This is a genomic window from Devosia sp. (assembly GCF_035944845.1).
Taxonomy (GTDB): Bacteria; Pseudomonadota; Alphaproteobacteria; order Rhizobiales; family Devosiaceae; genus Devosia_A.
Map to the genome: position 1 here is coordinate 53,593 of NZ_DASZAW010000035.1, position 55,785 is coordinate 109,377.

56 protein-coding genes (1 of these 56 only partly in view) are annotated in these 55,785 nt (G+C 65.3%); 24 read left to right on the forward strand and 32 right to left on the reverse strand.

Translation table 11 applies throughout. From position 1 onward, the window contains the following. Window positions 1-133 precede the first annotated feature (133 nt). From VGV07_RS05765 to VGV07_RS05785, 5 genes are all read right to left on the reverse strand, one after another. Entirely contained in the window at window positions 134-916 is a 783-nt protein-coding gene (locus VGV07_RS05765) for an SDR family NAD(P)-dependent oxidoreductase (RefSeq protein ID WP_326867734.1), read from the reverse strand. A gap of 168 nt (window positions 917-1,084) precedes the next feature. Continuing rightward, the gene (locus VGV07_RS05770) at window positions 1,085-2,131 is read right to left on the reverse strand and encodes an NAD(P)-dependent alcohol dehydrogenase (RefSeq protein ID WP_326867735.1); all 1,047 of its coding nucleotides are present in this window, start codon (window positions 2,129-2,131) and stop codon (window positions 1,085-1,087) included. Beyond that, window positions 2,128-2,958, reverse strand: coding sequence for an ATP-binding cassette domain-containing protein (locus VGV07_RS05775; protein ID WP_326867736.1), 831 nt, complete (start codon window positions 2,956-2,958; stop codon window positions 2,128-2,130). The genes VGV07_RS05770 and VGV07_RS05775 overlap by 4 nt, the downstream gene beginning before the upstream one ends. Next, the gene (locus tag VGV07_RS05780; protein WP_326867737.1) at window positions 2,955-4,070 is read right to left on the reverse strand and encodes an ABC transporter permease; all 1,116 of its coding nucleotides are present in this window, start codon (window positions 4,068-4,070) and stop codon (window positions 2,955-2,957) included. Before VGV07_RS05780 ends, VGV07_RS05775 begins: the two co-directional genes overlap by 4 nt. A 96-nt stretch (window positions 4,071-4,166) precedes the next feature. Then, window positions 4,167-5,171, reverse strand: coding sequence for a substrate-binding domain-containing protein (locus VGV07_RS05785; RefSeq protein WP_414649915.1), 1,005 nt, complete (start codon window positions 5,169-5,171; stop codon window positions 4,167-4,169). 336 nt (window positions 5,172-5,507) lie between these two features. Between VGV07_RS05785 and VGV07_RS05790 the strand changes: the two genes are divergently transcribed. Next, the gene (locus tag VGV07_RS05790; RefSeq protein ID WP_326867793.1) at window positions 5,508-6,758 is read left to right on the forward strand and encodes an ROK family transcriptional regulator; all 1,251 of its coding nucleotides are present in this window, start codon (window positions 5,508-5,510) and stop codon (window positions 6,756-6,758) included. A 341-nt stretch (window positions 6,759-7,099) separates the two neighbouring features. Continuing rightward, window positions 7,100-9,283, forward strand: coding sequence for a putative bifunctional diguanylate cyclase/phosphodiesterase (locus VGV07_RS05795; RefSeq protein WP_326867738.1), 2,184 nt, complete (start codon window positions 7,100-7,102; stop codon window positions 9,281-9,283). A 235-nt stretch (window positions 9,284-9,518) separates the two neighbouring features. Here the strand turns inward: VGV07_RS05795 and VGV07_RS05800 are convergent, their stop codons facing one another. Both VGV07_RS05800 and VGV07_RS05805 read right to left on the reverse strand, forming a co-directional pair. Beyond that, the gene (locus tag VGV07_RS05800) at window positions 9,519-10,511 is read right to left on the reverse strand and encodes a DNA topoisomerase IB (protein ID WP_326867739.1); all 993 of its coding nucleotides are present in this window, start codon (window positions 10,509-10,511) and stop codon (window positions 9,519-9,521) included. Between the two features lie 6 nt (window positions 10,512-10,517). After that, complete coding sequence (locus VGV07_RS05805; RefSeq protein ID WP_326867740.1) at window positions 10,518-10,691, reverse strand: hypothetical protein; 174 nt, start codon at window positions 10,689-10,691, stop codon at window positions 10,518-10,520. Between the two features lie 120 nt (window positions 10,692-10,811). Here VGV07_RS05805 and ade point away from each other — a divergent pair, with 120 nt between their 5' ends. After that, on the forward strand, window positions 10,812-12,524 hold the full coding sequence (gene ade / locus VGV07_RS05810) for an adenine deaminase (protein ID WP_326867741.1): 1,713 nt from the start codon (window positions 10,812-10,814) through the stop codon (window positions 12,522-12,524). Continuing rightward, window positions 12,521-14,164: a CocE/NonD family hydrolase gene (locus VGV07_RS05815; protein ID WP_326867742.1), complete on the forward strand. Its 1,644-nt coding sequence runs from the start codon at window positions 12,521-12,523 to the stop codon at window positions 14,162-14,164. The genes ade and VGV07_RS05815 overlap by 4 nt, the downstream gene beginning before the upstream one ends. A 212-nt stretch (window positions 14,165-14,376) precedes the next feature. Here VGV07_RS05815 and VGV07_RS05820 read toward each other — a convergent pair whose 3' ends face one another. The 12 genes from VGV07_RS05820 to uraH form a co-directional block, all read right to left on the reverse strand. Beyond that, window positions 14,377-16,536, reverse strand: a complete 2,160-nt coding sequence (locus tag VGV07_RS05820; protein WP_326867743.1) for a malate synthase G — start codon at window positions 16,534-16,536, stop codon at window positions 14,377-14,379. Window positions 16,537-16,772: 236 nt separating this feature from the next. Beyond that, window positions 16,773-18,080, reverse strand: coding sequence for a guanine deaminase (gene guaD / locus VGV07_RS05825; RefSeq protein ID WP_326867744.1), 1,308 nt, complete (start codon window positions 18,078-18,080; stop codon window positions 16,773-16,775). After that, window positions 18,077-19,297, reverse strand: a complete 1,221-nt coding sequence (locus tag VGV07_RS05830) for a urate hydroxylase PuuD (protein ID WP_326867745.1) — start codon at window positions 19,295-19,297, stop codon at window positions 18,077-18,079. Before VGV07_RS05830 ends, guaD begins: the two co-directional genes overlap by 4 nt. A 238-nt stretch (window positions 19,298-19,535) precedes the next feature. Then, window positions 19,536-20,621, reverse strand: coding sequence for a BMP family ABC transporter substrate-binding protein (locus VGV07_RS05835; RefSeq protein ID WP_326867746.1), 1,086 nt, complete (start codon window positions 20,619-20,621; stop codon window positions 19,536-19,538). A 48-nt stretch (window positions 20,622-20,669) separates the two neighbouring features. Continuing rightward, window positions 20,670-21,593, reverse strand: a complete 924-nt coding sequence (locus VGV07_RS05840; protein ID WP_326867794.1) for an ABC transporter permease — start codon at window positions 21,591-21,593, stop codon at window positions 20,670-20,672. Window positions 21,594-21,595: 2 nt separating this feature from the next. After that, window positions 21,596-22,672: an ABC transporter permease gene (locus VGV07_RS05845; RefSeq protein ID WP_326867747.1), complete on the reverse strand. Its 1,077-nt coding sequence runs from the start codon at window positions 22,670-22,672 to the stop codon at window positions 21,596-21,598. Next, a complete protein-coding gene (locus tag VGV07_RS05850; protein WP_326867748.1) occupies window positions 22,662-24,224 on the reverse strand; it encodes an ABC transporter ATP-binding protein in 1,563 nt (520 codons plus the stop codon). The genes VGV07_RS05845 and VGV07_RS05850 overlap by 11 nt, the downstream gene beginning before the upstream one ends. Next, entirely contained in the window at window positions 24,214-25,095 is an 882-nt protein-coding gene (xdhC, locus tag VGV07_RS05855) for a xanthine dehydrogenase accessory protein XdhC (RefSeq protein ID WP_326867749.1), read from the reverse strand. Before xdhC ends, VGV07_RS05850 begins: the two co-directional genes overlap by 11 nt. Then, window positions 25,092-25,676 carry an endonuclease domain-containing protein gene (locus tag VGV07_RS05860; protein ID WP_326867750.1) on the reverse strand — a complete coding sequence of 195 codons (585 nt, stop codon included), beginning with the start codon at window positions 25,674-25,676 and terminating at the stop codon, window positions 25,092-25,094. The genes xdhC and VGV07_RS05860 overlap by 4 nt, the downstream gene beginning before the upstream one ends. After that, the gene (gene xdhB, locus VGV07_RS05865) at window positions 25,676-28,003 is read right to left on the reverse strand and encodes a xanthine dehydrogenase molybdopterin binding subunit (protein ID WP_326867751.1); all 2,328 of its coding nucleotides are present in this window, start codon (window positions 28,001-28,003) and stop codon (window positions 25,676-25,678) included. Before xdhB ends, VGV07_RS05860 begins: the two co-directional genes overlap by 1 nt. Before the next feature lie 163 nt (window positions 28,004-28,166). Continuing rightward, entirely contained in the window at window positions 28,167-29,630 is a 1,464-nt protein-coding gene (gene xdhA, locus VGV07_RS05870; RefSeq protein WP_326867752.1) for a xanthine dehydrogenase small subunit, read from the reverse strand. Continuing rightward, window positions 29,630-29,986 carry a hydroxyisourate hydrolase gene (gene uraH, locus VGV07_RS05875; protein ID WP_326867753.1) on the reverse strand — a complete coding sequence of 119 codons (357 nt, stop codon included), beginning with the start codon at window positions 29,984-29,986 and terminating at the stop codon, window positions 29,630-29,632. Before uraH ends, xdhA begins: the two co-directional genes overlap by 1 nt. A gap of 211 nt (window positions 29,987-30,197) precedes the next feature. Here uraH and puuE point away from each other — a divergent pair, with 211 nt between their 5' ends. The 8 genes from puuE to VGV07_RS05915 all read left to right on the forward strand — a co-directional run bounded on the left by puuE (window position 30,198) and on the right by VGV07_RS05915 (window position 37,395). Next, complete coding sequence (gene puuE / locus VGV07_RS05880; RefSeq protein WP_326867795.1) at window positions 30,198-31,616, forward strand: allantoinase PuuE; 1,419 nt, start codon at window positions 30,198-30,200, stop codon at window positions 31,614-31,616. A 223-nt stretch (window positions 31,617-31,839) separates the two neighbouring features. After that, the gene (locus VGV07_RS05885; protein ID WP_055045447.1) at window positions 31,840-32,196 is read left to right on the forward strand and encodes an ArsR/SmtB family transcription factor; all 357 of its coding nucleotides are present in this window, start codon (window positions 31,840-31,842) and stop codon (window positions 32,194-32,196) included. Between the two features lie 22 nt (window positions 32,197-32,218). After that, entirely contained in the window at window positions 32,219-32,701 is a 483-nt protein-coding gene (locus VGV07_RS05890; protein WP_326867754.1) for an SRPBCC family protein, read from the forward strand. 92 nt (window positions 32,702-32,793) lie between these two features. Next, on the forward strand, window positions 32,794-33,252 hold the full coding sequence (locus VGV07_RS05895) for a VOC family protein (RefSeq protein WP_326867755.1): 459 nt from the start codon (window positions 32,794-32,796) through the stop codon (window positions 33,250-33,252). Window positions 33,253-33,534: 282 nt separating this feature from the next. Next, a complete protein-coding gene (locus VGV07_RS05900) occupies window positions 33,535-35,310 on the forward strand; it encodes a serine hydrolase (RefSeq protein ID WP_326867756.1) in 1,776 nt (591 codons plus the stop codon). 97 nt (window positions 35,311-35,407) lie between these two features. Next, the gene (locus VGV07_RS05905; protein WP_326867757.1) at window positions 35,408-36,193 is read left to right on the forward strand and encodes an alpha/beta hydrolase; all 786 of its coding nucleotides are present in this window, start codon (window positions 35,408-35,410) and stop codon (window positions 36,191-36,193) included. A 30-nt stretch (window positions 36,194-36,223) separates the two neighbouring features. Then, a complete protein-coding gene (locus VGV07_RS05910) occupies window positions 36,224-36,934 on the forward strand; it encodes a DNA alkylation repair protein (RefSeq protein ID WP_326867758.1) in 711 nt (236 codons plus the stop codon). Next, window positions 36,931-37,395, forward strand: a complete 465-nt coding sequence (locus VGV07_RS05915) for an SRPBCC domain-containing protein (protein ID WP_326867759.1) — start codon at window positions 36,931-36,933, stop codon at window positions 37,393-37,395. Before VGV07_RS05910 ends, VGV07_RS05915 begins: the two co-directional genes overlap by 4 nt. 203 nt (window positions 37,396-37,598) lie before the next feature. Here the strand turns inward: VGV07_RS05915 and VGV07_RS05920 are convergent, their stop codons facing one another. The 4 genes from VGV07_RS05920 to VGV07_RS05935 form a co-directional block, all read right to left on the reverse strand. Then, window positions 37,599-37,826, reverse strand: coding sequence for a hypothetical protein (locus VGV07_RS05920; protein WP_326867760.1), 228 nt, complete (start codon window positions 37,824-37,826; stop codon window positions 37,599-37,601). 3 nt (window positions 37,827-37,829) lie between these two features. Next, a complete protein-coding gene (locus tag VGV07_RS05925; RefSeq protein WP_326867761.1) occupies window positions 37,830-38,021 on the reverse strand; it encodes a hypothetical protein in 192 nt (63 codons plus the stop codon). Window positions 38,022-38,108: 87 nt separating this feature from the next. Continuing rightward, on the reverse strand, window positions 38,109-38,468 hold the full coding sequence (locus VGV07_RS05930; RefSeq protein ID WP_326867762.1) for a hypothetical protein: 360 nt from the start codon (window positions 38,466-38,468) through the stop codon (window positions 38,109-38,111). Window positions 38,469-38,483: 15 nt separating this feature from the next. Continuing rightward, on the reverse strand, window positions 38,484-38,942 hold the full coding sequence (locus VGV07_RS05935) for an SRPBCC family protein (RefSeq protein WP_326867763.1): 459 nt from the start codon (window positions 38,940-38,942) through the stop codon (window positions 38,484-38,486). 60 nt (window positions 38,943-39,002) lie between these two features. On the opposite strand from VGV07_RS05935, the gene VGV07_RS05940 reads away from it, so the two are divergent. Both VGV07_RS05940 and VGV07_RS05945 read left to right on the forward strand, forming a co-directional pair. Further along, a complete protein-coding gene (locus tag VGV07_RS05940) occupies window positions 39,003-39,326 on the forward strand; it encodes a metalloregulator ArsR/SmtB family transcription factor (RefSeq protein WP_326867764.1) in 324 nt (107 codons plus the stop codon). A gap of 82 nt (window positions 39,327-39,408) precedes the next feature. Further along, window positions 39,409-40,230, forward strand: a complete 822-nt coding sequence (locus tag VGV07_RS05945) for a bifunctional allantoicase/(S)-ureidoglycine aminohydrolase (RefSeq protein WP_326867765.1) — start codon at window positions 39,409-39,411, stop codon at window positions 40,228-40,230. Here VGV07_RS05945 and VGV07_RS05950 read toward each other — a convergent pair. Then, window positions 40,225-40,554: a hypothetical protein gene (locus VGV07_RS05950; RefSeq protein WP_326867766.1), complete on the reverse strand. Its 330-nt coding sequence runs from the start codon at window positions 40,552-40,554 to the stop codon at window positions 40,225-40,227. The genes VGV07_RS05945 and VGV07_RS05950 overlap by 6 nt on opposite strands. A 231-nt stretch (window positions 40,555-40,785) precedes the next feature. On the opposite strand from VGV07_RS05950, the gene VGV07_RS05955 reads away from it, so the two are divergent. The 4 genes from VGV07_RS05955 to VGV07_RS05970 all read left to right on the forward strand — a co-directional run bounded on the left by VGV07_RS05955 (window position 40,786) and on the right by VGV07_RS05970 (window position 43,437). Then, window positions 40,786-41,226: a cupin domain-containing protein gene (locus VGV07_RS05955; protein ID WP_326867767.1), complete on the forward strand. Its 441-nt coding sequence runs from the start codon at window positions 40,786-40,788 to the stop codon at window positions 41,224-41,226. Between the two features lie 54 nt (window positions 41,227-41,280). Beyond that, the gene (locus tag VGV07_RS05960; protein WP_326867768.1) at window positions 41,281-41,784 is read left to right on the forward strand and encodes an ureidoglycolate lyase; all 504 of its coding nucleotides are present in this window, start codon (window positions 41,281-41,283) and stop codon (window positions 41,782-41,784) included. Between the two features lie 90 nt (window positions 41,785-41,874). Beyond that, the gene (locus tag VGV07_RS05965; RefSeq protein WP_326867769.1) at window positions 41,875-42,648 is read left to right on the forward strand and encodes an META domain-containing protein; all 774 of its coding nucleotides are present in this window, start codon (window positions 41,875-41,877) and stop codon (window positions 42,646-42,648) included. Window positions 42,649-42,813: 165 nt separating this feature from the next. Beyond that, entirely contained in the window at window positions 42,814-43,437 is a 624-nt protein-coding gene (locus VGV07_RS05970; RefSeq protein ID WP_326867770.1) for a nucleoside deaminase, read from the forward strand. Between the two features lie 6 nt (window positions 43,438-43,443). On the opposite strand, the gene VGV07_RS05975 is transcribed toward VGV07_RS05970, so the two are convergent. Next, window positions 43,444-43,578 carry a hypothetical protein gene (locus VGV07_RS05975; RefSeq protein ID WP_326867771.1) on the reverse strand — a complete coding sequence of 45 codons (135 nt, stop codon included), beginning with the start codon at window positions 43,576-43,578 and terminating at the stop codon, window positions 43,444-43,446. Between the two features lie 341 nt (window positions 43,579-43,919). Between VGV07_RS05975 and VGV07_RS05980 the strand changes: the two genes are divergently transcribed. Continuing rightward, window positions 43,920-44,765, forward strand: a complete 846-nt coding sequence (locus VGV07_RS05980; protein ID WP_326867772.1) for an intradiol ring-cleavage dioxygenase — start codon at window positions 43,920-43,922, stop codon at window positions 44,763-44,765. Between the two features lie 265 nt (window positions 44,766-45,030). On the opposite strand, the gene VGV07_RS05985 is transcribed toward VGV07_RS05980, so the two are convergent. Next, the gene (locus tag VGV07_RS05985; RefSeq protein ID WP_326867773.1) at window positions 45,031-46,560 is read right to left on the reverse strand and encodes a DEAD/DEAH box helicase; all 1,530 of its coding nucleotides are present in this window, start codon (window positions 46,558-46,560) and stop codon (window positions 45,031-45,033) included. 583 nt (window positions 46,561-47,143) lie between these two features. Between VGV07_RS05985 and VGV07_RS05990 the strand changes: the two genes are divergently transcribed. Further along, on the forward strand, window positions 47,144-47,668 hold the full coding sequence (locus VGV07_RS05990; RefSeq protein WP_326867774.1) for a hypothetical protein: 525 nt from the start codon (window positions 47,144-47,146) through the stop codon (window positions 47,666-47,668). Window positions 47,669-47,691: 23 nt separating this feature from the next. After that, window positions 47,692-48,516 (forward strand): DUF4097 family beta strand repeat-containing protein, encoded by an 825-nt coding sequence (locus tag VGV07_RS05995; protein ID WP_326867775.1) that lies wholly within the window; start codon window positions 47,692-47,694, stop codon window positions 48,514-48,516. Window positions 48,517-48,628: 112 nt separating this feature from the next. Here VGV07_RS05995 and VGV07_RS06000 read toward each other — a convergent pair whose 3' ends face one another. The 3 genes from VGV07_RS06000 to VGV07_RS06010 form a co-directional block, all read right to left on the reverse strand. Further along, window positions 48,629-49,420 (reverse strand): molybdopterin-dependent oxidoreductase, encoded by a 792-nt coding sequence (locus VGV07_RS06000; protein WP_326867776.1) that lies wholly within the window; start codon window positions 49,418-49,420, stop codon window positions 48,629-48,631. After that, entirely contained in the window at window positions 49,417-50,295 is an 879-nt protein-coding gene (locus VGV07_RS06005) for a cytochrome b/b6 domain-containing protein (RefSeq protein WP_326867777.1), read from the reverse strand. The genes VGV07_RS06000 and VGV07_RS06005 overlap by 4 nt, the downstream gene beginning before the upstream one ends. 188 nt (window positions 50,296-50,483) lie before the next feature. Beyond that, the gene (locus VGV07_RS06010) at window positions 50,484-50,804 is read right to left on the reverse strand and encodes a pentapeptide MXKDX repeat protein (protein ID WP_326867778.1); all 321 of its coding nucleotides are present in this window, start codon (window positions 50,802-50,804) and stop codon (window positions 50,484-50,486) included. A gap of 153 nt (window positions 50,805-50,957) precedes the next feature. On the opposite strand from VGV07_RS06010, the gene VGV07_RS06015 reads away from it, so the two are divergent. Beyond that, on the forward strand, window positions 50,958-51,515 hold the full coding sequence (locus VGV07_RS06015; RefSeq protein ID WP_326867779.1) for a sigma-70 family RNA polymerase sigma factor: 558 nt from the start codon (window positions 50,958-50,960) through the stop codon (window positions 51,513-51,515). Then, window positions 51,508-52,146: a DUF1109 domain-containing protein gene (locus VGV07_RS06020; protein WP_326867780.1), complete on the forward strand. Its 639-nt coding sequence runs from the start codon at window positions 51,508-51,510 to the stop codon at window positions 52,144-52,146. Before VGV07_RS06015 ends, VGV07_RS06020 begins: the two co-directional genes overlap by 8 nt. A 118-nt stretch (window positions 52,147-52,264) precedes the next feature. On the opposite strand, the gene VGV07_RS06025 is transcribed toward VGV07_RS06020, so the two are convergent. After that, window positions 52,265-52,918 carry a ThuA domain-containing protein gene (locus VGV07_RS06025; protein ID WP_326867781.1) on the reverse strand — a complete coding sequence of 218 codons (654 nt, stop codon included), beginning with the start codon at window positions 52,916-52,918 and terminating at the stop codon, window positions 52,265-52,267. Between the two features lie 285 nt (window positions 52,919-53,203). On the opposite strand from VGV07_RS06025, the gene VGV07_RS06030 reads away from it, so the two are divergent. Then, window positions 53,204-55,048, forward strand: a complete 1,845-nt coding sequence (locus VGV07_RS06030) for a bifunctional metallophosphatase/5'-nucleotidase (protein WP_326867782.1) — start codon at window positions 53,204-53,206, stop codon at window positions 55,046-55,048. A gap of 187 nt (window positions 55,049-55,235) precedes the next feature. On the opposite strand, the gene VGV07_RS06035 is transcribed toward VGV07_RS06030, so the two are convergent. Next, on the reverse strand, window positions 55,236-55,751 hold the full coding sequence (locus VGV07_RS06035; protein WP_326867783.1) for a GNAT family N-acetyltransferase: 516 nt from the start codon (window positions 55,749-55,751) through the stop codon (window positions 55,236-55,238). 4 nt (window positions 55,752-55,755) lie between these two features. Further along, a protein-coding gene (locus VGV07_RS06040; RefSeq protein ID WP_326867784.1) for a GlsB/YeaQ/YmgE family stress response membrane protein crosses the window boundary here: on the reverse strand, window positions 55,756-55,785 show its 3' portion. The gene runs 222 nt beyond the window's last position; the window shows 30 of its 252 coding nt (coding positions 223-252); its start codon lies beyond the right edge, outside the window; the stop codon is at window positions 55,756-55,758.

Below are 55,785 nucleotides of genomic sequence, written 5' to 3' on the forward strand. Positions count from 1 at the left end.
AAAACTTTTGGGGGGTCTTAGCATACGGCTCATGTGCCGAGTTGACCCGCTGCAATTGCCCCATACTCGACAGCCGGTGGGCAGGCTTGATCGAGCCCACCACCCTGTCCTGGTGGCCGGGCCCTGAGGACGATCAAACCGTCTTCAACCACCCCCCATCGACGAAATACGTCGACCCGGTCGAGTAGCTCGCCTTTTCCGAACACAGGAACACGAAGAAGCTCGCCATCTCTTCCGGCGTCGCGAAGCGCTTCATGCCGCCGGCTTCGTCGGCAACGCTCTGGAGGTGGGCCTCGAAGCCGTCCTCGCCGGCCAACTGCTTGGCCGTCTTCACCCAGTCGGGCGTCCGCACCAGCCCGGGGTTCACTGTGTTGACGCGGATATTGTCGCCCACCACCTCGTTGGCGAGGGTCTTGGAAAACATCATCAGCGCCGCCTTGGTGGTGTTGTAGATCGGCTCGTACCACAAGGGCTGCACCGCGCAGATCGAGGCATTGTGGAGAATGGCCCCACCACCCCGTGCCTTCATCTGCGGCACCAGCCCGCGGCCCAGCCGCACCGCGGCCATCACATGCAGATCCCAATAATACTGCCATTTGGCGTCGTCGGCTTCGGCGATGGTCTCGTTCGAGCCGGTCCCGGCGTTGTTGACGAGGATATCGGCGCCGCCCAGTTGCGCCGCCGCCGTAACCACTTTGGCGCAGCCCTCGGCCGTCGCAACATCCGCCGCCACCCCATGCGCCGCGACATGGAACTTCGCTCCAATGCGCGACGCCTCGGCATGCAGCCGCTCCGAGCCGCGCGCCGTGATCAGCACATTGGCGCCCTCAGCCGCAAAGCCCTCAGCCACCGCGAGCCCGATGCCGACGCTGCCGCCGGTGATGACGGCGAGTTTTGATTTGAGACCGAGGTCCATGCTGGCTCCGTGTGCTTGGCGCCCCTCACCCTGACCCTCTCCCCAGAGGGGAGAGGGGACGTCGTGGCGCGGTCCATAGTCATGCTTAGAGCACCGCGCTGGCGGCTCCATGGCCCCCTCTCCCCTCTGGGGAGAGGGCGGGGGTGAGGGGCAGCCAAGCGCTCCGCCCTAAGCGTCCATCAGAATCTGCAGCTTCACATCCGTCGGCCGCGCTTCAACCGCCCGGTCGAACGCCTTGATCGAGTCCTCGAAGCTGAACGTCTCCGAGATCAGCGGTTTGAGATCCACCCGCCCCGAGGCCATCAGCGCGATGGCGCGCTCGTACTGGTGGGCGTAGCGGAACACCGAGGCGATGGTGACCTCCTTCACCGACAGCGAGGCGATGTCGAACTCGATCGGCTCGACCGGCAGGCCAACCGCCACGATGGTGCCTCCGGGGCGCACCACGTCGACAATGCCCTTCCAGGCGTGCGGGCTGCCCGAGCACTCGAACACCACATCGGCGCCCCAGTTCTCGGTGAGCCGGTTCACCTCGTCGAGCAGCTTCATGTCCTTGATGTTGACCGGGATGATGCCCTGGTACTGCGCGGCAATATCGAGCTTGGGTTGCGCCAGGTCAGTGATGATCACCCGCGAGCAGCCGCCGGCCAGCGCCGCCAGCGCCACCATCGTGCCGATCGGGCCGGCGCCCATGACGATGGCGGTGTCGCCCGGCGTGATCTTCGCCTTGGTCGCCGCCTGCATGCCGACGGCAAACGGCTCGACCATGGCGCCCTCGGCAAAGCTCACATTGTCGGGCAGCTTGAAGGTGTAGTTGGCCGGATGCACGACATAGGGGGTGAGCACGCCATGGATCGGCGGCGTCGCCCAGAAGGTCACGGCCGGGTCGATATTGTACATCCCGAGCCGCGACGCCTTGGAGTTCGGGTCGGGGACGCCAGGCTCCATGCAGACCCGGTCACCCACTCTGAGATGGGTGACCCCTGCCCCGATCTCGACCACCGTGCCGGCCGCTTCATGCCCCAGCACCATCGGTGCATTGACCACGAACGGCCCGATGCGCCCATGGGTGTAATAGTGCACGTCGGAGCCGCAGACGCCGACGGTGTGGAGCTTGATCTTGACCTCGCCCGGACCGGGCTCGGTCGGCAGTTCGATGTCACGGAGTTTCAGTTCGTGCTGCTTTTCCAGCACGAGGGCGCGCATTTTCGTCATTGGACCTGAGAGGCTTCCTCGCCGACTTGGTAGTGTTGCGTCGGCCCGGTGGCGCCTTCGACCGGCGGCTTCATCGCCCCGGTCATGATCGCCACCGCATCCGACATCGAGAACTCTTTGGGATTGATGATCGCGATGCGCTTGCCGAGCCGGTGGATATGGATGCGGTCAGCGACCTCGAACACGTGCGGCATGTTGTGCGAGATGAGGACGATCGGCAAGCCGCGCTTTTTGACGTCGAGCATCAATTCGAGCACGCGCCGGCTCTCCTTGACGCCGAGCGCCGCAGTGGGCTCGTCCATGATCACCACGCGCGAGCCGAATGCCGCGGCGCGGGCCACCGCCACGCCCTGGCGCTGGCCGCCGGAGAGCGTTTCGACCGACTGGTTGATGTTCTGGATGGTGAGCAGGCCCAACTCGCTCAGCTTGTCGCGGGCGATCTTTGCCATCTTGTTGCGGTCAAGCCGGCGGAACAGGGCGCCGGTCCAGCCGGGCTTTCTCAGCTCCCGGCCGAGGAACATGTTGTCGGCGATCGACAGGGCCGGGCTCAGCGCCAGGTTCTGGTAAACCGTCTCGATGCCCGAATTGCGGGCGTCCATCGGCGATTTGAAGTGCACCGGCTGGCCGTCGAGCCGGATCTCGCCGCTGTCCGGGATCACCGCCCCGCACAGCGCCTTGATCAGCGTCGACTTGCCGGCGCCGTTATCCCCGATCACCGCGAGGATCTCGTTCCGCCGCAAATCGAAATCGGCGTTGTCGAGCGCCACCACGCGCCCATAGCGCTTGTTGAGACCCCTGCCCTCGAGGACGATGTCGTTCTCGCTCATGCCGAAATCTTCCTGATCCACTGGTCGATGGTGACGGCGACGATGATCAACACGCCGACGGCGAAATCCTGCCACAACAGCGCCAGGCCCGAGAGCGCGAGGCCATTGCGGAACACGCCCACGATCAAGGCGCCGAACAAAGTACCGATGATCGAGCCGCGCCCACCGAACAGGCTCGTGCCGCCGATCACCACGGCTGTGATCGAATCGAGGTTGGCGGTCTGGCCGGCCTGCGGGCTGACCCCGCCGATACGGCCGATCAGCACCCAGGCGGCGATGGCGCAGATGAGTCCCGCCAGCGCATAGACCGCCAGCAGCACCCGGTTGGTGTTGATACCCGAAAGCCGCGCCGCGTCGGGGTCGTCGCCGGTGGCGTAGACATGCCGGCCAAAGGCGGTGCGTCCGAGGATGTAGCTGAGCACAATGGCAAGCACGATCATCAGCACCGAGCCGTAAGTCACCACCCAGCCGCGCAGCCACGGTAGATCGAGCCCGAAGAAGAGCCCGATATCGTAGAGCTTGAACAGCTTTCCGAGCCAGAGCAGGAACGGCGCTGCCGCCTCCATGTCCTGCGAGCGGATGGTCTCGCTGTTGGAGTAGAATGTGTTGAGCGCCCCGAAAATGCTCCAGGTGCCGAGCGTCACGATGAATGGCGGCAGCCGCAGGGCGGTGACCAGGATGCCGTTGAGGAAGCCGCAGGCGATGCCGGCCAGGAGCCCGAGCGGAAAGGCGATCCACACCGGCACGCCGTAAGCGACCGCCGTGCGTCCCATCACCACCGAGCAGAGGATCATGATCAGCCCGACGCTCAGATCGATGCCGGCCGTGAGGATCACCAGGGTCTGCGCCATGCCGAGGATGGCGACGATGGTCACCTGCTGCAGCACCACCGACAGGTTCAACGGCGACAGGAATTTGCCGGGGGCCGCGATGGCGAAGATCACTGTGCCGACGACGAGCACGATCAGCGGGATGAGTGTCGGATACTCGTGCAGGATGCCCTGGATGGTGCGGACTATGCCCTTGCGATCTTCCTCGAAGCTGGCGACATCGCCGGCCGCCCCCTTCAACCCAGTCTCAGCAGTCGCCGAACCGGCTGCGTCGTCGCTCATCGTGTCCTTCTCCCCTAGGACGGATCAGAAATAGTCGACGGTCCCCATGCCTTTACCATGCCGGCACGGAGACCATCCAGACTTGTAGCTAACCGATCAGCCCCAGCAGAGCTCGGCGCCCTTGGTGGTGTCGATCGACTCGACGCCCGCCACCGGCTTGTCGGTCACCAGCGTCGCGCCGGTATCGAGGAAGCCCATCGCAGGATCGATGGTCGGCAGCGTACCGGAAGCGATCGCTTCCAGCGCCATCGAGGCCATCTTCAGCGGATATTGCTGGCTGGTGGCGCCAATGACGCCGGCCTTGACGTTGGCAACGCCTGGGCAGCCGCCATCGACCGAGACGATCAGCACCGAGCCATCATCCTTGCCGACTGCCTTCAGCGCTTCCCACGCGCCTGCCGCTGCCGGCTCGTTGATGGTGTAGACGACGTTGACGTTCGGGCACTTCTGCAGCGCGTTCTCCATCGCCGTGCGACCCTTTTCCTGGTCGCCCTGGCTGATTTCGTGCGTGCAGATGCGCGGATCGTCTTCGTCGCCGTACTTGTTGGGGTCCTTCACGTCGATGCCAAAGCCCGCCATGAAGCCCTGGTCACGCAGATAGTCGACGGTCGGCTGGTTGGTGGCGAGGTCGAGGAACACGATCGAAGCGTCCTTGGCCTTGTCGCCCAGCGTGCCGGCAGCCCATTTGCCGATCAGGTCACCGGCCTTGCGATTGTCGGTGGCAAAGGTCGCAGTCGCCGCATCCATCGGATCGAGCGGGGTGTCGAGCACGATCACCATCAGGCCGGCATCCTTGGCCTTCTGGATGGTCGGCACGATCGCCTTACTATCCGATGGCACGATCGCAAAACCCTTGGCGCCGGCCGAGATCAGGTTCTCGATCGCCGCCACCTGGGCATCGTTGTCGCCGTCGAACTTGCCCGCCGCGGTGATCAGCTTGAGACCCAGTTCCTTGGCCTTGGCCTCGGCGCCTTCGCGCATCTTGACGAAGAACGGATTGGTCTCGGTCTTGGTGATCAGGCCAACGGTGATCTCCTGCGCCAAGGCGACGCCGCTCATCAGGCCGCCGGCGACGACGACGCTGGCAAGCGCCATCTTCAGATAGCTAAGTCCCATGTAGTCCTCCCACTGGTTATGATCCGGTCCACCGGCGTTGCGCCGCTCCTCAGGACCGTTGGATCTCCGGGTCGCGGCGCCGCCTTGCGCGGGCTGCCGTCCCCGATCCGGATGCGATAATCAGCGCAACCCTCGCGGCCTGTCAATAAATTAATCCACTTGATTTATTAATTGACAGCCGATCCACGAGGGATAATCCTTTCGTTCGGGAGGGGGTGAGAACCCCATGTAATCGATTGCCGTTTTGCCTCCGCCGTGGCTTTTGTGCCCGCGACGGAGAACGACGAAGTGTCAGCAAATAGAGCCGCGAGGTCGGGAGTAGTGGTCACCGGGCCGACAACGAGAGAGGCCAGCGCCGATCGCCGGCCGGGGGCTGCCAGCCGCGGCACCAACCAGACCGGCGTCAGGCTCTACAACGAGCGGCTGGTGCTGAGCCTGATCCGCCGCCACGGCGACCTCCCCAAAGCCGACATCGCCCGCATGACCGGGCTGTCGCCGCAGACCATCTCGATCATCACCAATGCGCTCGAGGCTGATGGCCTGCTGCTGCGCGGCAAGCCGTTGCGCGGCAAGGTCGGCCAGCCGCTGGTGCCCTATTCGCTGAACCCCGAAGGCGCGCTGAGCTTCGGGCTGAAGATCGGCCGCCGCAGCGTCGATCTCTACCTGATCAACTTCACCGGCGAGATCCTGAAGCTGCTGCACAAGACCTACCCCTACCCCACTCCTGACGGCATCCGCCAGTTTGCCCGCGCCGGCATTGATGAGCTGCTGGAAGGCCTGCCTCGGGCCCTGACCACCCGCATCGCCGGCCTCGGCATTGCCGCACCCTACGAGATGTGGACCTGGCACGAGGAGATCGGCGCACCCAAGGCCGAGATCGACGCCTGGCGGCAGGTCGATGTGCGCGCCATGATGGCCGAGCTCTGCCCCTGGCCGGTCTATTTCGCCAACGACATCACCGCCGCCTGCGCCGCCGAACTGATGTTCGGCAACGGCGCCGACCATATCGACTATCTTTATGTCTTCATCGGTTCGTTCATCGGCGGCGGCCTGGTGCTGAACGGCCACCTGTTTCCCGGCCGCACCCAGAATGCCGCGGCGCTCGGCTCGATGCCGGCCCCCGACCCAGGTCACGTGGTGCCCCCCGGCCGCACCCCGCAGTTGATGAACGTTGCCTCGATTTACGTGCTCGAGCGCGAACTGCTTGCCATCGGCCGCAACCCCGAAATCCTCTGGCAATCGCCAGACGACTGGGGCGACGACCTCGGCGGGGCGCTCGATAGATGGATCGACGAGGTTGCCGTGAGCCTCGCCTATTCGATCATTGCCGCCATCGCGGTGATCGACGTCGAAACGGTGTTGATCGACGGCGCCTTCCCCACCCATGTCCGCAGCCGGATCATCGAGCGCACCGAAGCCGAGGTGAGCCACATCAACCGGCAGGGTCTGTCGCCATTCCGGCTCCTGCCCGGCAGCATCGGCAACGCCGCACGCGCCATGGGCGGCGCCTCGCTGCCCTTGCTCGCCAACTTCACCCAGGACCGCGAAGTGTTGTTCAAGGACAACGCGTAGCGCATTTCGACCATTGGTGAAGTACGGCGTCTCGGCACGTCGGTATCATCCTCGCCTGTGCGCATCATGCGATGGCGCCCCACCCACCGGATGTCATCCCTGCGAAAGCAGGGACCCATTCCACCTCCCGCGCCAGCTGGCGAATTGGATCCCGGCGTTCGCCGGGATGATACAGTGGGTGGGCGGGATCGAGACCTCAACTGGGACGCCATTGTAGCTTAGCGCCTGCTCCAGGTGGTGAGCCGGCGCTTCGATCAAATATCGCTGCCCCCCTGAAACTGTAACGAGTTCGAAAAGCTTGCCGGGCACAGTGGACGTAAGTCCCTGTCTTCAACGGCCCAATGCTCAACCCTCGCCGCGCCAAGTTCCGACGCACATTATCGATGCTGGTGCTGGCCGCGTTCGTCGTGGTTTTCGCCGTGGCGGCGATCCTGCTCGGCGGCTTCCTTCTGTGGTCGGCCGGCCAGATCGACGACAACGCCGTGACCCGTCAGTCGCAGCGCGTCGTCCACGCGGTACAGGCATTGCGTGTCGCCACACCGCGCGAACAGGAAAGCGTTGCCGTCTGGGACGATGCGGTGACTGCGGCGCGCACCGGGGACAATGCCTGGCTTGCCTCCAATATCGGCGAATGGATGTTCAGCTACTTTGGGCATGACGAGAGCTATGTGCTCGGTCCCGACGATACGCCGCTCTATGCCGCAGTCGACGGCAAGACCTTGAAGCCCGAAGCATTCCGCAGCCGCCGCAGCGCGCTCGCGCCACTGCTTGAGGATCTGCGCAAACTCACTGCCGCCGGCTACCTCGACACGCCGCCCAGCGTCGCGGATTATGTGCTGCTCGACGGTCGCCCGGTCATGGCCAGCGTCACGCCGCTGATCTCGGACACCGGCAACCTGGTGCAGCCGGCCGGTCGCGAGGCTGTGCTGGTCAGCATCGTCCGCCTCGATCTCGATTTCGAGATGCGGATGATCGACCGCTACATGACCGAAGTCGGCCGCTTCACCACCGTCACCTCACCAGCGGCCGGCATCGACGCCTTCCCCGTCACCAATCGCGCCGGCCGCATCGTTGCCTTCTTCGAGTGGCTGCCTGACCGACCCGGCCAGGAGTTGCTGCAGCGCACCGCGCCTGCCCTCTTGGTCGCCTTCGTCTTTGTCTCGCTGCTGGTGTCACTGCTCATCTACCGGTTGCGGCGGGCGCTCAGGGCCCTGGAGTTCAAGCGCATCGACGCCGAGCGACAGGCCACCGAGGATGCGCTGACCGGGTTGCCCAACCGGCTGAGCTTCGATCGCCAGTTCAACGGCCGGCTCGACGCCGTAACGCTGCGCGATCCGCCCACGGCGCTGCTGATGCTCGATCTCGACCGCTTCAAGCAGGTCAACGACACGCTCGGGCACCATGCCGGCGACGAGCTGATCCGCGCCGTCGCCGACCGGCTGCGCGCGGTGCTCGGCCCAACCGACGTGCTGGCGCGGCTCGGCGGCGATGAGTTCGCCATTCTCCACAGCTGCTACGCCGGCACCATCGAAGTGGCGGCGTTGGCGCAGCGCATCGTCGATACCATCGCCAAGCCGTTCCGGGTGCAGGGCAGCGATGCCTTTGTCGGCGTTTCCATCGGCATCGTCGTCGCGACGGCGAGCCAGCGCGACAGCCACGAGCTCAGCCGCCAGGCCGATATCGCGCTCTACGAGGCGAAATCCGCCGGCCGCAACCGCGCCGCCTTCTACGAGGCGGCGATGGACGAGCAGGTGCAGAGCCGCCACGTTATCGAAGCCGAGTTGCGCGAGGCGCTGCGCAACCCGGGCCCGCTCTGGGTGGCGTTCCAGCCGCTCTGCGGCAATGGAGAGGAAATCGTCGGCGCTGAAGCCCTGCTGCGCTGGACCCATCCCAAGATCGGCACCATCCCGCCTTCGCGCTTCATCGCCATCGCTGAAAGCACCGGGCTCATCGAGCAGTTGGGCGAACTCGTCCTGCGCCGCGCCGCCGAGTTCGGGGCACGCTGGCCCGGCCGCACCATTGCGGTCAACATCTCGCCGGCCCAACTGCGCAACCCGACCTTTGCCGAACGGGTCTTCGCCCTGCTCGCGGAAACCGGCATGCGCCCGGCCGATCTCGAGATCGAGATCACCGAGGGCATTCTGCTCGATGACGAGTCGGTGGCCGCCAGCACCATCCGCCGCTTCCGCAGCGCCGGCATCCGCATCGCACTTGACGATTTCGGCACCGGCTATTCGTCGCTCAGCTACCTCAAGCGCTATCCGGTCGATCGCATCAAGATCGACCGATCCTTCGTCGCCCAGCTGTCGACGGCCAGCGCCTCGGACGCCATCGTCCAGGCCATGGTGACCCTTGCCCACGCGCTCGATATCGAAGTCACCGCTGAAGGCGTCGAAACCGAAGAGCAGTTCCGAGCCCTCATCAGCATGGGCTGCAACACCTTCCAGGGCTACCTGTTCTCGCAGCCACTGACGCTGGAAAACATCGACGCCCGCTTCGCTGAGCCGCTGCCACGGGTGGCTTAAGTCGAAGGTGCAGACTGGGACCACCGGCAGCGCCACACCGCCCCCTCGCCCCTCTGGGGAGAGGGCGGCGGATGAGGCCGAAGGCTTCATCCGCGGGGTGAGGGGCGCCAAGCGCGCCGGATCAAGGGCTCGAGCAGGCGGTAGCTGCTCACTCGGTGTGCTGGGCTACCCCTCACCCTAACCCTCTCCCCAGAGGTGAGAGGGGACGCAAGACCTGCACCGTCGAGAATGCCCCCTACCCCGCCGCCTCCAGCACCGCCGCCAGCCGCACCTCGCGCTGCCTTATCCCATTGGCCCCTTCGCCACCGGCCGCCCACAGCGCTGCCAGCCTCCCCTTGTCGAACAGCGCGTAGAGGCACGGCGTCACATAGCTGGCCCGACTGATCGCCGGCGTGTTCTGCAGGAACGCCGCAACCTGCTTGGTCACCGCCGCCATCTGGCGCTTCCGCGCAGTGGCCGATTCCCCCGGCTCGAGCTTGGCCAACGCCTCGCCGGCCAGGGCACTGCCATGCAGCGTGCGGAAGTCCTTGGCGGTCACCGGCGTACCCGCGATCTCACGCAGGTACCGGTTGAGGTCTTCAGTGCGGAGCGCCCGGGTTTCGCCGTTGCGATACATCAGTAGTCGCTTGCCTGGGATGGTCTTCACCGCTTCGATCGCCCGCGCCAACCGCGCATCGGCAAAGCTGTAGCTCGCCTTCTTGCCGCTCTTGGCCGGAAAGACGACCCGGATCTCTTCGCCCTTCACCGTCACGTCGCGGCTGTAGAGCGTGCCCGCGCCGCGCGTTCCGTGTGCATCGAGATAGCGCTCGCGCCCCACTCGCATGGCGGTGCGATCGATCAGCGCCACGCCGATGGCCAGCGCCAGCGCCTTGCTGCCCGGCTCCGCGTCGAGATCCTCACGCACCCGGCGCCGGATGCGCGGCAGTGCCGCGGTGAGCAGCGTCAACTGCTGCTGTTTCCGCCGCAACCGCCGGGCCTCCCAATCGGGGTGGTAGATATATTGCAGCCGCCCGGCCGCGTCGGTGCCGCAGGCCTGGATATGGGCGCGCGGGTTGGCGGCAATCCGCACCTCGCTCCAGGCGGGCGGAATGCCGAGGCCACGTGCCCGTTCGCGAATGTCGACATCGCGGATCAGCTCACCCGCTTCATCGATGTAGCCGAAGACACGTCCATGCCGGCGCCGCCGGATCGTCAGCTCTTCGCGGCCAACCCGCTTCAGTCGGACCACGTTCGCCTACACGCCCGTCGTGGTGTTGGGCGGCGGAGCCATCGCATAGAACACCAGATAGATCAGCCCGAAAGCCAGGATGATTCCGAGCAGCGACCAGATCAGTACCCGAAAGTTCATCAGCCGCCGGCTGCCCTGGCGGACTTCAGTCGTCGACTTCTTCGCATCAAAGGTCTGCACGGTGCTACTCGCTTGCGGATGAAGGTGAAAATCAACGCCTGCGACGTCGTGCAGTTCCGTCCCCACTTGACCATGACGCACTGAACGCAGACGTTGGGACATGCTGATCACGGCCGCGTCATGACCATTTCCCCAGAGCTCCTCACCCGCATGATCAAGGCGGGCGCCGGCGAGGTTCCGGCCGACGTGGTGATCAAGAACGTCCGCCTCCTGGACGTCATCTCGGGCTCCGTCACCCACACCGACATCGCCATCGTCGCCGACCGCATCGTCGGCACCTATGGCTATTACAACGGCAGGACGCTGATCGAAGGCGACAACCGCTTCGCGGTGCCCGGCTTCATCGATACGCACCTGCACATCGAATCCTCGCTGGTGACCCCGTTCGAGTTCGATCGCTGCGTGTTGCCGCATGGCGTGACCACGGTGATCTGCGATCCGCACGAGATCGCCAACGTGCTGGGCGCCGACGGCATCCGCTATTTCCTCGAATGCGCCGAGCGCACGGTGATGGATATCCGGGTCAACCTCAGCTCCTGCGTGCCGGCCACGCCGCACGAAACCTCGGGGGCGCGGCTCGAGATCGCCGACCTCGAAAAGTTCCGTCACCACCGCCAGGTCATCGGCCTCGCCGAGATGATGAACTACCCGGGCGTGCTCGCCGCCGATCCCGGCATCATCGCCAAGCTGGTGGCCTTCCAGGGCGGCCATATCGATGGCCACGCGCCGCTGGTCACCGACCTACAGCTCAATGGCTACCTCGCCGCCGGCATCCGCACCGACCACGAGTCGACCACCGCCGTGGAAGCGCGCGAGAAGCTCGCCAAGGGCATGGCGATCCTGATCCGCGAAGGCTCCGTCTCTAAGGATCTCGAGGCGCTGGCCGAAATCCTCGATGCCAATACCTCGGCCTATGTCGCGCTCTGCACCGACGACCGCAACCCGCTCGATACGCTCGAAGAGGGCCACCTCGATTCCTCGATCCGCCGGCTGATCGGCCGCGGCCGGCCGCTGCATCATGTCTATCGCGCCGCGTCGCATTCGGCCGCCCGCATCTTCGGGCTGAAGGACCGCGGCCTCGTCGCTCCCGGCTATCGCGCCGATATTGCGCTGCTCGATGATCTCGAGGGCTGCCGCGTCGCCGAGGTGATCACCGCCGGGCGGTTGGTGCGGCCCGAACTGTTCGAAGCCCGCCAACCGGTGCCGCCCGTCGGCCTCGCCTCGATGAAGGCAAGGCGGGTCGTCCCCTCGACCTTCATCGTGCCGCCCAACCCGCGGCAGAACGAAACCCCTGTCATCGGGGTGCGGCCGGGGCTGATCCTCACCTATCGCGAGACGGCGACCCTGGAAGTTTCCGACAAGGGCACCCTGCCCGATATCGACAACGACGTGATCAAGATCGGGGTCATCGAGCGCCACGGCATCAACGGCAATGTCGCCTTGAGCTTCACCACCGGGTTCGGGCTGAAGCGCGGCGCCATCGCCTCGTCGGTCGGCCATGACAGCCACAACATCACCGTGGTCGGCGTCGATGACGAGGATATGGCCGTGGCGGTCAACCGGCTGATCGAGCTCGGCGGCGGTTTCGCCGTCGCCGATGGCGGTCGCGTGACCGCCGAGCTGGCGCTGCCGATCGCCGGGCTGATGAGCCTTTTGAGCTTCGAGACGGTGGCCGACAAGCTCCATCACCTGCGCCAGGCCGCCTACGATCTCGGCTGCACCTTGCCCGAACCGTTCCTGCAGGTGGCGTTTCTGGCGCTGCCGGTGATCCCGCACCTGAAGATGACCGACCGGGGGCTGTTCGACGTGGACAAGTTCGACTTCGTCAGATGAGCTTTGCCAGCCGGTTTCTTGCCGATCTCTATAAGCTGCCGAAGCGCAAGTGCGGCATCATGCGCACCCGCAATATCCGGGTACCGATGCGCGACGGCATTACCCTCGCCACCGAGCACTTCGCCCCCAGGCTGCCGGGCAAGCACCCCACCATCCTGATGCGCGAGCCCTATGGGCTCTCCGGCTTCGCCACCATTGGCGAGGTCTATGCAGAGCGCGGCTTCCACGTCGTGCTGCAGGCTTGCCGCGGCACCGACAAATCGGAAGGCGAATTCGATCCGTTCGGGCACGAGCGCGACGATGGGCTTGCCACCATCGACTGGATCAAGGCGCAGCCCTGGTTCGATGGCCGGCTCGGCACCTCGGGCCCGAGCTACCTGGGCTACGCCCAATGGGCGATCTGCGACGCGCTGCCCAGGCACGCCGCCATGGCGATCAAGGTGACCAGCGCCGAGTTCCGCTCCATCGTCTTTCCCGGCGGCGGCCTGGCGGTCGGGCTGTGGCTGAGCTGGATCCAGACCGTCGAGGGCCTGCGCGGCAACCCGATGCGCACCGCGCAGCGCATGTTCACCGGTGGCATCGAGCGGACGACGCTCCGCGCCACCATGAAGCTGCCGCTGCGCGATGCCGACAAACGCGTCACCGGCCGCGAGGTGCCGTTCTGGCGCCGCTGGATGGACGAAGCGATCGGCAACGACGCCTTCTGGCAGCCGCTCGACCATACCCACCGCCTGAATGCCCGCACCCCACCGGTGAGCTTCACCTCGGGCTGGTACGATTTCATGCTCGATCAGTTGCTGCGCGACTACGCGACGCTGGTCGATGCCGGCCATACCCCGCAGCTCACCATCGGGCCCTGGTTCCATGTCAGCTCGGACCTGCAGATGGAAAGCGTCAAGCAGACGCTCGAGTGGATGAACGCCAAGCTGCTCGGCGACGCCAGCAGTCTGAGGCCGAAGCCGGTCAGGCTGCATATCGGCGGGCTCAACGAGTGGCGCGAGTTCGACAGCTACCCGCCGTTGCAGTCGGAGAACCAGATCTGGCATATCCACCCCGACAAGGTGCTGTCGCAGCGCCCGGTCCGCGCCTCGGCGCCCGATACCTATACCTACGATCCGGCGCATCCGACCCCAGCGGTCGGCGGCGCGATGTTCGCCTTCAACGGCGCCGGGCCGGTCGAAAACGCACCGCTCGAAAAGCGCGGCGATGTGCTGGTCTACACCTCGGAGCCGCTGTTCAACCCCATCACCATCCTCGGCCAGGTGCGCATCGCGCTGCATGCCCGCTCGAGCTTGCCCAATACAGACTTCTTCGTCCGGCTCTGCGACGTCGACGAGAAGGGGCTATCGATCAACGTCTGCGACGGCATCATCCGCAAGACCTCGGCCGATCCGGCGGTGCCCGACGACATCTGGAAGCTCAACTTCCGCATGCACGCCTCGGCCCACCGCTTCAACCGCAACCACCGGCTGCGCGTCATCGTCGCCAGCGGCGCCCACCCGCGTTATGCGAGGAACACCGGCACCGACGAACCGCTGGGCGAAGCCTCGCATCTGGCCTCAGCCGATATCGAAATCTTCCACGACCCGGCACACCCGAGCGCGATTCACCTGCCGGTGGTGGAGCTGGATCGGGTGTAGGTCACTGAGGCCGGCAGTCGGGCTACCCTCGCCCCTGAGGGGAGAGGGTAGTGGAGCTAGGACCGAAGGTCCGTAGCGCAACTGGGTGAGGGGTTCAGCCTCTCAACGAGCGCGTATTCCACCGCCTCACCCCTCATCCGGCGCTTCGCGCCACCTTCTCCCCTGAGGGGAGAAGGGACAGGGGAGACCACTTGCGAGAGCGAGTTGAAGCGTCAGCCCCCCGCCTTGACCCGCTCCCGCGCCGCATGGAGGATCGGCTCGGTATAACCCGACGGCTGCACCGCGCCTTCGAGCGCCAGATCCAGCGCCGCCTGGTAGGCGATCGACGTCCCAAAATTCCCCGCCATCGGCCGGTACAGCGGGTCGCCGGCATTCTGCCTATCGACCACCTCGGCCATCTTTTCGAACGAGGCCTTCACCTCTGCGTCGCTGACCAGCCCGTGCTTCAGCCAGTTGGCCACGGCCTGCGAGGAGATGCGGCAGGTGGCGCGATCCTCCATCAGCCCGACATTGTTGATATCGGGCACCTTGGAGCAGCCGACGCCCTGGTCGACCCAGCGAACCACGTAGCCCAGAATACCCTGCGCATTGTTGTCGAGCTCGCGCAGCACCGCCGCCTTGTCGAGCGTCGAGGCATTGAGCACCGGCATCGAGAACAGCTCACCCAGGCCAGGCGTCGCCTGGTTGTGGCGGCGCTTCTGCGCTTCGAACACATCGATCTGGTGGTAGTGCAGCGCGTGCAGCGTCGCCGCGGTGGGCGATGGCACCCACGCGGTGTTGGCGCCGGCGTTGGGATGCGCGGCCTTCGATGCCAGCATCGCCGCCATGTCGTCGGGCCGGGCCCACATGCCCTTGCCGATCTGCGCTTTGCCCGAGAACCCGGCGGCCAGCCCGATCAAAACGTTCCGGTCCTCATAGGAGGCAATCCACTTTTCCGCCTTCACATCGTCCTTGCGCAGCACCGGGCCTGCCAGCATCGAGGTGTGGATCTCGTCGCCGGTGCGATCGAGGAAGCCGGTATTGATGAAGAACACCCGCTTGCGTGCAGCGTGGATCGCCGCCTTGAGGTTGGCCGAGGTGCGGCGCTCCTCGTCCATGATGCCGATCTTGATGGTTTCGGGCTTCAGCCCCAGCATTTTCTCCACCGCGCCGAAAATCTCGCAGGCGAAGGCGACCTCATCCGGGCCGTGCATCTTGGGCTTCACCACATAGATGGCGCCGGTGGTCGAATTGACCTTGTCACTGAGCGCACAGAGCGCGGTGACCGCCGCATCCATCAGCCCTTCGCCGATCGGCTGTCCCTGAGGGTCGAGCACTGCCTTGGTGGTCATCAGGTGACCGACGTTGCGCACCAGCAGCAGCGCCCTGCCCTTCAGCGTGAGCGGCTGGCCGTTCACGTCCTTGTACTGCCGGTCGGCATTGAGCTTGCGGGTCAGCGGCTTGCCGCCCTTCTCGAATGTCTCGCTCAGCGTGCCGTTCATCAGCCCGAGCCAGTTGCGATAGACCCCGACCTTGTCCTCGGCATCGACCGCGGCGACCGAGTCCTCGCAATCCTGGATGGTGGTCAGCGCCGACTCGTTGATCACGTCGCTGAGCCCGGCCTTGTGCGTCGCCCCGATCGGGCTCTTGGGGTCGATGATCAGGATGACATGCAGCCCATGGTGGCGCAGCACCAGCTCGCCTCGCTCCTCAGTGCCGCCATAGCCGACGAACTGCGCGGGATCCTGGAGGCCGACGCGGCCAGCGGCAGTATCGGCCACGAACACACGCCGCTCGCCGTCCTTGATCACATGATAGCCGGTGACGTCCCGATGGCTGCCCGAAGCCAGCGGGAACGAGGCATCGAGGAACTCGGCCGCCCGCGCTACCACGGCGGCGGCACGGGCCGGGTTCAACCCCTTGCCTGGCGCCAGCTCGCCCTCGCGCGCAATCGCGTCGGTGCCATAGAGCGCATCGTAGAGGCTGCCCCAGCGGGCATTGGCGGCATTGAGCGCATAGCGCGCGTTCGACACCGGCACCACCAGCTGCGGCCCGCAGATCGAGGAAATCTCGGGGTCGAGCCCTGAAGTCTCGATGCTGAAGTCGGCGGGTTCGGCAACGAGATAGCCGATCTGTTTGAGGAAGGCCTGGTACTTCGCCGGGTCAGCTCCGACCGGGCCATTGACCTTGTGCCAATCGTCCACCTGCGTCTGCATGCGGTCGCGGATCGCGAGCAGGTCGCGGTTGCGCGGCGCGAAATCCTGCACCAGCCCGGCGAGGCCATCCCAGAACTGCTCGGCACTTACCGCGGTGCCGGGAATGGCCTCCTTCTCGACGAAATCCACCAGCAGCCGATCGACCTTGAGGCCGGATTTCTCGATGTAGTCAGCCATTCTAGTTCCTTCGTTCTCTCTGCTCCCCTCCCCCTTGAGGGGAGGGGTGGGGGGTGGGGGTCCATCGGTGATAACCGCACCACCCCCACCCTCAATCCCTCCCCTCCTAGCGGACGCGGTAGCGCCGCGGGGGGAGGGAGGCGACGACCTCGACGCCTGCGATACCCGCGAACCGGCATCACCGTTTTCTTGGCCCAGCGCAATCCCCAAATGGCGCAATCAGCGTCACCTTCGGCTCACGCCGCGAGCGCCGACTTCATCGGCTTGCCCATCACATAAGTCTCGACCACCGCCCGATCGTCGCCGCAGGTCTGCAACAGGAACAGTTCCTGCTCGAGCGAGCCGCAGGTTTCCATGCGGAGCGCCATCTGCGGCGTGGCGCTGGAATCGAGCACCACGATATCAGCATCCTTCCCCGCCTCGAGCGAGCCGATGCGGCCCTCGAGGCTCATCGCCCGGGCATTGCCCAGCGTCATGTGGAAGAACGAACGGAACGGCGTCAGCCGCTGGCCGCGCAGCTGCATCACCTTGTAGCCCTCGTCCATGGTGCGGAGCATCGAATAGGAGCTGCCGCCGCCGACATCGGTGGCGGTGGCGATGCGCACGCCGCGCTCGTGCTGTCGGTCGTAGTCGAACAGTCCCGAGCCGATGAACAGGTTGGAGGTCGGGCAGAACACCGCCACCGACTGCGTCTCGGCAAGCACCTCGGTTTCGCGGTGGCTGAGGTGAATGCAGTGGCCGAGCAGGGTCTTCGGGCCGAGCAGGTGGAACTTCTCGTAGATTCCGACATAGTCGCCGTAGTTGGGGTAGAGCTCGTTGGCATAGGCGATCTCGGCGAGGTTCTCCGACACATGGGTCTGGATGTGGAGGTCGGGGAACTCCCGCGCCAGCGCCTCGGCCATCGCCATCTGCTCATGCGTCGAGGTGATGGCGAAGCGCGGCGTGATGGCGTAGTGCGCCCTGCCCCGCCCATGCCACTTGGCGATCCCGGCCTTGGTATCGTCATAGCCCGACTGCGGCGTGTCCAGGAGTCCCGGCGGCGCATTGCGGTCCATCATCACCTTGCCGCCCACCATCAGCATGTTGCGCTTCTCTGCCTCGCCGAAAAACGCGTCGACCGATTGCGGGTGCACCGAACAATAGGCTGCCGCCGTGGTGGTGCCGTGCCGGATCAGCTCATCGAAGAAGCGCGAGGCGATCCGCGTCGCATGCGCCTCGTCGCCGAACCGCTGCTCCTCGACGAAGGTGTAGGTGTTGAGCCACTCGAGCAGCGCCGCCGCATAGGCGCCGATCACCTGCATCTGCGGGAAATGGATGTGCGGGTCGATGAACCCAGGCAGGATCAGGTTCGGGCGGTGATCGATGATCTCGGCTTCGGCGTGGTGCGACGCGGCGCGATCGTGCCACTCCCCCACCATCAGGATCTTGCCGTCGCCGATTACCACGGCGCCGTCTTCGATGTAACGGTATGAGGCGTGATCGTCGCGGCCCTGCGGCTCAGCAACGAAGCTCAGCACGCGCCCACGAAGGATGGTGACTTTCACTGCCCGTCCCCGCGGAACCACGCCACCAGCAGCGCCCGCTCGTCGTCGGTCATGTCGGTGACATTGCCCGGCGGCATGGCATGCGAATAGCCGGCCTGGATCGCCACCTGCTCGGCGTGGTTGGCGATGGCGATGTCATTGTCGAGGATGACGTTTTTGGGCGCCTCGGCGATCCCCTCCCACACTGGTTCGGCGGTGTGGCACATGCTGCAGCGGCCCTGCACCACCTCGGACGCCGCCTTGAAATGCGGCGACTGCATCAGGAGCGTTGCCTGCGGCGAAGCCACGGTCTCAGCCCCGGTCGGCAGCTTCGGCCCGCTCGACAGCCAGGCGCAGAGGAGGAAGATGATGATCACCAGCGGCCACACCCAGGTCGGGTTGCCCTTGCGGCCGTGCCGAGTGTTGAAGAAGTGTCGGATCAGCACGCCCTCGAGGAAGATCAGCGAGGCGATCAGCCAGTTCCACGGCGTGGCGAAGGCCAGCGGGTAGTGGCTCGACAGCATGAAGAAGATCACCGGCAGGGTGAGGTAGTTATTGTGCAGCGAGCGCTGCTTGGCGATCTTGCCGTACTTGGCGTCCGGCACCCGTCCGGCCTTCAAATCCGCCACCACGATCTTCTGGTTGGGAATGATGATCATCGCGACATTCGCCGCCATGATGGTCGCGGTGAACGCGCCCATATGCAGCATGGCGGCACGGCCGGTGAACACCTGGGTATAGGCCCAGCTCATCGCGGTGAGGATGGCGAACAGCACCACCATCAGCCCGCCGGTCGAGTTGCCGATCGGCGATTTGCAGAGCGTGTCGTAGAGCACCCAGCCGAGGACGATCGAACCGAGCGAGATCAGGATCGCCTGCCAGGCCGCGATATCGAGCACATGCCGGTCGACGAGGAACAGGTCGGCGCCGAAATAGTAGACGACCACCAGCAGCATGAACCCGGAAATCCAGGTGAAATAGCTCTCCCACTTGAACCAGGTCAGGTGCTCGGGAAGGAAATCCGGCGCCACCAGGTATTTCTGGATGTGGTAGAAACCGCCGCCATGCACCTGCCACTCCTCGCCATGCGCCAGCGGCGGCAGGCTCGGTGTCTTGCGCAATCCCAGGTCCAGCGCGATGAAATAGAAGCTGGAGCCGATCCAGGCGATGGCGGTGATCACATGCGTCCAGCGCACCGCGAAACTCAGCCATTCCCAGAAGATTGCGGTGTCGGTCATCGCTTCGATTGCCTCAATTCGCTACTGCCCCTCACCCGTCTCGCTTCGCTCGCCACCCTCTCCCTCCGAGGGGGCGCAACAGCGCCCCCGGGGGAGAGGGACGGTCGTGGCGAGATCCAGCCCCAACCTCCCCTCTCCCCTTGAGGGAGAGAGTGGCGCGTAGCGCCGGGTGAGGGGCAGTCTATACACAAAGGTAGAGGCGGACTCGCGCCCGCCTCCCCTTGATAGCACGCGAGCCTTACGCCTCGACGCCTTCGGCGTACCAGTCGACGGCCCAGAACTCGCCGTCATCGATCACGTCACCAGCCGCGACGCGCTCGGCGCCGGCATTGTCGTTGATCGGACCGGCGAAGGGGTGGAGCGTGCCGGCGGCGATGGCGTTCTTGACCTCTTCGGCTTTGGCGACGACCTCGGCGGGGATCTTCTCGTTATAAGGCCCGATCACCACCTCGCCGGCCGCGATGCCCGGCCAGCTTGCGCCTTCCTTCCAGGTTCCATCGAGTACCGCCTGCACGGCCTCGACATAGTGCGGGCCCCAGACGTCGATGATCGAGGTGAGGTGCGACTTGGGCGCGAAGGCGCTCATGTCGGCGCCCTGGCCGAAGCCGCCGACAATGCCGCGCTCCTCGGCCACCTGCAGGGCCGCCGGACCATCGGTGTGCTGGGTGATCACGTCGACGCCCTGGTCGATCAGCGCGCGCGCCGCATCGGCTTCCTTGGCCGGATCGAACCAGCTGTCGACATAGACTACCTTGACCTTGACCGCCGGGTTCACCTTGCGGGCCGCGATGGCATAGGCGTTGATGCCCATGCGCACTTCGGGGATCGGGAACGAGCCGATATAGGCGATGGTGTTGGTCTTGGTCATCAAACCGGCAATGGTGCCAACGACGGCGCGGCCTTCATGGAACTTGGCGTTGTAGATCGAGACGTTTGGGCCGGTGGCGTTGCCGGTGGCCCACTCGAACTTCACGTCGGGGAACTGCTTGGCCACCTTGTGTACGTAGTCGCCATAGCCGAAGCTGGTGGCGAAGATGATGTGATGGCCCTGCTGCGCCAGTTCGCGGAACACGCGCTCGCTGTCCGGACCTTCCGCGACATTGGTCACTACCGTGGTTTCGACCTTGTCGGCGCCCAGCTTGTCGAGCATGAACTTGCGGCCGGTGTCGTGGCCGAAGTTCCAGCCATTGTCGTCCGGCGTGCCGATCAGCACAAAGGCGGCCTTCACCTTGTCGACCTGCGCGAAGGCAGCGCCGCCGAGCAGCGGCAGGGCCGCGGCAGCCCCGCCGATCTTGATCAGAGTGCGTCTGTTCAGAACTGTCATTTGTCTCTCCTGCATGACATCGGTTGTTTCGAGCCGGGTCCCTGTGCCCTAGCTCGCTGGAAGGAAGGGCTTGCCGAGGCAGGCCGGTGCGCTGGAACTGCCGCCGCGCCGCATGGAAATCAGCACCAGGACCAGAATGGTTGCGAGATAGGGCAATGCCGCCCACAGCTCCGAGGGCAAGATGCGGAAGCCGCCGCCTGCCGCCTTGGCATAGACCTCGAGCGTCATAACGAGGCCGAAGAGGTAAGCGCCGCCGAGCAACCGGAACGGCCGCCACGCCGCGAACACCACCAGCGCCAGGGCGATCCAGCCGCGCCCGGTGGTGAGCCGCTCTACCCATTGCGGAGTGAGGATCAGCGGGAAGCAGCTGCCGGCAATACCCGCCATGGCGCCGCCGAACGCCACCGCGAGATAGCGCACCCCGATCACCGGATAGCCGATCGAATGGGCGCTGAGGTCGTTCTCGCCGACAGCGCGAAGGATCAGCCCGGCCCGCGTCTTCTTCAGAAACCACCAGATGACGAACACCATGATCAGCGAGAAATACACCAGCGGGGAGTAGCCGAAGAGCACCCGCCACAGCGGATCGGCCGCCAGTTCGGGCGGGAACGGCGAGCGCAGCAACGGCACAGCTTTCCCGGTGTAGGGCTGGCCGAACAGCGCCGAAAACCCGGTGCCCAGAATGGTGAGCGCCAGGCCGGTCGCCACCTGGTTGGCGCTGAGTGACAGCGTCAGGAAACCGAAGATCAGCGCCGCGGCGGCTGAGGCGAGCGCCGCGCAGAGGATGGCGAGCCAGTGGTTCCCGGTGACCAGCACCACCGCCACGGTAACAACGGCGCCGATCAGCATCATGCCTTCGACGCCGAGGTTGAGGACACCGGACTTTTCCACCACCAGCTCGCCCAAAGCAGCAAGCAGGATCGGTGTCGACGCGCCGACCAGCGTGATGATGATGGCAATGGCCAGATCCAGCGTCATGCCGGTGCCCTCGCCGGCTCGTTGGCGACACGGCGGACGCGGTAACGCACCAGCACATCACCGGCCAGCAGCAGGAACAGCATCATCGCCTGGAAAATGCCGACCGCCGCGAAGGGCAGCGCAATGGTGGTCTGCGCTACCTCGCCGCCGACAAAGGTGATGGCAAGGACGATGCCGGCGAGCAGCGCGCCCAGCGGATTGAGCCGGCCGAGAAAGGCGACGATGATCGCGGTGAAACCGTAATTGGTCGGGAACTGCGGCACCAGCCGCCCGAACGGCCCGGCCGCCTCGAGAATGCCGGCAAGCCCGGCGAGCCCACCCGACACCAGCAGCGCCATCCACACCGTGCGGTGGGCAGAGAACCCGCCATAGCGCGCCGCCGCCGGCGAGGCGCCCACCACGCGGACCGAAAAGCCGAACACCGATCGGCTCATCACAAACCACACGAGGACCGCAATGAGAATGGCTATCGGAGTCCCCAGTTGCACGATGGTGCCCGGGATCACATAGGGCAGTGACTGGTCGGCCGAGAACAGCACGGTCTGCGGCTGCCCCATCGAGGTCGGGCTCTTCCACGGCCCGAACACCAGGTAGTTGAGGAGCTGCACAGACACATAGGTCAGCATCAGCGTGGTCAGGATTTCGTTGACCTTGTACTGGGTGCGCAGGAACGCCGGGATCGCCGCATAGGCCATGCCGCCGGCAATGCCGGCGAGCAGCATCAGCGGCAGGATCCATGGCCCCGTCATGTCGTAGGTAAGCAGCGCCACGCCGGTGCCGGCGATACCGCCGACGATGTACTGCCCCTCGGCGCCGATGTTCCAGACATTGGCACGATAGCTGACCGCGAGGCCGACGGCGATGATCACCAGCGGCGAGGCTTTTACCGCCAGGTCCTGCCACTTGTAGGGGTTGGTCAGCGGCGTGAAGAAGATCTCGCGCACCGCACCGAGCCCGTCATAGCCGAGCAGCGTGAAGATCAGCGCGCCCAGCACCATGGTGATCAGCACCGCTGCCACCGGCGTTGCGTAGAGCATGAAGCGGCTTGGCGCCGCCCGTTTCTCAAGCCTCAACTGCAAGCTCACCCCCCGGCGCAAGATGCGTTTCCTCTGGCGTCCCGTGGATGCCGCCCATCAAAAGCCCAATCTCCTCGATCGACACCGAACCGGATGCCATCGGCGCACTGAGCCGCCCGCCATTGATCACCGCCAGCGTATCCGACAGCGCCAGCAGCTCATCGAGATCCTGGCTGATCACCACCACCGCCGTACCGGTCGCCGCGAGATCGACGATGGCCTGGTGGATCGCCGCAGCCGCGCCGGCATCGACGCCCCAGGTTGGTTGACTGACCACCAGCACCGACGGCTTCTGCAGGATCTCGCGACCCATGATGTATTTCTGCAGGTTCCCACCCGATAGCGAGCCGGCAGTGGCGCCCGGCCCCAGCGCCTTCACCGCGAATGCCGCAATCACTTCACCGGTATAGGTTCTCGCCGCGCCGGCGCGGATCAGCCCGCCCGACACCATGCCGAGCCGGTCGCGCGCCGTGAGCACGGTGTTGTCGGCAAGGCTGAAATCGGCGATCGCCGCGTGGCCGTTCCGCTCTTCCGGCACCGCGCAAAGCCCCAGCCCTCGCCGCGCCGTTGGCGACAGCGCGCCGGCCGGCTTGCCGTCAATGCTGACCGATTGCGGATCGGTACCGAGTTCGCCGTCGAGCGCCAGCAGCAGCTCCAGCTGGCCATTACCCGCGACGCCCGCGATCCCGAGGATCTCCCCTGCCCGCACCGAGAAGCTGATGTCCTTGAGCGAGGTGCCGAAATGCGAGGTGGCGGCGTGGCTCAGCCCTTTGACCACCAGCTTCTCGTCCCCGAATGTCCGTCCGGCAACCTTGCGCACGTCCTTCAACCCGGCGCCGATCATCTTTTCGGCCATCGAGCGCGAGGTCTCGACCTTGGGGTCGCAGGTATCCACCAGCTTGCCGCCGCGCAGGATCGTCGCCGTGTCGCAGAGCGCCTTTATCTCGTGCAGCTTGTGCGAAATGTAGAGGATCGAGCAGCCCTCGGCCGCCAGCTGGCGCAGCACCACGAACAGCTGCTCCACTTCCTGCGGCGTGAGCACCGAAGTGGGCTCGTCCATGATCAGCAGTTTCGGGTTCAGCAGCAAAGCGCGCACGATCTCGATGCGCTGCCGCTCGCCCACTGAAAGCGTCGAGACCACCCGGTGCGGCTCGAGCTTCAGCCCGTACTGCTCCATCACCTCACGGATCTTCGCCTCGAGGTCACGCGACTGGATCTTGCTATCCATCCCCAGCGCGATGTTTTCCAGCACCGTCATCGCTTCGAACAGTGAGAAATGCTGGAACACCATGCCGATGCCGAGCTTTCGCGCCGCTTTCGGGTTGCTGACCACAACCGCTTCGCCGTCCCAGCGGATCTCACCGGCATCGGGCTGCATGATGCCGTAGATCATCTTGACCAGGGTAGATTTGCCGGCGCCGTTTTCGCCGAGCAGCGCATGGATTTCGCCGGGTCTGACCGAGAACGAAACGTTGTCGTTGGCGAGGACGCCGGGGAAGCGCTTGGTGATACCGGTCAGTTGCAGCCGCGGTGCGATGCTACTCTCCAAGGACGGCTCCCGACTTCTTCGCAGTGGCCGGCCGCGCCTTCGGATCTTCGACTTCCCGCCAGCCAATGTGGACCAGAATTTCCGCCGCCGCCAGCGCGGCAATCACTTCGGGCCGCTTGTCCCCAAGCCCATGCGGGAAGGCCTTGCCGCCGATCGGCAGCACCAGCCGTTCGAGCCGCGCAGCCGGATAGCCTTCGCCCAGGTACCAGGAGCGGAACTTTGCTTTCTTGGTCTTCGAGCCGACCATCCCGACATAGGGTGCGTCCGCCCGCTGCAGCGCCTCGGCGGCGATGAGGAAGTCGAGCGCATGGTCATGCGTCAGGATGACGAAGGCGCTGCCATTCGGCGCGCTCCGCACCACCGCCTCGGGCATCGCCACGGCGTGGGTTTCGACATTGCCGGGGAGGTTGGTGAGTTCGTCGGGCCTCGTATCGACCACGTGGACTTTGAGCGGCAGCGCTGCCAGCGCCCGCGCCAGTGCATGCCCCACGTGGCCGGCGCCGAACAGGTAGACGTGCGGTCGCGCCGCCAGTTCCGCATCTAGCCGCGCGATAAGCCGCGTCGCCTCAGCTTCAGTGACGCGCTTCAGCGCCACATCCACTCGGCCACCGCAGCACTGCCCGATCTCGGGCCCGAGCGGAATATCGAGCCTGTCCTCATGCTCACCTGATCGCAGCACCTGCCGCGCCCGATCGATCACCATATATTCGAGCGCCCCACCCCCAATGGTGCCGACCTGCGCGTCGGACGAGATCAGCATGAACGTCCCGGCCTCACGGGGGGATGAGCCGCGCACGGCGGTGAGCTCGGCGACGATCGTCGCGGGGTGGGTGGTGAGGAAAGATTTGAGGGTGGCGGCGGAGAGAGTCATCGTGTGGCCTCCCCCTCATCCGCCCGTTGGGCACCTTCTCCCACAAGGGGAGAAGGCCCGACTGAGGGGCCTGTGGACTGGTCTACTACTCCCGGATCTGCGGGCTGGCCCTGTGCCGCGATGTCCGCGGGGTGACCTTCTCCCTTGATGGGAGAAGGTGGCCGAAGGCCGGATGAGGGTGGGGCCACACGCGCCGTCAGCAGAGTGAGGATCGCTTCCAGCACCCCATCGCGATTGTCGCTGAGCTCACTGTTCCAGACCCGCAGCACTTCGAAACCGCGGCGGCGCAGCTCTTCGTCGCGACGCACGTCCCGTGCACTTTCGAAATGCTGGCTGCCGTCGAGTTCAACAACGAGCCGCCCCTCGTAGCAGGCGAAATCCGCGAAGTACGGACCAATCGGGACCTGCCGCCTGAACTTGAAACCGACCAACCGGCGATCCCTCAGTAGGTACCAGAGCCGAGCCTCCGCTTGCGTCTCATTCCGACGCAGGGCCCGAGCTCGATTGGTGCCGGCTGCCGAAGCCTCGGGAGGCTGCGGCCCATCGTTCGATGATGAGGGGTGAGCCACCGGCCTCGCCATCAGCCCTGCCTCGCCCGCCGCATCCGTTCAACCCCCATCAGCACCCGCTCGGGCGTTGCCGGCATATCGAGTTGCGGCGCGACTTTGTAATCCGCCACCGACGCGACTGCCATCGACAGCGCTTCGACCACCGAATAGCCGAGCACCAGCGGGGGCTCGCCGACGGCCTTCGACCGCCCGATCGCCGGCTCCTTGTTGATGCTCCATTCGGCCAGCCGCACGTTGAAGATGCGCGGCACGTCGGAAGCGAGCGGAATCTTGTAGGTCGAGGGCGCATGGGTGCGCAGTTGCCCCTTGCCGTCCCACCACAGCTCCTCGGTGGTGAGCCAGCCCATGCCCTGGACGAAGCCGCCTTCCACCTGGCCGATATCGATCGCTGGGTTGAGCGAGCGGCCGACATCCTCGAGCACGTCCGAGCGGTCGACCTGGTACTCGCCGGTCAGCGTGTCGATGGTGACTTCCGAAGCCGCCGCGCCATAGGCGAAATAGTAGAACGGATGGCCGCGCCCGGTGGCGCGGTCCCAATGGATTTTCGGCGTCTTGTAGAAGCCGGTCGCCGATAGCTGCACCCGGTTCATCCAGCATGAGGTTGCCAGTTCATCGAACGGCACGAATTGCTGGCCGGCGCGGATGCCGCCGAACTCCCACTGCACTTCGGATGGCTCGACCTCGTAGATGAAGGCCGCATGCGCCGCCATCCGCGCCTTGATCTGGTTGGCCGCGTCGAGCGCCGCCATGCCGTTGAGATCGGTGCCGGAGGAGGCCGCAGTCGCCGAGGTGTTGGGCACCTTGCCGGTATTGCTGGCGGTGATCTGCACCCGCTCAACCGGCACGCCGAAGGCGTCGGCCACCACCTGCATCACCTTGATATGGAGCCCCTGCCCCATCTCGGTGCCGCCATGGCTCAGATGGATCGAGCCGTCGCGATAGACATGCACCAGCGCCCCGGCCTGGTTGTGCCAGGTGGCGGTGAACGAGATGCCGAACTTCACCGGCACCATGGCGATGCCCTTCTTCAAGACCTTGCTGGTCTTGTTGAATTCGATAATGGCCTGGCGCCGCGCCTGGTAGTCGGAGCTCTCCTCGAGATCCGCGATCACCCGCTCGATGACATTGTCCTCCACCACCTGGTGGTAGGGCGTCACGTTGTTGCTGTCGGTGCCGTAGAAATTGGCCTTGCGGATCTCCAGCGGGTCCTTGCCCAGCGCATAGGCGATGTCTTCGATCCAGCGCTCCGCCGCGATGATCCCCTGCGGGCCACCAAAACCGCGGAACGCCGTGTTCGACACCGTATTGGTGAACAGCGGCAGCGAGTTCACCCGGACGCTCGGATACCAGTAGGCGTTGTCGCAATGGAACAGCGCCCGGTCGGTCACCGGCCCCGAAAGGTCGGCCGAGTAGCCCGAGCGCGCTGCATAGGTGGCGGTCACCGCCTGGATCTTGCCATCGGCATTGTAGCCGACATCGTAATCGACGACGAAATCATGGCGCTTGCCGGTGATCTGGAAATCGTCGTCGCGGTCGGGGCGGATCTTCACCGCCGTGTTGAACTTCTTGGCCGCGACGGCCGCCACCACGGCGAACAGGTTCCCCTGGGTTTCCTTGCCGCCGAAGCCGCCGCCCATGCGGCGCATGTTCACCGTCACCGCGGCATGGGGCACGCCGAGCACCTGCGCCACCATCACCTGGATTTCGGTCGGGTGCTGGCTCGATACCTGCAGGGTGATCTCGTCGTCCTCGCCGGGAATGGCAAGCGCCGCCTGGCTTTCGAGGTAGAAATGCTCCTGCCCGCCGATCCGCACCCGGCCCTTGGCCCGGTGCTCGGAGCCGGCAAGCCCGGCTTCGACATCGCCGCGCTCGAGCTTCAGCGGCTCGGTAACGAGCTTGCCACCCGCCGCCACCGCCGCATCGACGTCAGTGACATGCGGCAGCTCGCGATACTCGATCTTCGCCAGCTTCGCCGCCCGCCGCGCCGCCTCACGCGTCTGAGCGATCACCGCGAACAGCGGCTGGCCCCAGGTGACGACGCGGGTCGTGGCAAACACCGGCTCGTCATGCTTATGCACCGAGCTCACGTCGTTCTCGGCCGGAATATCCTCAGCCGTCAGCACCCCCACGACGCCCGGCGCAGCGCGCACCGCATCGAGGTTCATCGAGGCGATATCGGCATGCGCCTTGGTGGAGAGCCCGAGATAGGCGTGCAGCGTGCCCTCGGGCTCCGCGAGGTCGTCGATATAGTCGGCTCGCCCGGCCACCTGCTTGATGGCGGAGTCGTGCTTCACCGAAACATGCAGCGGCGAGGTGGTAATGGGGGATTGCTTGTTCATGGGTGCACACCATCAGCAGACGGCCCCCTCCCGGCCTCCCCCATGAAGGGGGAGGTGAAGAGTCGAGCTTGTGGCTCGATCGTGCCAAGTCCACAGGGCGGCACCTCCCCCCTTGTGGGGGAGGATGGGAGGGGGCCGTCTGCCAGCAGCAATGCACCAATCATCACGCCACCTCCCTCGTCAGCCGTTCACCCTCGCCGGTCGTCTCGAGGAAAAACCGCCGCAACAGGTTCTGCGCCGCCAGCAGCCGGTACTCCGCCGAAGCCCGCATATCGGTGAGCGGCTGATAGTCCTCGGCGAAGGCCGGGATCGCCGCTTCCACCGTCGCCACGCTCCAGGCCTTCCCCAGCAAAGCAGCTTCCACCGCTTTGGCCCGCTTCGGCGTCGCCGCCATGCCGCCATAGGCGATGGTGATGCCGGCCACCTTGCCGCCCTCCAGCTTCAGCCGGAACGCTCCGCACAGCGCCGAGATGTCCTCGTCCTTGCGCTTGGTGATCTTGTAGCAGGCAAACTGCTCGCCTTCCGGCAGCGATGGGATCGTGACGCTCTCGACGAACTCGCCCGGCTGCCGGTCCTGCTTGCCATAGGCGATGAAGAAATCCTCGAGCTTTACCTCGCGGCGCACCCCGCCCTTCCTCAGTGTTATCGAAGCGCCCAGGGCGATCAGCGGTGGCGGCGTGTCGCCGATCGGCGAGCCATTGGCGATGTTGGCGCCGATGGTGCCCATATTGCGCACCTGCTGGCCGCCGATGCGCATCCAGAGTTCGGTGAGCTGCGGGAAGCGCGACGTCACCGCAGCAGTGGCTTCGCTATAGGTCACCCCTGCCCCGAGCTTCAGCGTCGCGTCGGTTTCTTCGATCCGCTGCAGGTCCGCGACATCGCCGATGAAGATCATCGGCCCGATATCGCGCATGAACTTGGTGACCCACAGGCCGACATCGGTGGCGCCGGAGACCAGCGTCCCCTGAGGGTTCGCGGCATAGACCTCGGCAAGGTCGTCGGCCGAAGCCGGGACGATCAGCCGATCCTTGCCTTCGCCCAGTTCCACCCGGCGGCCGTCGCGCAGCGCTTCGAGCCGCGCCTTGATGGTCTGCCGCTCACTGACCAGCGGATCGGCCACGACCTGGCCATAGGCCGAGATCGACCGGCCGGCCTTGATAATCGGGGTGTAGCCGGTGCAGCGGCAAAGGTTCCCCTGCAGCGCCACCTCGATGTCGTTCACCGAGGGGTCGGCGTTCTGCATCCACATGCCATAGAGCGACATCACGATGCCCGGCGTGCAGAAACCGCACTGGCTGCCATGATGCTCGACCATCGCCTGCTGCACCGGATGCAGCGGGCCGTTGGCCGCCGAAAGATGCTCGACCGTCACCACATGCGTTGCATCAAGCGAGCCGACGAAGCAGATGCAGGCATTGACGGATTGGTAGCTGAGCTCGCCGTCGTGAACCCGCCCGACCAGCACCGTGCAGGCCCCGCAATCGCCCTCGGCGCAGCCTTCTTTCGAGCCGGTCATGCGCCGGTCGAGGCGCAGGAAATCGAGCAGCGTCCGGGTCGCCGAAATTTCGTCCAGCATGACGTCCTGGTCGTTGAGGATGAACCGCAGCTGGTTGCGGATTTCAGTCATCAGCTTCCCCGGTAAGTCGAGTATCCATACGGCGAGACGAGCAGCGGCACGTGGTAGTGCGCCGCCTCGCTCATCGTGAACCGCACTGGCACCGTGTCGAGGAACGGGGTTTCGAGATCGAGGCCAATCCGCTCGAAATACTGCCCCACATGGAAGATCAGCTCATAGCTGCCCAGGTGGAAGCGATCGCCTTCCAGCAGCGGTTGGTCCACCCGCCCATCGGCATTGGTGTGTCCGGACCAGATATGGTGCGTATGGTCGCCATGTACCATGCTCAGGTCGAGCCGCATGCCCATCGCAGGCTTGCCATGTGTCGTATCGAGTACGTGCGTCGTCAGGCGTGCTGAACCCGCCATTGTGAAGTCCCTTCGCCCTGCCCGCCGGATCGCCCCCGTGGCTCCCGCTTGCCGTTGAGGCATAACCCTTGGATTGCCCGACTATTGAGCATATTCGCCTCCGTTCCAAGGGGGTCGTCGGCAGTTTTTTACCAACTGGTCCACTTTTGCCGGCCTTGCAACGCGCGACCCGGCTCGCGATAAATCGGGGACCAACGATGAGGTGCCAATGATGCGTTATCCCCGGAACCTGCAGGGCTACGGCCCGAATCCCCCGGATGCGCAATGGCCCGGCGGCGCCCATGTCGCAGTTCAGTTCGTGCTGAACTACGAAGAAGGCGGCGAGAACAATATCCTGCATGGCGACGCCGCCTCCGAGGCGTTCCTCGTCGATGTGATCGGCGCCGTGCCGTGGCCGGGCAAGCGCCACTGGAACGTCGAGTCGATGTACGAGTACGGCGCCCGTGCCGGCTTCTGGCGGCTGCACCGCCTGTTCACCGGCCTCAACCTGCCGGTCACCGTCTATGGCGTCGCCACCGCGCTGCAGCGCTCGCCCGAGCAGGTCAAGGCCATGCTCGACGCCGACTGGGAGATTGCCAGCCACGGCCTCAAGTGGATCGACTACAAGGACTATGACATCGAGCACGAGCGCGAGGACCTGCACGCCGCAATCAAGCTCCACGCCGAGGTGACCGGCAGCCGCCCCACCGGCTGGTATTGCGGCCGCACCTCGGTGAATACCGTCGATCTCGCGAGCGAGGAAGGCGGCTTCACCTATGTCTCCGACACCTATGACGACGACCTGCCCTACTATCGCGAGCATTTCGGCAGCCCGCAGTTGATCATCCCCTATTCGCTCGCCACCAACGACATGCGCTTCACCACCGCCTCGGGCTTTGCCAATGGCGAGGAGTATTTCCAGCTGCTGAAGGACACCTTCGACGTGCTCTACGAGGAGGGCCAGGCCGGCGCTCCCAAGATGATGTCGCTGGGACTGCACTGCCGGCTGGTCGGCATGCCCGGCCGCTTTGCCGGGCTGAAGCGCTTCGTCGAGTACATTATGGGAAAGGACAAGGTCTGGATCGCCAAGCGCATCGACATCGCCGAGCACTGGTTGACCACCCACCCCTATGTGAAGCCTGAGCTCGTGCCGTCCGAACTGGCGCTCGACGATTTCACCCAGCTGTTCGGCAATGTGTTCGAGCATTCCGAATGGGTGGCCGAGCGCGCTCACAAGCGCGAAATGGGCCCGGCGCACGACACGGCCACCGGCCTCCACGCGTTGATGGCCCAGGTGTTCCGCGCCGCCACGCCTGCCGAACGGCTCGCCGTGCTCAACGCCCACCCCGACCTCGCCGGCAAGCTCGCCGCGGCCAGGCGCCTCACCTCCGAATCCGAGTCCGAGCAGGCCTCGGCCGGGCTCGATGCGCTGACCGACGCCGAGCGGCAAAAGTTCGGCGAAATGAACGCCGCCTATGTCGAGAAGTTCGGCTTCCCCTTCATCATCGCGGTGCGTGACAACACCAAGGCCCAGATCATGGCGGCGTTCGAGACGCGTCTGGCCAATGATCGCGAAGTGGAGTTCGCCACCGCCTGCCGGCAGGTGGAACGCATCGCCGAACTGCGGATCCGGCAGATTCTGGGCGCCTGAACCGCGGCAGACGGCCCCCTCCCATCCTCCCCCATGAAGGGGGAGGTGCCCGCTGGTGCGTCTGGCACGATTGAAGACAGAGCCTCGACTCTTCACCTCCCCCTTCATGGGGGAGGCCGGGAGGGGGCCGTCTCTATCAGTATGCCCCCTCACGCAAACCCCGCTTGACATCCCGTCGCACATCGATCATAACCATCTCGTTATATAGCGAACAGGTTATGAAATGCAGCCGAACCCGAACCAGCTCGATCTCACCTTCGCCGCCCTCGCCGACCCCACCCGGCGCGCCATCCTCGCGCGGCTGGCCGAGGGCGAGGCATCGGTGAATGAACTGGCGGCGCCGTTCGAGATGAGCCAGCCGGCCATTTCCAAGCATATCAAGGTGCTGGAAAACGCCGGCCTCGTCTCACGCGGCAAGGATGCGCAGCGCCGGCCGGTGAAGATCGAGGCACTGCCCTTGGCCGATGCGGTGGGCTGGCTCGAGAACTATCGCAAGTTCTGGGAGCAGAGCTACCAGCGGCTCGATACCCTGCTCGATGAGTTGCAGCGTTTCGCCCCCAAGGGCGACAAGAAGAACTGAACAGGACCAGAGGAGACGCCCCATGCAGCCGCCCCTGACCATCACCCTGCCCTCCGACTGCGAGATCGCCGTCACCCGCACCTTCAGGGCCTCGGCCGACCTGGTGTTCGATTGCTGGACCGTTCCGGCGCTGATCAAGCGGTGGCTCGGCTTCGCCGACTGGACGTTTACCACCTGCGAGTTCGACGCCCGGGTCGGCGGCAAGTGGCGCTTCGTCACCCGCAGTCCTGACGGCTTCGAAATGGGCTCGGGCGGCGATGTGCTGGAGATCACCCGGCCGGACTGGATCAAGACCGACGAGCTCTACGATCAGGATTGGACCGGAGGTAAGACCATCGTCACCAACCGCATCACAGAAGAGGACGGCATCACCACTTCACTGGTGACCATTCTTTACCCAACGAGGCAAGCTCGCGACGGCGCCAGGGCCACCCCGATGGCCGAGGGCATGGAGGCGGGCTTCAAGCGGCTCGAAGAGCTGCTGGCCGATATGCCGGCCTACTAGTTCAGAACTTTCGACTGCCCTGCGACGACCCTGCCGCTGAAGCGTTCCGCTTCACGGATCGGGAAAACTCAACCCAACGAGGAGACCTCGAAATGCCCAAGATCATGCCCTGCCTGTGGATCGACGACCGCATCGAAGAGATGGTCGATTTTTACATTGCGACCTTCAAGGACGGCGAGATCCACAAGGTCGACCACTATCCGGATGGCCGGATCATCACCATCACCTTCCGCCTGCGCGACCAGGAGTTCATGGCGCTGAACGGCGGCCCGCAGTTCACGTTCACCGAGGCCATTTCCTTCACTGTCGATTGCGACGGCCAGGAGGAGGTGGATCACCTGTGGGACACCCTCACCGCCAATGGCGGCGAAGAAAGCCAGTGCGGCTGGCTGAAGGACAAGTTCGGCCTCAGCTGGCAGATCGTCCCCAAGCAGTTGGGCGAGGCCCTGGCCGGTAGCGACCGCGCCGGCGCCGGCCGGGCGATGCAGGCCATGCTGAAGATGCAGAAGATCATCGTGGCCGACATCCAGAAGGCCTACGCCGGCAGCTAAGCCGACAGGCACCGGCCTCTCCGTGATCCTCCCCCGCATGGCGGGGGAGGGGGACCAGCGAAGCTGGTGGAGGGGGCGGCCAAAGACACCGGCGCATCCTGCCGCCCCCTCCACCGCCTTCGGCGGTCCCCCTCCCCCGTTTCACGGTGGAGGACCACCGAGAGACCGGTGCGTGTACCATCGTATGAACTAGCCCTGCTCAACTCACATCGCGAGCCCCTGCCCCACGCGCCACCCGGCGCGCGGACGGGAGCGGCTTGCCAGAATCCGGAGACCCCTGAAATGCACCGCCGAACTTTCCTCCTCACCGTCAGCGCCCTGGTGCTGGCTACCGCCGTGCCGGCTATCGGCCAGCAACCGACCTTCGACCCTGCGGCGCTGGCCGCGCTGAAGGGCAAGATCGAAGCCTCGATCAAGAAGGGCGACCTGCCCGGCGCCGTCTGGCTGCTCGCCAAGGGCGACGAGGTGATCGTCGATACGGCGGGGAACACCGCCTTCGAGGGCGGCGTGCCGATGCGCCGCGACACCATTTTCCGCATCGCCTCGGTCGCGAAGGCCGTCACTGCCACCGCGGTGATGATGCTGGTCGAGGAGGGCAAGCTTCGTCTCGACGAGCCGGTCGACCGGCTGCTTCCCGAACTTGCCGACCGCCAGGTGCTGAAGGACCTTAAAGGCCCGATCACCGACACCGTACCGGCGATCCGCCCGATCCTCGTCAGCGACCTGCTAGATTTCACCCTGGGGTTCGGCGTGCTGTTCGACCCCACTTTGCCGATCCAGCAGGCGATCGACGCCCGCCAGCTGACCAACGGCCCGCCGGTACCGGCGACGCCGTGGACGCCCGACGAGTGGCTGGCGAAATTCGCCGAGCTGCCGCTGATGCATCAGCCGGGCGCGACCTGGATGTACAATACCGGCTCGCTCGTGGCCGGTGTGCTGATCGCCCGGGCCTCCGGCATGCCGCTCGCAGAGTTCTTCGAGACCCGCATCTTTACCCCGCTCGGCATGGTCGATACCGGCTTCTTCGTGCCGCCGGAAAAGCTCGATCGGTTCCAGCCGGCCTATTCGGTGAACTTCGCCACCAACGAGCAGTTTCTCGAAGACCCGGTCGACGGCATCTGGAGCAAACCGCCGAGCTTCCCGTCCGCTGCCGGCGGGCTGGTTTCGACGCTCGACGACTATCTCGCCTTCGCCCGCATGCTGCTCAATGGCGGCGAGTATCGCGGCACGCGGCTGATCAGCGCGGCTTCGGTCGAAAAGATCACTCACAACCAGCTGACGCCTGAGCAGAAGGATGGCGCCGGCTTCATGCCCGGCTTTTTCGACAGGGTCGGTTGGGGCTATGGCGTTCTGACCTATGACGCGCCTGACGACATCTCGCCCACGCCCGGCCGCTATGGCTGGAACGGCGGCTATGGCACCACCTGGATCAACGACCCAAGCACCGGCCTGATCGGGCTGATGTTCACCCAATCGGTCCAATACTACATCACCTCCAACGAGTTCCGTGACTTCTGGCGCGGCGCTTACACCGCCATCGGCGCCGAAACCAAGGGAGTGTCCGACGTGCCCGAACTCATCACCCACGACGTGTCGGTCACCCGCAGCTTCAACGCCTCGCCCGAACGCGCCTGGCGCGCCTGGACCGAAGATGCCGAAGTGCAGAAGTGGTGGGGTCCGCGCCCCTGGACCAGCCCGGCGGCCCGCATGGACGTACGCGAAGGCGGCTACTCGGTGGTGCTGATGCGCTCGCCCGAGGGGCACGAGCTGTGGATGCGCTGGGAGTATACCAAGGTGGTCCCCAACGAGCGGCTCGAATACGTCCAGAACCTCTCGGACAAGGACGGCAACCCGATCGACCCGACCAGTGTCGGCATGCCCGCTGAATTCCCGCGCGATGTCGCAACGGTAGTGACGCTGACGCCGAAAGGCGAGTTCACCGAGGTCACCATCACCGAGCACACCACCACGTCGAAGCAGATGATGGAAATGTCGCAGCTCGGCCTCGAGCAGGTGATGGATCAGATGGGCCAGACCTTCGATGGCCAGGCAAATTGAACCCGGCGCCGGCTGGCGCCGGCGCACCATTATCCAGGGGGCCGCGGCGTTGACGTTGGCTCTCGCCACCGGCCCGCTCCGGGCCGAGGAGAGTAAATTGGGACGATATCTGAACGTCGACGGCCTCGACATCTATGTCGAGGAGCATGGCAGCGACCGGAGCCAGCCGCCGGTGGTGTTGCTGCACGGCGCGCTCTTTGCCATCGAGACCGCCTGGGGCGACCTGCTGCCACGCCTTGCCGACCGCCGAGTGATCGCCATCGAAGCACAGGGGCACGGCCATACCGCAGATCGCGCTGCCGCCTTTTCCGAGGCGCAGATGGTCGCCGACACCGCCGCCGTGCTCGACCAACTGGGCATTGCCGGCGCTGACCTCGTCGGCCACAGCATGGGTGCGATCACTGCCGGCGGCCTTGCCATGCGCCGCCCTGACCTGGTCCGCAGCCTCACCCTCATCGGCCGCAACTTCAGCCCGGAGGGTACCGTGCCGGAATTGCTGGAAATGCAGCGCGACCCACAGCACGTGCCGTCGCCCGAGCTCATCGCCATCCTGCCGACGCAAGTCGAGTTCGGCGCCTGGGCCGAGCACTATCAGCGCACGGCGCCGGACCCCACCGCCTTTCAGGAGGTGGCGATGAAGGTGCAGATGTATGTGGGTGGCTGGCCGGGCTGGAGCCGCGAGCAGTTGGCCGACGTCAAAGCCCCTGCCCTTGTGGTCGTCGGCGACCATGATTTCGTGCCGCCGGCGCATGCGGCCGAGCTCGCGGCACTGCTGCCCGATGCACAACTCGCGATCCTCCCGGGCACGACCCACACCTCGATCCTCGAGCGCGGCGCTTGGCTCGAGCCGATGTTGCGGGCACGCTGGGACAAGCTCGGCTGAACCGCCGGCAACCAGGTTGAAGGAGGCAACATGGATCTCACCGCCGAAACTATCCTCGCCCGGCTGCACAGCATGCGGTCGGACGAGGAGCGGCAGAAATACCACCGCTATTTCAGCTTCGAGGACGATGCGGCCGAGACCTTTATCGGCGTCCGCATGGGCCAGGTCTTCGCCCTCGCCAAGGAATGCATCCTGACCCCACCTGCGGAAATCGAAAAGCTGATGGAGTCCGATATCCACGAGGCCCGGGCGGCCGCCATGAGCATCATGGCCAAGCAATATCAGGGGAAGAAAACCACGCCCGAACGAAAGCAGGAGCTGTTCGATCTCTATCTGCGCCGGCACGACCGCATCAACGATTGGGACCTGGTGGATCTCGCCGCCTATTACGTGATCGGCCCGCATCTGGTCGATCGCCCACGCGATATCCTCTATCGGCTGGCGAAATCGCAGAACATGTGGGAGCGCCGCACTGCGACGCTCGCCACCTTCTCGTTCATCCGCCGCGGCCAGTACGACGACGCCTTCGCGATCGCCGAGCTGCTGCTCGATGACCCCGAGGATATGGTGCACAAGGCCGTGGGCTGGATGCTGCGCACCACCGATGCCAACCGCCCGGCGCTCAACGCCTTCCTCGACAGGCACGCAGCGCGGATGCCCCGCATCATGCTGCGCAATGCGCTCGAGCACTATGCGCCCGACGAGCGGGCCCGCTACCTCGCCATGGGCAAGGCCAGATGAGCCGCGAGCCGCTGCACGTCACCCTCACGGGCGAGCGCGCCATCCGCATGGTCCGCCGCTTCCAGGCGCCGCGCGAACTGGTATTCGCGGCGCTCACCACCCCTGCCCTGTTGCAGCGCTGGTATGCCGAACTGGTCAGCGCCGAACTCGACCTGCGCGTCGGCGGAAACTGGCGCATCGTCACCCGCCGCCCCGATGGACGCGAAATCGGCCAACGCGGGACCTACCGCGAGGTCGAACCGCCCAGCAGGCTGGTGCAGACCGAACATTGGGAGGATTGGGATCCCGGGGAGGTGCTGGTCACCACCACGCTGACCGAGGCTGCCGGGGTGACCACCCTCGACGTGCTGTCGGAATTCCCGACGGCAGACGTGCGCGAACTGCTGGTGAAGGCGGGCATGAACGACGAGTCGGTGGCGCACTACGACCGGCTGGAGGATCTATTGGCTGAAATGGGGTGAGGGTTGGGACGTTTGGGTAACAGCATTCCCTCCACACCTGCCGGCTGTCATCCCTGCGAAAGCAGGGACCCCACGGCGAGGGCTCTGCCCTCGTCCGGCGCAGCATGCGCCTGTGGGTGGTTGGGTCCCTGCTTTCGCAGGGTGACACCGAGTTCTTGGTGCTTGCAGTGGGCGCCCCCGCCACGGGTAGCGCAACTCAACCGTCAGTCGCCGCCACCACCGTCGCCGCCACCATCCCCATCGGAATCGCCGAACGAGAACGTGCTGCCCCCACCGCTCTCATTGCCGCCGCTCCGGCCGCGCGTAACCAGGCTGCCGACCAGCCAGCCGAGTCCGATCAACGCGATGACTGCGAGCACCGGCCAGAATGTGCCGAGAAATCCGTAGACCGGCTCGCGGAACGACTGTTGGAAGTCGCGGAGCCAATCCATTGCTCAGTGCCCCGGACTGTGTCCGTCGCGCTGCTCGTGGTGCGGTTCGCCGTCTTCCCAGTCGATATCGGTATTGACCTGGGGCTCGGGGTGGCCGAGCAGGCGATCGATCCATTGACGCAGCGCGCGACCGGCCTCTTCCAGCTGGATGGGGTCGATCAGGGGGCGCGGGTCATGCTGCGGTTGCGGTGCCATGCCGCCGAATCTGCGCCCGATTCCTAAACTTTTTCTGACCTGGGCGATCGCCCTGGACGACTGCCGGCCGTCTCTCTGCTTGGCTGCTCACCAGGCGTCGGGTTCGCGCACCATGTGGACGATTCCTGCCGGATTGAAGAACCAGCCGCCGCGAAATCCCTCACCCAGCGGCTCGATCGCGTCATTCCGGATCACGCCGGCCGCGCTCAGTTGGGCCGCCGCAGTGGCAAACTCCGGCGCGAAGAGTTCGAGCCAGATCTCGCTCTGCGAGTGGCCGGGCGCCTCATCGATCCATAGCTGGTTTGGCCCGAACAGGAAGCCGACCTCCGGTCGGTCCGGCACGCGTTCCAGTTTCAGGACGTCGCGATAGAACGCCACCGTCTCGGCGTAGAGATGGGTCGGCACCTTCATGGCGATGTTCAGGCCGCCCTTGATCTTGCTCGTCATGGTCCGCTCCCCCCCCTATTTGTAGAAGCCGTCGCGCAGGTTGAGGCCGTGCTCGAGATAGACCTTCATGGCGCACAGCATGCCGGTCCAGCCCTCGGTGTTGCCGATACAGGCATCGAGCCCCTGCTGCGTTTCCATCCAGCCCGCCTCGGTGATGGTCACCAGCGTCCGGCCATCCTCGAGCGGCTCGAAGCTCATGGTCACCGTGGTGTCGCCGCTCGGGTCGGCGCCGGCTCCTTCCGCCGCGCCCCAGCGCAGAACGATCCGCTTGTCGTCGACCACTTCGACCACCTGCACCGGAAAGGCTCCGGGGAAATCGGCGAAGTCCCAGGTCACCGTCGCGCCGGTGGTGAGCCGGCCCTTGGCGCCGCCGGTGGTGAAGAAGCCGGAGAGCTTGGCCGGATCGGCCACCGCTTCGAACACCTCGTGCACCGGCTTGGCGATGCGGCCCGATACTTTCAGCTTCACATCCATGACGTCTCTCCTTGGCGCTTATCGCTTGCGTTTCCAGCCATTATGTTATAAAAATATAACATGTCAAGCGACGACGAAAACGACAAGATCTTCAAGGCCCTGGGGAACCGGGTGCGGCGCAACATGCTCGATCGATTGAAGGACAGCCCGCAAACCACCGGAGCGCTCTGCGAGGCCTTCCCCGAACTCGATCGCTGCACGGTGATGCAGCACCTGAAAGTGCTGGAGGATGCCGACCTGGTGATCGCCCGCCGCGATGGTCGGGAGCGCTGGAACCACCTCAACGCCATTCCCATCCAGCAACTGCACGAGCGCTGGATCGGCGGCTACGCCGCCTACGCGGCGCAGGGCCTGCTGAAGTTGAAGCAGGGGCTGGAGGGCTGAGCGCCGGGTTTCGGCGGACACCACTGTCCGCACACCGGCTTTCGCGCTAAGAGGGCTGACCACTCACCAGCATTGAACTCCGATGGCCCCCACCACCTATGCCGGCCCGATTGCCGGGCTGCCTGACCAGACCACTCTTCATACCGGCCGCGCCGTGTTCACCGAGGCCTATGCGGTGATCCCGCGCGGTGTGATGCGGGACATCGTCACCAGCTACCTGCCGCACTGGAAGGACACCCGGGCCTGGGTCATCGCCCGCCCGATGAGCGGCTTCTCGGAGACCTTCTCGCAATATATCGTCGAGGTGTTTCCCGGCGGCGGCAGCGAGCAGCCGGAGCCCGATGCCGGAGCCGAGGGCGTGCTGTTTGTGGTCGAGGGGCAGGCAACGCTGATCCTTGATGGCAAGACCCATCAGTTGAAGACCGGCGGCTACGCCTTTCTGCCGCCCGGCACGCGTTGGGCGCTGCACAACAAAACCACGGCGCCGGTGCGTTTTCACTGGGTGCGTAAGCGCTACGAAGCGGTCGCTGGTATCGACCTGCCAGCAGCGTTCGTTGCCAACGAGCAGGACGAGCCGATCATCTGGATGCCGGGCACCGATAGCCGCTGGGGCACCACCCGTTTCGTCGACCCCACCGACGTGCGCCACGACATGCACGTCAACATCGTGACGCTCGAGCCCGGTGCGGTGATCCCGTTCGAAGAAACCCATGTGATGGAGCACGGCCTCTACGTGCTCGAGGGCAAGGCGGTCTATCGGCTCAATCGCGATTGGGTCGAGGTGGAAGCCGGCGATTTCATGTGGCTCCGGGCCTTCTGCCCGCAGGCCTGCTACGCTGGGCCAAGCCGCTTCCGCTACCTGCTCTACAAGGACGTCAACCGCCACGCCAGGCTCGGGCTATGACCCGAGCCCTTTGATGACGGCGAGGAGTTCGTCGAGCTCGTCCAGTGTCGCATCGACCAGGTCGTCGGGCGGCAGGCGGCCTGTCTCGGCGACGAGATAGTCGCGGTTCGCTGCGATTTCGGCGCGCAGTTCTGCGAGGCGCCGCAGCGCCAGCTCATGCGGGTCGGAGCCCCTGCCATGGTGCGCCAGCTGTCCGGTCAGGTAGGTGGCGCGGAGCTGCCAGCCCTCGATATAGCGCCGATATGGCTGAGTGATCGCTGCCGATTGGCTTTCGATGAGCGCATCGGCCGGTGCGGCATAGGCAAGTTGAATCTGATTGTGCATTCTCAAACCCGAAGCGCTTGCAGGGAAAGTCGAGAGACTTTTCCGCTTCGAAAGCGCAGCCAACAACAGTAGGTGAGCGTCTCGGCATCAGCACGCCGACACGCTCTAAGTCACGAGCGCCACAACGTTTTCGTCGCGGGATGGTTCAGCGTGGCCGCAGAGGAAATTGCTTGCGGGTCGGAACAGCCCCGGTCATCGTCCGGTTCTCGCGACAGGGAGAACGCGATTCAGATGACATCATTGAGAATGCTGGCCGCTTTGGCCCTGCTGGCCTCGCCCGCTCTGGCCGAGGATCTGACGCCGCCGAGCTATCAGAACCTCCTCACCCCACTGGTCCAGGACGGCAGCGACGTGCTGGGCACGCCGCTGGCCTACCCCGCGGGGACGCCGAACGTCACGTCCGCCATCGTCACGGTGCCGGTTGGCGGCGAGACCGGCTGGCACGAGCATGAGGTGCCGCTCTTCGCCTACATCCTCGAGGGCGAGTTGACCGTCGACTATGGCAGCAAGGGCAAGAAGGTTTACCGCGCCGGCGAGGCGGTGCTCGAGGCCGTCGGCTGGCCGCATAATGGCGTCAACACCGGCGCCATGCCAATGAAGCTGGTCGCCGTCTACATGGGCGGCGCCAGTGCTGCCAACACCATCAAGGTCGACCCGAGCGCCCGCAAATAATCCCGCAACAGTCGGTGCCTGCCGGTTAAGCTGGCTCAACCACCGGGAGACGAAATGACATCCAGCCGTACCATCCATATCGAGCCGCTGACGCGCGAGGCCTACGCCCCTTTCGGGCAGGTCATCGAAATCGCCGGCGCGCACCACTACCCCATCAATGGCGGCATGACCGAGCGCTACCAGGACCTCGCCAGGGTCGAACTTGGCGGCGTGCACGCCCGCCCCCTGGTCTCGATCGCCCGCGGCCAGCCCTATGAGCTGCCGCTGACGCTGACGATGGTGGAGCGCCACCCGCTCGGCAGCCAGGCGTTCTATCCCCTGTCGCAGCGCCCGTTCCTCTCCATCGTCGCGCCTGACGAGGGCGGCGTGCCCGGCCTGCCGCGCGCTTTCCTCGCTGCTCCCGGCCAGGGCATCAATATGGCGATGAACACCTGGCACGCCGTGCTGACACCTTTGGAAGAGACCTCCGACTTCCTGATCGTCGATCGCGGCGGCGACGGCAATAATCTGGAGGAATACTTCTTCGACGAGCCCTACCTCGTCGTGCTGCACGACTGATTTCTTTTACCCAAGAGACGGTTGGGCGTCGCAACTGCGTTGCAATTGCCCCATAATCTGTCGAAACGATTTTTTGGCAGGAGGTAATTGATGCGTATCGTGGTGGCGATTGTGGCCATGTTGCTGGCCTTGGCGAGCCCGGCGCTCGCCGCCAAGGTGACGCTCAAGGGCGATGTAACCTATCGCGAGCGTATCGCCCTGCCACCCGGCGGCACGCTGTCGGTGTCGCTGATCGATCTCGCGACGCCCGACAAGCCGCGCGTCTCGGCCAAGGCGCCGATCGCCAGCCCCGGCCAGGTGCCGCTGACTTTCACCCTCAATTTCGACGATACCGTCATCGTCGCCGGCCATTCCTATGCACTGGTCGCCGAAATCGCCGGCCCCGATGCCGTATGGTTCCGCAATGCCGAGCCCTATGCGCTCGATCCGTTGGCACCGGCGCAACCGGTGCTCATCATCGTCAACATCGTCCCCGCGGAAGAGCCGGCGCCAACCGCCGAGCCGGTGGCGCCCGCTGCCCCCTCGCCCGTTCTCGATATCACCTGGCAGGCCGAAACCATCGGCGGCACTCCGGTGGCGCGCGGCATCGTCTCCTCGCTCTCCATCGCCTCCGACATGCGCGCCGGCGGCCGTGGCGGCTGCAACTCGTGGTTCGCCCAGGCCGAGGTCAATGCCGAACGGCTGATCTTCAGCGCCGTCGCCGCCACCCGCATGGCCTGCACCTCCGACGAAGCCACCAAACAGGAAGACAACTTCTTCGCTGCGCTGGCCGCCACCCGCTTCTGGCGCATCGACGGCGACCACCTGATCCTGCTCGACGCCGGCGGCGTGGAGCTGGCGAACCTGGGCAAATCGCGGTTCTGAAGGCGTAGTCACCGGCCATGCCCTTCGCGTCCCCTCTCCCCTCTGGGGAGAGGGCCAGGGTGAGGGGGCGCTAGAGGCACCGCCCGCGTTCCCACTGCAGGCGTGTAACCGGTTGACGTTCTCCCCGCCTCCGCTCAGGTTCAACCCACCGAACCGGAGCCCCTTATGCACACGCCCGACCTGATCTCCCGCCTGCTCGATGTCATCGAGGATGACCTGCTGCCGCTGACCAAGCGCGGCGTCGGCGGCGGCAACAAGCTGTTCGGCGCGGCGATCCTCAACAAATCCGACCTGTCGCTGGTGGTCGGCGAAACCAACAACGAGACCGAGAATCCGCTCTGGCACGGCGAGATGCACGCCATCAAGCGCTTCTACGAATTGCCGGCCGAGAGCCGCCCGGCGCCCAGGGATTGCCTGTTTCTGGCAACGCACGAGCCCTGCTCGCTCTGCCTCTCCGGCATTACATGGTCAGGCTTCGACAATTTCTATTACCTGTTCAGCTACGAGGACACGCGCGACAGTTTCGGCATTCCGCACGACATCCGCATTCTCCGGGAAGTCTACGCCGTGCCTGACCCCGATCGCGACTACGTCCCCGAGGATCGTCCGCTCTACAACCGGAAGAACGCGTTCTTTTCGAGCCACGACATCCAGCAGATGATCGCCGGACTCGATCGCTCGTCCAAGGAGCTGCTGGTGGGGCGCGTCGACGACCTCAACGCCGCCTACAACGACCTCTCGGCCGCCTACCAGAAGGACAAGGGCAAGAAGGGTATCCCGCTGAGTTAGCGCGCTCTAGACCAGCACGACGCTCGCGGCGGCAAAGGCCAGCACAGCGAGCGCGGTAGCGAAGAGCACGAGCAGCAGGATCTGGGTGCCGCTGCTCAGGCTGGCCGGCCGGTGCTGGCCATGATCGTGGTCGGGGTTCACGGAGCTCAGCCGAGGTCGGCGAGCTGGTTGGCCGGCGCGGTTTCAACCGGCAGGGCCGAGGCGGCAATGGTCAGGGTGGCCATCGACATCACGAACAGGGCGACGAGAGTGAGCTTCAACATATTTACCCCCCAAGGGCGCTGCCGGCGCTGGGCCAGCGGTTCATCTTGAGGGCGATAATGCGGCGCGGCGTTTGAACGTTCCCGGAATCAGGCATTTAGCTGGCGTTCAGGAATGCCGCTTTCGCCACATTTCGAAGACTTAATGCAGTTCTCCAACTTGTAACGCGGGGATTGCCTCTGCCTTTCCTACATCGGGATCGTAACAATGGAGATGCAGAGATGCCCAGCCCCCTGACCCGCCGCGACGCCCTGCGCCTCGTCGCCATAACCGCCGCCGGCGGCGCCCTGATGACCCAGAAAGCCTTCGCCCAGGAAGCCCGCGCCACCACCACGACCGGCCTGATGCCGGGTGCCGATGTCTGCGTGCTCACCCCCGAGGTGACCGAGGGCCCCTACTATTTCGACCCGTCGCTCGAACGCGCCGACATCACCGAGGGAACTCAGACTGGGGTCGCCACCACCGTTCGGCTGCAGATCGTCGATGGCAGCTGCCAGCCGATCGAAGGCGCGCGCGTCGACATCTGGCACTGCAATGCCGAAGGGCTCTATTCGGGCTATGCCAACCAGACCGGTGGCGTCGACACCACGGGCCAGACGTTCCTGCGCGGCACCCAATTCGCCGGCGCCACCGGGATCGTCGAGTTTCAGACCATCTACCCGGGTTGGTACGCGGGCCGGACCACCCACATCCATTTCAAGGTCTTCCTCGACGACAAGACCGCGCTCACCGGCCAGTTGTTCTTCCCCGATGCGCTGAGCCAGTTCATCTATCAGAATGTCGAGCCCTACACCGCGCACGGCCATGAACGCGACGTGCTCAACGCCAACGACAACATCGCCAGCCAGGCGACCCGCGCCTCCTTCGCCTATGTGAAGGAACTGGAAGAGCGCTACCTCGTCGCCATGATCGTCGGGGTTGATCCCGCCGCCGAGTCCGCGACCGGCTTCGGTGGCGCGCCCGGCGGTGGCGAGCGGCCCAGCGGCCCGCCGCCGGATGGAGCCATGAGCGCCCCGTCGACCGAGACCAGCGTCAGTTTGGTGCCGGGGATCGCGGGTATCCGGTAAGCAAAAAGGGCGGCCCGTTGGGGCCGCCCTTTGTTCTATGCACAGAGCTCTCAGTCGTCATCTCCCCCTTGGCGGGGGAGAAAGCGAAAACTTGGGCTTAGCGCAGCTAAGCCCTTAGTTTTCGCAAGAGAGGGGGTCGTGGGAGCCATAGTGCCCTCCACTATCCCCTCTCTTGCGATTTCTAGGACTTAGCAAACGCTAAGCCCAAGAAATCGCTTTCTCTCCCGCAAGGGGAGAGATGACGGAGAGATCGTGCCTGGCCAGATTACCCTGCGGCGCGTTCGCTCTCCGTGCGGCGCTGCCGGCCGGCGTCCTTCTGCTTCTTGTTCCAGCGCTGCTTGGGCGCCGGGGTGCCCTGCCCGGTCGGCTTTTCCCACCAGGCCTGCGCGGTCGCCGGAGCGCCGCCATTATGCGAGACATTGCTGCCCTTGCCGGCGCCACCGCGCACCTGCTGCGCGTTGCCGCGCTGCTGCTGACCATTGCCGCCGGGAACGCCATGGCCTTCACCGCCGCGCTTGCGGCCGTCGACGATCGCCGCCTTCTTGGCGCCCGAGAAGTGCCGGCCGGCATTGGCTTGCTTGCGCTGCCCATCCGGACGCGGGGTCTGCGGCCGCGGCGGCTGCCGTTGCGCCCGCACCTGCGCCGCGTCGATCACTTCGCCGCCATTGCCCTTCAGTTCACCGGTCACCGGCAGGGTCTTGCGGATCAGCCGCTCCACATCGCGGAGCTTGCCGCGCTCGGTACCGTCGCACAGCGTGATCGCAAAGCCCGAGGCGCCGTTACGCGCCGTGCGGCCGATGCGGTGCACATAGTTCTCCGGATCGTCCGGCAGCTCGAAGTTGATCACGTGGGTGATGTTCTGCACGTCGATGCCGCGCGCCGCGATATCGGTGGCGACGAGGATCCGCACCGAACCGTTGGCAAAACCCTTGAGCGCCGCCTGGCGGGCATTGTTGGATTTGTTGCCGTGGATCGCCGCGGCCTCGTGGCCGTCGATGGCGAGGTTCTTGGCCACGCGGTCGGCGCCGTGCTTGGTGCGCGAAAAGATGATGACACGGCTGAGGCTCTCGTCTTCGAGCAGCTTGTTGAGCACCCCGCGCTTTTCCTTCGAACCGGCAAGGATCACCCGCTGGTCGATGGTGCCAACAGTCTGCGCCGCCGGGTTGGCTTCCACCCGCACCGGATCGTTGAGCAGGCCCTTGGCCAGCTCGGCGATCTCCGGCGCCATGGTGGCCGAGAACATCGCGGTCTGGCGACGTGGGCCGATCGCCCGGGCGATCTCCTTGACGGCGTTGATGAAGCCCATATCGAGCATCCGGTCGGCCTCGTCGAGCACCAGCCAGCGGGTCTCGGTCAGCTTGAGCTTCCTGTCGTCGACCAGGTCCTTGAGGCGGCCGGGGGTGGCGATCACCACGTCGACACCGCGGGCGATCTTCTGGATCTGCCCGCCGCGCGAGGCGCCGCCGAGCACCAGCACGGTCGAGAGCTTGGCGCCCGCGAGCTTATGCAGCACTTCGTCGATCTGCACCGCCAGCTCACGGGTCGGCGCGAGGATCAGCGCTCTGGTGGTCATCGGGTTGGGGCGGCCGCCCAGGGCGGCAAGGCCGGCAAGGATCGGCAGGCCGAACGCCGCGGTCTTGCCCGAGCCGGTCTGGGCGATGCCCATGATGTCCCGGCGCTCGAGCTGCGGCGGAATGGCTTTCGCCTGGATCGGGGTGGGAGTGGTGAACCCGGCGGCCGTAAGCGCGCTGACGAGCTGCGCCGACAGGCCGAGTTCGGAAAATGAAGTGGTCAATGGTCAAACTTTCATTGGCGCGCTCCGGGCCAATCGGTGCGCGTGGGTCGCCGGAGGCCCATAGCGGGCTCGGCGTGATCAATAGGTGCAATGGCGACGGGATTGCCGCACGGTTGCGCTGTCTCCCGGTGTTCCCGCTATCGTCGCGGGGGACATTTCCGGGGCACTTCGCCGCTCACCGTTTTTGGCCAGTAAGAAGAGAAGTCCATCGCCGGCATCGCGCCTGTTTCCCACTGAACGGGACGAGTGCGCGGGGCGAATGCTGGCGATATGGGCGATATGCGCCGGATTGGCAAGGGATTTCGCGGAAATGAGGTGCAGGGGAGCTATGCGAGGGTCCTGACTGATAGAGACGGCCCCCTCCCATCCCCCCCATGAAGGGGGAGGTGCCCTGCCGGTGTGTTGGGCACGATCGGAGACCGAGCCTCGACTCTGCACCTCCCCCTTCATGGGGAGGCCGGGAGGGGGCCGTCTCTTTCAGTCGCCCTCTAGCCTCCTGCAGAATCCACATGACGTCACCGTCACGCAAAATGACGTCACATCTGCATTGACATGACGTCACTATGATGTCATTCATCGCGCCATGGACCTCACACCACACATCGACAGCCTGCAACGCGACCTGATTGCCGCCGCAGAAGTCGCAGCACCCGAGACCCGCGCCGCCACCGAACGCCTGCTGTTCGCCTTGAGCCCGGCAATGCGATTGGCGCTGATGGATGCCATCAGCCAGGCCGCCGCCGAGATCACCTCGAGAATGCCCAGCGGCGGCGTCGAGGTGAGGCTCAGCGGCCGCGAACTGGATTTCGTGCTGCAACTGCCGCCGGCCGCAACCGCCAGTCCCAGCTTGCCGCCCGAGGAGGCCGATGATGACGGCAGCCTCGCCCGCATCTCGCTGCGCATGCCGGAAACGATGAAGGCGAAGGCCGAAGAGCTCGCCGCGCGCTCGGGTCAGTCGCTCAATAACTGGCTGGTCAACGTGGTGCGGGCAGCGACCCGCAGCGACCTGCCGGGCGGCCCCGCCGACCCGCTTCCGTCCAACGACCCATTCGGCGGCAAGCGCGGCAACCGCCGCATGACCGGCTGGATCAAGCCGACCGAAACCTGAGCTTCCCCAACAGGAGAGACGAAATGACCATGCATCGCTTCGAAACGCGTCAGCCGGTGCGGCTGCTCACCGAGATCGGCAAGGGCTCGGTGAAGGTCGTCGCCACTGACACCACCGAGACTGTGATCGAGATTACCGGCCACGACGCCGATCAGGTTCGCGTCCTCCAGGACGGCGACCAGATCAGCGTGATCGGCCCGAAGCAGCACGACAGGTTCTTCGGCGGCGACACCCGGCTCGACGCCGTCATCACCCTGCCGAGCGCCAGCGAGGTCGCCGTCCGCACCGGCAGCGGCGACATCACCCTCGTCGGCAGCTTTGGGGAAACCCATCTGAAGAGCGGCTCCGGCGACCTGATCGTCGACACCGCGACCGGCGCCATCGTGCTCGATACCGGCTCGGGCGATATCCGCGTCGAAAACGCTCGTGACGACATCAAGGCGCGAAGCGGTTCCGGCGACGTGCTGGTCGCCGAGGCGGCTGCAACGGTCGACGTGTCGACCGGTTCAGGCGATGTGCACCTGGGCACGACGCGCGGCTCGACCGCGATCAAGACCGGGTCGGGCGACATCAAGGTCGGGGACGCCGGTACCGACGTGACGCTCAAGACCGGGTCGGGCGACCTGACGATCGGCACCGCCCGTCGCGGCCGGATCACCGTCGAAGGCGCCTCTGGCGATGCGCATGTCGGGGTGCCCGCCGGCATCCCCGTATGGACCGATATCTCGACGGTCACCGGCCGGATCCGCTCGACGCTCCGCGGGGCCGGCCAGCCGGCCGATGGCGCCGACCACCTCGAAATCCGCGCCAGGATGGTCACCGGCGATATCGTACTGACCGAGATTTAGGCTTTTGAAGTGCCGGGGGAGCTGATGGGCTCGACCGTCTCCTCACCCACCGGCTGTAGGCGGAGCGACTGCGGTGGTTCAGCTCATCCGTGAAGCACCTGGCCGGCGCCCCCTAGATCCCGCCATACCAGTCATAGCCGTGATCTTCCCAATAGCCGCCCTGCCCCATGCCGAACTTGGCGAAGCTATCGACCAGTTCGATGGTGTGGACATATTTCGGCTGCTTGTAGCCCAGCGCCCGCTCGATGCGGATACGGACCGGGGCGCCGTTGCTGACCGGCAGCGCACTGCCGTTGAGGCCGTAAGCGGCGATGGTCTGCGGGTGGAAGGCGTCGATCAGGTCGGAGCTGGTGTAATAGGCCTCGGGGGCCGAGAGCCCGCCGCCCATCTGGTCATAGCAGTGGTAGACCACGAACTTCGCCGTCGGCTGCACCTTGGCCTCGTCGAGCAGCCGGCTCAGCGGCACGCCGCTCCATTTGGCGATGCAGCTCCAGCCCTCGACGCAGTCGTGCCGGGTGATCTGGGTGCGCGACGGCATGTTCTGGAGTTCAGCGAGTGAATACTCCTTGGGCGTCTCGACCAGCCCGATGATCCTGAGTTTGTAGGCCGCAAAGCCGCCCGCCTCGAGATCGCGATAGAGGATATTGCGCGGGTCGGTCGAGCCATTGGGCCGTTGCCCCTGGCGGATCTCGCTCTCCGAGAATTCCTTGGCCAGGGCCTGCTCGCCGACCAGGGCGCGCTGGGCGGAATAGGTCAATTGATTGGCCCGCTCGAGGAAATTCCGCACCGGATCGTTGCGCGCCCCGAGGAAGTCGAACTGGTCGCAGCCGGCCAGCAGCAGCGAGCCGGCGGAGGCCGCGCCGAGCCCGAGCAACCGACGGCGGGTCAAAATCAGCCGGCTCATTTCGACTTCTCCTGCTTGGGCGCATCCGGCTCAGTGCCGGGGCTGGTGCGGTAGTATCCGGTGATCATCGAGCGAAGTTCGTTGATCGGCCCGGCCAGCACCACCATGGCGATGTGGACGACGAAGAACAGCACCAGGAGCAACATGACGATGAAATGGATGGTGCGCGCCGTCTGCCGCCCGCCGAACACTTCGACCAACCAGGGCCAGCCGGCATTCATCGTCGGCGACATCGACAAGCCGGTGAGAATGATCAGCGGGAACAGGATGAAGAACACCCCGAAATAAGCGACCTTCTGCAGCGGCGAATAGGTCCTGCGGTGATGGAAGCGGAAGCGGATATGCTCCCAGATATCCTTGGGCAACTCGCGGAAATCGCGCGGCTTGAGGATCACGTCGCGCCACAGATGGCCGTTGAACAGGCTCGAGATCAGCCAGATGGCGAGCGCCCCGACGAGGATCCAGGCAAAAAAGAAATGCACCACGCGCCCAGTGGCAAGATCGCGGAACGACGGGATGGTGGCCCAGCCGGGGAAGCCGACGAAGTTGGGGTTCCCCCTGAGGTCGCTCATCCCCAGCACCCCTGACGTGTCGAACTTCTGGCCGAACACCGTGGTGAAGCCGCGCGGGCCTGCATCGGTGTTCTCGGCTCCGATCCTCAGGATCTCGTTGCTGAACTCGAAGCCCGATTGCGCGCCGACATACAGCGCCGGATGGGCATTCCAGATCTGCAGCCCGCTGAGCAACAGGAAGAACATGGCGATCGCCCACACCCAGTGCGTAACCCGCGTCAGGATCGCCTGGCGATAGATCAGCGGGCCTTTCGCCTTCGCTGGTTTTTCGACCTCAACTCGGTCGATGGCCTGATCGGTCATTGTTCCCCCAGGTGTTCCACAGAGCGCCTTCAGGAAAAGTCTTGAGACTTTTCCGGTGCGAAAGCGCGGCAACAATTTCCTGAAGCAGCTTTGCCGTCTCGACGAAACGGCCAATGCTCCGGGCGTCGCTCCCCGCCTGCCCTTAGCAACGGCAGTTCGGGGAGCGATTGCAGCCTATCACGGATAGTTTATTGCGCCGGGGCCATTGCACCGTCGGCCATGGGCTCCGCCGCCATGGCGTCGCCGCCCATCGCGTCACCGGCCATGTTGTGCGCCGTGTGGCAGGCTTTGGTGGCGTCGTTCTTCTTCATCGCGTCGGCCTCCATGCCGGCCTTCTCGAGGCAGGCTTTCAGCATTTCGTCCGGCGTCATCGCCATCGGGTCGGCCGCCATGGCGTCGCCGGCCATCGGCTCGGCAGCCATCGGCGTCGCCATGGCATCCTCGGCTGCAACGTTCCCGGCAAAACCCAGGGCAGCCGCAAGGGCAAGGGCGGAAAGCATGGTCTTCATCAAAAGTCTCCCGTTGGCCGCCTCAGCGCGGCGTTACGAGAAGCAATTCGCCGTCGGACCGCACAAAGTTACCTCGTCACGCGTTCGTGACCGGGCGACAGATTTCCTCGGGCGGTGTAACCTTTTGCCATTCTCTGGCGAATTCAGGACTCAATGAGCGTCACCTCGGACATGGAAGCGCGGCTCCGCGCGCTGATGCTGAAGGCGCTCGACGGCGACGCAGGCGCCTATCGCATGCTGCTCGACGAGTTGCGGCGCATGCTGCGGCCCTACTTCGTCCGCCGCCTAACCCCCGGGCTCGCCGCCAATGGCGATGACCTCGTGCAGGAAACACTGATGGCCATCCACACGCGACGGCTGACCTATGATCGCGCCCAGCCGCTCACCGCCTGGGTGCACGCCATTGCGCGCTATAAGCTGATCGACCACTTCCGCCGCAACAGGGTGCGCGCCACCGTCCCGCTCGAGGATGATGCAGCGCTGTTCGCCCGCGACGAGGCCGGCGACACGACGGCTCGCATGGATGTCGATGCGGTGCTTGCGACCCTGCCCCCTCGTCCCGCCGAGCTGATCCGCCAGACCCGGCTCGAGGGCGCCTCGATCGCCGAGGCCGCAGCGCGCACCGGGATGTCGGAATCGGCGGTGAAGGTCTCGATCCATCGAGGGTTGAAATCGCTTGCCGACCGCTTCGGAGGGCGCTCCGATGAGTGACGAACTGCTCGATCGACTGACCGCCGATCTCAAGCCGACCCCGCGTCGGGCGCTGCAGGCGCGGTTGTTCGGCTGGGCCGGCCTCGGCATCGTGCTGTCGGCCATCATCATGCTCGCCTGGCTGGGCCCGCGGCCCGATATGATGCACGCGCCCGGCACCATGATGTTCTGGACCAAGTTCGCCTACACCACGAGCTTCGCCATTATCGGTGGCATTGCCGCGCTGAACCTGGCGCGCCCTGGCGGCACGCTGCGCCGGCAGGTGATCATCCTCGCCATTCTCGTGCTGCTGGTCGGCGCCGGGGGCCTGGTGCAGCTCGTGCTGATGGGGCCCGACCAGATGAGGCGCCTGGTGATGGGCAGCACGGCGCTGCGCTGCCCGTTCTACATCGTGGCGCTGGCGGCACCCATCTATGCCGCGATCATCTTCGCCATGCGCCGCGCCGCGCCGACCAACCCCACCCTCGCCGGCTTCGCCGCCGGGCTGTTCGCCGGCGGCGCCGGCGTCTGGGTCTACGCCTTCCACTGCACCGAAAGCGGCATGCCGTTCATCGCCATCTGGTACACCGCCGGGGTGCTTGCCACGGCGCTGATCGGCGCGGTGATCGGGCGGTTCGCGCTCAGGTGGTGAGGGGCGCTCTGCAAACCCTGGTGGCTCCCAGGACCCCTCTCTGGCGAAAACTATGGGCTTAGCTTCTTGGCTAAGCCTTAGAAATTCCAAGAGAGGGGGCGCCGGAGGGCACGATGGCTCACCCCTCCGCTCGCGCCGCCCAGTTGATGCCGCGGCGCAGGATCGTCGCCATCTGCGGGTTCTCGAATTCCTTGGCCTGATGGCCCAGCGTCGAGTGGAACACCTTGCCGGCGCCGTAGAGCCGCTTCCACACCACCGGCATCACCACACCCTTGGTCCAGGCCGCATGCTGGCCTGAGAAGGTGGTCGTCGCCAACACTTCGACCGAGGGGTCCATGTGCATGTAATACTGCTCGGAGGTGTAGGGGAACGAGGCGGGAATCCCCTGCATGATCGGATCTTCGGGCTTGGTCACATCCACCGTGTAATCGATGATGTTGCCCGGGTGCGCCACCCACTGGCCGCCGACCATGAACTGGTAGTCGACCGCATCGCGGAAGGCGTCGCTCATCCCGCCATGGTGCCCGGCGAGCCCGACGCCGCCTTCGACCGCCTTGACGAGGTTGGCGAGCGGCTCCTTGTCGATCTTGCTCATGGTGTAGATCGGGATGATCAGGCTGAGCTCGTGGATCGCCGGATCGGCGAACACCTGGAGATCGGTTTCGACTCGCACCGAGTAGCCGTCTTCGTGCAGCCAGCGCCGATAGATGGCGGCGCATTCCTCGGGGTCGTGCCCGCTCCACCCACCCCAGACGATCAAGGCACTCCGCATAGTCGACTCCTGAAAAACAGAGGGGAAGCTGCTGACTTCCCGGGTTCGATCACGTGGCAAATCGGTGACCGAAAGCGCGCGGAGAGTATCCGAACCGGCCATCCATGGAAGCCCAAAAGCGTCGTCCGACGCCCTTCCGCTGTCGCAGTTTCTATAGTTAACTCTGGGTTCCACTGGGGTTGCGGATGACGGCCAGCGGCATGCCTGATGCTTGTTACACCGGCGTTGCAATGCAGTGCGAGAAGGGTTCGGACCAACCGGATGCCACGTTAAAGGGACAGAGATATGAAGAAGCTGTTGTTCGGCGCCGCGGCGCTGGCGCTATCGGCCGGATTGACCGGCGCCGCGCAAGCCGAGTTCTCGCTCAAGATCCTCCACATCAATGATTTCCACTCGCGTTTCGAATCCATCACCGGCACCGACTCGACCTGTAATGCCGAAGGCGAACAGAAGGGCGAGTGCTTCGGCGGCATCGCGCGCCTGAAGACTGCCATCGACGCCGAGCGCGCCAAGGCCACGGCGGCAGGCGAGAATAGTGTGCTGTTCTCGGCCGGCGACGAATTCCAGGGCTCGCTGTTCTACACCCGGTACAAATCCGAGATCGTCGCAAACTTCATGAACGACATGGGTTTCGACGTGGTCGGCACCGGCAATCACGAGTTCGACGACGGCCCGCTCGAGTTTGCCAAGTTCATCGCCGCGGCCAAGTTCCCGATCATCGGCGGCAACTTCGACACCACCAAAGATCCTGACCTCAAGGGCCTGCCCAAGGGCGTGATCGTCCTCAACATCGCCGGCGAGAAGATCGGCGTCATCGGCGCCACGACCGAGGATACTCCCGATATCGCTTCGCCGGGGCCGAACGTCGCGTTCGAGAGCGTCACCGAATATGTGAAGGGCGCTGTCGGCGCGCTGGAAGGCGCCGGGATCAACAAGATCATCGTCGTCAGCCATATCGGTTACAATGTCGATCAGGAACTCGCCAAGGCCGTTTCAGGTATCGACGTGATCGTCGGCGGCCATTCGCACACCTTCCTCGGCACCGGCGAGGGCGAGGCCGGCCCCTACCCCACCCTGGTCAAGAACCCGGACGGCGTCGATGTGCCGATCGTCCAGGCAGGCCAGTACGGCAAGGTGCTGGGCGACCTGAAGGTTACCTGGGACGATGCCGGCAAAGTCATCTCCGCCGCGGGCGCGCCGATCCTCCTCGATGCGTCGGTGACGCCCGACCAGGGCTTCCTCGACCGCGTCGCCGAACTGGGCAAGCCCCTCGAGGCGCTGAAGGCCGAAGTCATCGGCAATGCCACCGAGGCGATCCAGGGCGACCGCAACGTCTGCCGCGTCATGGAATGCTCGATGGGCAACCTGGTCGCCGACGCACAGCTCGACCGCGTCGCCGACCAGGGCATAACCATTTCGATCGCCAACTCGGGTGGCCTTCGCGCCTCGATCGATGCCGGTTCGATCACCATGGGCGAAGTGCTGACTGTGCTGCCCTTCTCTAACACCCTTGCCACCTTCCAGCTTACCGGTGCCGATCTCGTCGCCTCGCTGGAAAACGGCGTCAGCCAGATCGAGGAAATCGCCGGCCGCTTCCCGCAGGTCGCCGGGCTCAAATACACCTTCGACAAGTCCAAGCCCGCCGGCTCGCGCATCTCCGATGTGCTGGTCAAGGACGGCGACAACTGGGTGCCGATCGATCCCGCCACGACCTATGGCCTCGTCACCAATAACTATGTCCGCGGTGGCGGCGACGGCTATGAGCTGTTCGGCACCAAGGCAGTGAATGCCTACGACTTCGGCCCGCCGCTCGAAAAGGTGGTCGCTGACTACATCGCCAAGCTCGGCGGCGACTACGCCCCCTACACCGACGGCCGCATCACCGACGCCTCGCCGGCTGAGGCGCCGGCGGCCGAACCCGCACCGGCCGCTGAGCCAGCGGCTCCGGCAGCAACCGAGGCCCCGGCCGAAGCGCCGGCAGCAACTCCGGCTGCTCCTGCCGAAGCACCGGCAGCGGCACCGGCCGAGACCCCGGCAATGGAAGCCCCGGCGATGGAAGCTCCCGCGATGGAGGCCCCTGCGATGGAGGCCCCTGCCATGGCCCCTGCAACGGAAGCCCCGAAGCAGTAAGGCACAGAACGCCCAGTCGGCGATCCTCTCCCGCTTGCGGGGGAGGGGGACCGCCGGCAGGCGGTGGAGGGGGGGAGCGGCAAACACCGGCCCCCTTTTCCTTTGGCAAGTAGACGATCAGCGCGTGGGGCTCCCCCCTCCCCCGCAAGTGGGAGAGGGCACCGACTGCGCCATCGAGCGTGCTGCCCTACCGCTGGAACAACACCACCTTATCGTCGCCATAGATCGTCCGGGCGAACTCCTTGAAGCCCAGCCGCCCGGCGACGCGCATCGAGGCGAGGTTGTCGACATTGATCAGGCAGGTCATGCGGCGGCCCGGGAAGCTCGTTTCGGCCCAGCCGATCGCCGCCTGCATCGCCTCGGTGGCGTAGCCCCAGCCCTGCGCCGAGGGCATCAGCGCCCAGCCGGCTTCGAGCGTGCCCTCGAGCGGTGGCTCGATGATACGGCGCGCTTCGTGAAAGCCGGCTTCTCCCACCAGTTGGCCGGATTCCTTCTCGAAGGTTGCGAAAAAGCCGAAGCCCAGGTGCTGCCAGCCCCCTGCCCGGGTCAGGAACCGCTGCCAGCTCTGCTCCCTGGAAAACACCCTGCCGCCGATGAAATGCACCACGTCGGGGTCGGCCCACATGGCAGCGAAGGCGTCGAAATCCTGAGGTGTATAGGCGCGGAGGATCAGCCGCTCGGTTTCGATGACTGGAATGTCCATGGCGTCAGCGCGGCCGCGCCAGCTGCCGCCAGAT

What these genes read in the sequence shown, in the direction of transcription:
- VGV07_RS05765 (WP_326867734.1), bottom strand. Translation starts at nt 916, where the DNA reads ATGGACCTCGGTCTCAAATCAAAACTCGCCGTCATCACCGGCGGCAGC.
- VGV07_RS05770 (WP_326867735.1), bottom strand. Translation starts at nt 2,131, where the DNA reads ATGACGAAAATGCGCGCCCTCGTGCTGGAAAAGCAGCACGAACTGAAA.
- VGV07_RS05775 (WP_326867736.1), bottom strand. Translation starts at nt 2,958, where the DNA reads ATGAGCGAGAACGACATCGTCCTCGAGGGCAGGGGTCTCAACAAGCGC.
- VGV07_RS05780 (WP_326867737.1), bottom strand. Translation starts at nt 4,070, where the DNA reads ATGAGCGACGACGCAGCCGGTTCGGCGACTGCTGAGACTGGGTTGAAG.
- VGV07_RS05795 (WP_326867738.1), top strand. Translation starts at nt 7,100, where the DNA reads ATGCTCAACCCTCGCCGCGCCAAGTTCCGACGCACATTATCGATGCTG.
- ade (WP_326867741.1), top strand. Translation starts at nt 10,812, where the DNA reads ATGACCATTTCCCCAGAGCTCCTCACCCGCATGATCAAGGCGGGCGCC.
- VGV07_RS05815 (WP_326867742.1), top strand. Translation starts at nt 12,521, where the DNA reads ATGAGCTTTGCCAGCCGGTTTCTTGCCGATCTCTATAAGCTGCCGAAG.
- VGV07_RS05820 (WP_326867743.1), bottom strand. Translation starts at nt 16,536, where the DNA reads ATGGCTGACTACATCGAGAAATCCGGCCTCAAGGTCGATCGGCTGCTG.
- VGV07_RS05830 (WP_326867745.1), bottom strand. Translation starts at nt 19,297, where the DNA reads ATGACCGACACCGCAATCTTCTGGGAATGGCTGAGTTTCGCGGTGCGC.
- VGV07_RS05835 (WP_326867746.1), bottom strand. Translation starts at nt 20,621, where the DNA reads ATGACAGTTCTGAACAGACGCACTCTGATCAAGATCGGCGGGGCTGCC.
- xdhC (WP_326867749.1), bottom strand. Translation starts at nt 25,095, where the DNA reads ATGACTCTCTCCGCCGCCACCCTCAAATCTTTCCTCACCACCCACCCC.
- VGV07_RS05860 (WP_326867750.1), bottom strand. Translation starts at nt 25,676, where the DNA reads ATGGCGAGGCCGGTGGCTCACCCCTCATCATCGAACGATGGGCCGCAG.
- xdhB (WP_326867751.1), bottom strand. Translation starts at nt 28,003, where the DNA reads ATGAACAAGCAATCCCCCATTACCACCTCGCCGCTGCATGTTTCGGTG.
- xdhA (WP_326867752.1), bottom strand. Translation starts at nt 29,630, where the DNA reads ATGACTGAAATCCGCAACCAGCTGCGGTTCATCCTCAACGACCAGGAC.
- uraH (WP_326867753.1), bottom strand. Translation starts at nt 29,986, where the DNA reads ATGGCGGGTTCAGCACGCCTGACGACGCACGTACTCGATACGACACAT.
- puuE (WP_326867795.1), top strand. Translation starts at nt 30,198, where the DNA reads ATGCGTTATCCCCGGAACCTGCAGGGCTACGGCCCGAATCCCCCGGAT.
- VGV07_RS05885 (WP_055045447.1), top strand. Translation starts at nt 31,840, where the DNA reads ATGCAGCCGAACCCGAACCAGCTCGATCTCACCTTCGCCGCCCTCGCC.
- VGV07_RS05890 (WP_326867754.1), top strand. Translation starts at nt 32,219, where the DNA reads ATGCAGCCGCCCCTGACCATCACCCTGCCCTCCGACTGCGAGATCGCC.
- VGV07_RS05895 (WP_326867755.1), top strand. Translation starts at nt 32,794, where the DNA reads ATGCCCAAGATCATGCCCTGCCTGTGGATCGACGACCGCATCGAAGAG.
- VGV07_RS05900 (WP_326867756.1), top strand. Translation starts at nt 33,535, where the DNA reads ATGCACCGCCGAACTTTCCTCCTCACCGTCAGCGCCCTGGTGCTGGCT.
- VGV07_RS05910 (WP_326867758.1), top strand. Translation starts at nt 36,224, where the DNA reads ATGGATCTCACCGCCGAAACTATCCTCGCCCGGCTGCACAGCATGCGG.
- VGV07_RS05915 (WP_326867759.1), top strand. Translation starts at nt 36,931, where the DNA reads ATGAGCCGCGAGCCGCTGCACGTCACCCTCACGGGCGAGCGCGCCATC.
- VGV07_RS05920 (WP_326867760.1), bottom strand. Translation starts at nt 37,826, where the DNA reads ATGGATTGGCTCCGCGACTTCCAACAGTCGTTCCGCGAGCCGGTCTAC.
- VGV07_RS05925 (WP_326867761.1), bottom strand. Translation starts at nt 38,021, where the DNA reads ATGGCACCGCAACCGCAGCATGACCCGCGCCCCCTGATCGACCCCATC.
- VGV07_RS05930 (WP_326867762.1), bottom strand. Translation starts at nt 38,468, where the DNA reads ATGACGAGCAAGATCAAGGGCGGCCTGAACATCGCCATGAAGGTGCCG.
- VGV07_RS05935 (WP_326867763.1), bottom strand. Translation starts at nt 38,942, where the DNA reads ATGGATGTGAAGCTGAAAGTATCGGGCCGCATCGCCAAGCCGGTGCAC.
- VGV07_RS05940 (WP_326867764.1), top strand. Translation starts at nt 39,003, where the DNA reads ATGTCAAGCGACGACGAAAACGACAAGATCTTCAAGGCCCTGGGGAAC.
- VGV07_RS05945 (WP_326867765.1), top strand. Translation starts at nt 39,409, where the DNA reads ATGGCCCCCACCACCTATGCCGGCCCGATTGCCGGGCTGCCTGACCAG.
- VGV07_RS05950 (WP_326867766.1), bottom strand. Translation starts at nt 40,554, where the DNA reads ATGCACAATCAGATTCAACTTGCCTATGCCGCACCGGCCGATGCGCTC.
- VGV07_RS05955 (WP_326867767.1), top strand. Translation starts at nt 40,786, where the DNA reads ATGACATCATTGAGAATGCTGGCCGCTTTGGCCCTGCTGGCCTCGCCC.
- VGV07_RS05960 (WP_326867768.1), top strand. Translation starts at nt 41,281, where the DNA reads ATGACATCCAGCCGTACCATCCATATCGAGCCGCTGACGCGCGAGGCC.
- VGV07_RS05965 (WP_326867769.1), top strand. Translation starts at nt 41,875, where the DNA reads ATGCGTATCGTGGTGGCGATTGTGGCCATGTTGCTGGCCTTGGCGAGC.
- VGV07_RS05970 (WP_326867770.1), top strand. Translation starts at nt 42,814, where the DNA reads ATGCACACGCCCGACCTGATCTCCCGCCTGCTCGATGTCATCGAGGAT.
- VGV07_RS05980 (WP_326867772.1), top strand. Translation starts at nt 43,920, where the DNA reads ATGCCCAGCCCCCTGACCCGCCGCGACGCCCTGCGCCTCGTCGCCATA.
- VGV07_RS05990 (WP_326867774.1), top strand. Translation starts at nt 47,144, where the DNA reads ATGGACCTCACACCACACATCGACAGCCTGCAACGCGACCTGATTGCC.
- VGV07_RS05995 (WP_326867775.1), top strand. Translation starts at nt 47,692, where the DNA reads ATGACCATGCATCGCTTCGAAACGCGTCAGCCGGTGCGGCTGCTCACC.
- VGV07_RS06000 (WP_326867776.1), bottom strand. Translation starts at nt 49,420, where the DNA reads ATGAGCCGGCTGATTTTGACCCGCCGTCGGTTGCTCGGGCTCGGCGCG.
- VGV07_RS06005 (WP_326867777.1), bottom strand. Translation starts at nt 50,295, where the DNA reads ATGACCGATCAGGCCATCGACCGAGTTGAGGTCGAAAAACCAGCGAAG.
- VGV07_RS06010 (WP_326867778.1), bottom strand. Translation starts at nt 50,804, where the DNA reads ATGAAGACCATGCTTTCCGCCCTTGCCCTTGCGGCTGCCCTGGGTTTT.
- VGV07_RS06015 (WP_326867779.1), top strand. Translation starts at nt 50,958, where the DNA reads ATGAGCGTCACCTCGGACATGGAAGCGCGGCTCCGCGCGCTGATGCTG.
- VGV07_RS06020 (WP_326867780.1), top strand. Translation starts at nt 51,508, where the DNA reads ATGAGTGACGAACTGCTCGATCGACTGACCGCCGATCTCAAGCCGACC.
- VGV07_RS06025 (WP_326867781.1), bottom strand. Translation starts at nt 52,918, where the DNA reads ATGCGGAGTGCCTTGATCGTCTGGGGTGGGTGGAGCGGGCACGACCCC.
- VGV07_RS06030 (WP_326867782.1), top strand. Translation starts at nt 53,204, where the DNA reads ATGAAGAAGCTGTTGTTCGGCGCCGCGGCGCTGGCGCTATCGGCCGGA.
- VGV07_RS06035 (WP_326867783.1), bottom strand. Translation starts at nt 55,751, where the DNA reads ATGGACATTCCAGTCATCGAAACCGAGCGGCTGATCCTCCGCGCCTAT.